Annotated in this window: 51 protein-coding genes (1 of these 51 running past the window's edge); 44 read left to right on the top strand and 7 right to left on the bottom strand. The window is 45.5% G+C overall.

Annotated elements, in window-relative coordinates; translation table 11 throughout:
• From thiI to ACE4RR_RS17220, 10 genes are all read left to right on the top strand, one after another.
• Nucleotides 1–175, top strand: the final stretch of a protein-coding gene (thiI, locus tag ACE4RR_RS17265) for a tRNA uracil 4-sulfurtransferase ThiI (protein WP_375536689.1). Its footprint begins 1,037 nt before the window's first position; 175 of the gene's 1,212 nt are visible here — the last part of the coding sequence; its start codon lies beyond the left edge, outside the window; it ends in the stop codon at nt 173–175.
• Nucleotides 176–233: 58 nt separating this feature from the next.
• On the top strand, nt 234–1,835 hold the full coding sequence (locus ACE4RR_RS17260; RefSeq protein ID WP_375536688.1) for an amidohydrolase: 1,602 nt from the start codon (nt 234–236) through the stop codon (nt 1,833–1,835).
• Between the two features lie 2 nt (nt 1,836–1,837).
• Complete coding sequence (sppA, locus tag ACE4RR_RS17255) at nt 1,838–2,839, top strand: signal peptide peptidase SppA (RefSeq protein ID WP_375536687.1); 1,002 nt, start codon at nt 1,838–1,840, stop codon at nt 2,837–2,839.
• Nucleotides 2,840–2,850: 11 nt separating this feature from the next.
• Nucleotides 2,851–3,423, top strand: coding sequence for an RDD family protein (locus ACE4RR_RS17250; protein WP_375536686.1), 573 nt, complete (start codon nt 2,851–2,853; stop codon nt 3,421–3,423).
• A gap of 111 nt (nt 3,424–3,534) precedes the next feature.
• Entirely contained in the window at nt 3,535–4,215 is a 681-nt protein-coding gene (locus ACE4RR_RS17245) for a DUF2953 domain-containing protein (RefSeq protein ID WP_375536685.1), read from the top strand.
• Complete coding sequence (gene ytfJ, locus ACE4RR_RS17240) at nt 4,215–4,631, top strand: GerW family sporulation protein (RefSeq protein ID WP_375536684.1); 417 nt, start codon at nt 4,215–4,217, stop codon at nt 4,629–4,631. The genes ACE4RR_RS17245 and ytfJ overlap by 1 nt, the downstream gene beginning before the upstream one ends.
• Before the next feature lie 200 nt (nt 4,632–4,831).
• Complete coding sequence (gene tpx / locus ACE4RR_RS17235) at nt 4,832–5,332, top strand: thiol peroxidase (RefSeq protein WP_375536683.1); 501 nt, start codon at nt 4,832–4,834, stop codon at nt 5,330–5,332.
• Nucleotides 5,333–5,719: 387 nt separating this feature from the next.
• The gene (locus tag ACE4RR_RS17230) at nt 5,720–6,718 is read left to right on the top strand and encodes a class I SAM-dependent methyltransferase (protein ID WP_375536682.1); all 999 of its coding nucleotides are present in this window, start codon (nt 5,720–5,722) and stop codon (nt 6,716–6,718) included.
• Between the two features lie 108 nt (nt 6,719–6,826).
• The gene (locus tag ACE4RR_RS17225; protein ID WP_375536681.1) at nt 6,827–8,014 is read left to right on the top strand and encodes an acetate/propionate family kinase; all 1,188 of its coding nucleotides are present in this window, start codon (nt 6,827–6,829) and stop codon (nt 8,012–8,014) included.
• Nucleotides 8,015–8,162: 148 nt separating this feature from the next.
• Nucleotides 8,163–10,571, top strand: a complete 2,409-nt coding sequence (locus ACE4RR_RS17220; RefSeq protein ID WP_375536680.1) for an AAA family ATPase — start codon at nt 8,163–8,165, stop codon at nt 10,569–10,571.
• Between the two features lie 43 nt (nt 10,572–10,614).
• Here ACE4RR_RS17220 and ACE4RR_RS17215 read toward each other — a convergent pair whose 3' ends face one another.
• Entirely contained in the window at nt 10,615–10,947 is a 333-nt protein-coding gene (locus ACE4RR_RS17215; RefSeq protein ID WP_375536679.1) for a hypothetical protein, read from the bottom strand.
• A gap of 342 nt (nt 10,948–11,289) precedes the next feature.
• On the opposite strand from ACE4RR_RS17215, the gene ACE4RR_RS17210 reads away from it, so the two are divergent.
• The 3 genes from ACE4RR_RS17210 (at nt 11,290) to ACE4RR_RS17200 (ending at nt 14,389) form a co-directional block, all read left to right on the top strand.
• Nucleotides 11,290–12,495, top strand: coding sequence for an argininosuccinate synthase (locus tag ACE4RR_RS17210; RefSeq protein ID WP_375536678.1), 1,206 nt, complete (start codon nt 11,290–11,292; stop codon nt 12,493–12,495).
• Complete coding sequence (gene argH / locus ACE4RR_RS17205; RefSeq protein WP_375536677.1) at nt 12,492–13,871, top strand: argininosuccinate lyase; 1,380 nt, start codon at nt 12,492–12,494, stop codon at nt 13,869–13,871. The genes ACE4RR_RS17210 and argH overlap by 4 nt, the downstream gene beginning before the upstream one ends.
• 251 nt (nt 13,872–14,122) lie before the next feature.
• Nucleotides 14,123–14,389: a hypothetical protein gene (locus ACE4RR_RS17200; protein WP_375536676.1), complete on the top strand. Its 267-nt coding sequence runs from the start codon at nt 14,123–14,125 to the stop codon at nt 14,387–14,389.
• A 194-nt stretch (nt 14,390–14,583) separates the two neighbouring features.
• Here ACE4RR_RS17200 and ACE4RR_RS17195 read toward each other — a convergent pair whose 3' ends face one another.
• Entirely contained in the window at nt 14,584–15,018 is a 435-nt protein-coding gene (locus ACE4RR_RS17195; RefSeq protein ID WP_375536675.1) for a universal stress protein, read from the bottom strand.
• A 211-nt stretch (nt 15,019–15,229) separates the two neighbouring features.
• Between ACE4RR_RS17195 and ACE4RR_RS17190 the strand changes: the two genes are divergently transcribed.
• From ACE4RR_RS17190 to ACE4RR_RS17170, 5 genes are all read left to right on the top strand, one after another.
• The gene (locus ACE4RR_RS17190; RefSeq protein WP_375536674.1) at nt 15,230–15,994 is read left to right on the top strand and encodes an SDR family oxidoreductase; all 765 of its coding nucleotides are present in this window, start codon (nt 15,230–15,232) and stop codon (nt 15,992–15,994) included.
• 49 nt (nt 15,995–16,043) lie between these two features.
• The gene (locus tag ACE4RR_RS17185; protein WP_375536673.1) at nt 16,044–16,430 is read left to right on the top strand and encodes a hypothetical protein; all 387 of its coding nucleotides are present in this window, start codon (nt 16,044–16,046) and stop codon (nt 16,428–16,430) included.
• Nucleotides 16,431–16,537: 107 nt separating this feature from the next.
• Nucleotides 16,538–17,665 carry an alanine dehydrogenase gene (gene ald, locus ACE4RR_RS17180; protein ID WP_375536672.1) on the top strand — a complete coding sequence of 376 codons (1,128 nt, stop codon included), beginning with the start codon at nt 16,538–16,540 and terminating at the stop codon, nt 17,663–17,665.
• 102 nt (nt 17,666–17,767) lie between these two features.
• Nucleotides 17,768–18,451 (top strand): metal-dependent hydrolase, encoded by a 684-nt coding sequence (locus tag ACE4RR_RS17175; protein ID WP_375536671.1) that lies wholly within the window; start codon nt 17,768–17,770, stop codon nt 18,449–18,451.
• A gap of 227 nt (nt 18,452–18,678) precedes the next feature.
• Nucleotides 18,679–19,989, top strand: coding sequence for a DRTGG domain-containing protein (locus tag ACE4RR_RS17170; RefSeq protein WP_375536691.1), 1,311 nt, complete (start codon nt 18,679–18,681; stop codon nt 19,987–19,989).
• Between the two features lie 73 nt (nt 19,990–20,062).
• Here the strand turns inward: ACE4RR_RS17170 and ACE4RR_RS17165 are convergent, their stop codons facing one another.
• Nucleotides 20,063–20,371, bottom strand: coding sequence for a YtpI family protein (locus ACE4RR_RS17165; protein ID WP_375536670.1), 309 nt, complete (start codon nt 20,369–20,371; stop codon nt 20,063–20,065).
• Nucleotides 20,372–20,468: 97 nt separating this feature from the next.
• Here ACE4RR_RS17165 and ACE4RR_RS17160 point away from each other — a divergent pair, with 97 nt between their 5' ends.
• Entirely contained in the window at nt 20,469–21,437 is a 969-nt protein-coding gene (locus ACE4RR_RS17160; RefSeq protein WP_375536669.1) for a DHH family phosphoesterase, read from the top strand.
• Between the two features lie 137 nt (nt 21,438–21,574).
• Here the strand turns inward: ACE4RR_RS17160 and ACE4RR_RS17155 are convergent, their stop codons facing one another.
• The 3 genes from ACE4RR_RS17155 to ytrH form a co-directional block, all read right to left on the bottom strand.
• Nucleotides 21,575–21,784: a YtzJ family protein gene (locus ACE4RR_RS17155; protein WP_375536668.1), complete on the bottom strand. Its 210-nt coding sequence runs from the start codon at nt 21,782–21,784 to the stop codon at nt 21,575–21,577.
• 102 nt (nt 21,785–21,886) lie between these two features.
• Nucleotides 21,887–22,390 (bottom strand): sporulation membrane protein YtrI, encoded by a 504-nt coding sequence (ytrI, locus tag ACE4RR_RS17150; protein ID WP_375536667.1) that lies wholly within the window; start codon nt 22,388–22,390, stop codon nt 21,887–21,889.
• Nucleotides 22,387–22,746: a sporulation membrane protein YtrH gene (ytrH, locus tag ACE4RR_RS17145; protein WP_483860827.1), complete on the bottom strand. Its 360-nt coding sequence runs from the start codon at nt 22,744–22,746 to the stop codon at nt 22,387–22,389. The genes ytrI and ytrH overlap by 4 nt, the downstream gene beginning before the upstream one ends.
• Before the next feature lie 143 nt (nt 22,747–22,889).
• On the opposite strand from ytrH, the gene dnaE reads away from it, so the two are divergent.
• The 11 genes from dnaE to mdh all read left to right on the top strand — a co-directional run bounded on the left by dnaE (nt 22,890) and on the right by mdh (nt 38,046).
• Nucleotides 22,890–26,210, top strand: coding sequence for a DNA polymerase III subunit alpha (dnaE, locus tag ACE4RR_RS17140; RefSeq protein ID WP_375536665.1), 3,321 nt, complete (start codon nt 22,890–22,892; stop codon nt 26,208–26,210).
• 141 nt (nt 26,211–26,351) lie between these two features.
• The gene (gene ystJ, locus ACE4RR_RS17135) at nt 26,352–27,587 is read left to right on the top strand and encodes an NADP-dependent malic enzyme (RefSeq protein ID WP_375536664.1); all 1,236 of its coding nucleotides are present in this window, start codon (nt 26,352–26,354) and stop codon (nt 27,585–27,587) included.
• 235 nt (nt 27,588–27,822) lie between these two features.
• Nucleotides 27,823–28,680, top strand: a complete 858-nt coding sequence (gene accD / locus ACE4RR_RS17130; protein ID WP_375536663.1) for an acetyl-CoA carboxylase, carboxyltransferase subunit beta — start codon at nt 27,823–27,825, stop codon at nt 28,678–28,680.
• Between the two features lie 13 nt (nt 28,681–28,693).
• Nucleotides 28,694–29,677, top strand: coding sequence for an acetyl-CoA carboxylase carboxyl transferase subunit alpha (gene accA / locus ACE4RR_RS17125; RefSeq protein ID WP_375536662.1), 984 nt, complete (start codon nt 28,694–28,696; stop codon nt 29,675–29,677).
• Between the two features lie 260 nt (nt 29,678–29,937).
• Nucleotides 29,938–30,897, top strand: a complete 960-nt coding sequence (gene pfkA, locus ACE4RR_RS17120) for a 6-phosphofructokinase (protein WP_375536661.1) — start codon at nt 29,938–29,940, stop codon at nt 30,895–30,897.
• 275 nt (nt 30,898–31,172) lie between these two features.
• Nucleotides 31,173–32,927, top strand: a complete 1,755-nt coding sequence (gene pyk / locus ACE4RR_RS17115) for a pyruvate kinase (protein ID WP_375536660.1) — start codon at nt 31,173–31,175, stop codon at nt 32,925–32,927.
• A 367-nt stretch (nt 32,928–33,294) separates the two neighbouring features.
• Complete coding sequence (locus ACE4RR_RS17110; protein WP_375536659.1) at nt 33,295–33,690, top strand: FxsA family protein; 396 nt, start codon at nt 33,295–33,297, stop codon at nt 33,688–33,690.
• Between the two features lie 63 nt (nt 33,691–33,753).
• Nucleotides 33,754–34,245 (top strand): DUF441 domain-containing protein, encoded by a 492-nt coding sequence (locus tag ACE4RR_RS17105; RefSeq protein ID WP_375536658.1) that lies wholly within the window; start codon nt 33,754–33,756, stop codon nt 34,243–34,245.
• 331 nt (nt 34,246–34,576) lie between these two features.
• A complete protein-coding gene (gene citZ, locus ACE4RR_RS17100) occupies nt 34,577–35,692 on the top strand; it encodes a citrate synthase (protein ID WP_375536657.1) in 1,116 nt (371 codons plus the stop codon).
• Between the two features lie 93 nt (nt 35,693–35,785).
• Nucleotides 35,786–37,057 (top strand): NADP-dependent isocitrate dehydrogenase, encoded by a 1,272-nt coding sequence (icd, locus tag ACE4RR_RS17095; protein ID WP_375536656.1) that lies wholly within the window; start codon nt 35,786–35,788, stop codon nt 37,055–37,057.
• Nucleotides 37,058–37,101: 44 nt separating this feature from the next.
• Nucleotides 37,102–38,046, top strand: coding sequence for a malate dehydrogenase (gene mdh, locus ACE4RR_RS17090; RefSeq protein WP_375536655.1), 945 nt, complete (start codon nt 37,102–37,104; stop codon nt 38,044–38,046).
• 47 nt (nt 38,047–38,093) lie between these two features.
• Here the strand turns inward: mdh and ACE4RR_RS17085 are convergent, their stop codons facing one another.
• Nucleotides 38,094–40,538, bottom strand: a complete 2,445-nt coding sequence (locus ACE4RR_RS17085; protein WP_375536654.1) for a S8 family serine peptidase — start codon at nt 40,536–40,538, stop codon at nt 38,094–38,096.
• A gap of 305 nt (nt 40,539–40,843) precedes the next feature.
• Between ACE4RR_RS17085 and ACE4RR_RS17080 the strand changes: the two genes are divergently transcribed.
• From ACE4RR_RS17080 to mqnC, 14 genes are all read left to right on the top strand, one after another.
• Nucleotides 40,844–41,557: a response regulator transcription factor gene (locus tag ACE4RR_RS17080; protein ID WP_375536653.1), complete on the top strand. Its 714-nt coding sequence runs from the start codon at nt 40,844–40,846 to the stop codon at nt 41,555–41,557.
• A complete protein-coding gene (pnpS, locus tag ACE4RR_RS17075; protein ID WP_375536652.1) occupies nt 41,554–43,314 on the top strand; it encodes a two-component system histidine kinase PnpS in 1,761 nt (586 codons plus the stop codon). The genes ACE4RR_RS17080 and pnpS overlap by 4 nt, the downstream gene beginning before the upstream one ends.
• 460 nt (nt 43,315–43,774) lie before the next feature.
• On the top strand, nt 43,775–44,824 hold the full coding sequence (gene hflK / locus ACE4RR_RS17070; protein WP_375536651.1) for an FtsH protease activity modulator HflK: 1,050 nt from the start codon (nt 43,775–43,777) through the stop codon (nt 44,822–44,824).
• Entirely contained in the window at nt 44,814–45,746 is a 933-nt protein-coding gene (gene hflC, locus ACE4RR_RS17065) for a protease modulator HflC (RefSeq protein WP_375536650.1), read from the top strand. Before hflK ends, hflC begins: the two co-directional genes overlap by 11 nt.
• A 291-nt stretch (nt 45,747–46,037) precedes the next feature.
• Complete coding sequence (gene polA / locus ACE4RR_RS17060; RefSeq protein WP_375536649.1) at nt 46,038–48,662, top strand: DNA polymerase I; 2,625 nt, start codon at nt 46,038–46,040, stop codon at nt 48,660–48,662.
• A 12-nt stretch (nt 48,663–48,674) separates the two neighbouring features.
• Complete coding sequence (gene mutM / locus ACE4RR_RS17055; protein WP_375536648.1) at nt 48,675–49,502, top strand: DNA-formamidopyrimidine glycosylase; 828 nt, start codon at nt 48,675–48,677, stop codon at nt 49,500–49,502.
• 96 nt (nt 49,503–49,598) lie between these two features.
• Nucleotides 49,599–50,234 carry a sporulation membrane protein YtaF gene (ytaF, locus tag ACE4RR_RS17050; RefSeq protein WP_375536647.1) on the top strand — a complete coding sequence of 212 codons (636 nt, stop codon included), beginning with the start codon at nt 49,599–49,601 and terminating at the stop codon, nt 50,232–50,234.
• 21 nt (nt 50,235–50,255) lie between these two features.
• Nucleotides 50,256–50,858, top strand: a complete 603-nt coding sequence (gene coaE / locus ACE4RR_RS17045; RefSeq protein ID WP_375536646.1) for a dephospho-CoA kinase — start codon at nt 50,256–50,258, stop codon at nt 50,856–50,858.
• Nucleotides 50,859–50,969: 111 nt separating this feature from the next.
• On the top strand, nt 50,970–51,998 hold the full coding sequence (locus tag ACE4RR_RS17040; RefSeq protein ID WP_375536645.1) for a glyceraldehyde-3-phosphate dehydrogenase: 1,029 nt from the start codon (nt 50,970–50,972) through the stop codon (nt 51,996–51,998).
• A gap of 585 nt (nt 51,999–52,583) precedes the next feature.
• Nucleotides 52,584–52,967 carry an adenosylmethionine decarboxylase gene (speD, locus tag ACE4RR_RS17035; protein ID WP_375536644.1) on the top strand — a complete coding sequence of 128 codons (384 nt, stop codon included), beginning with the start codon at nt 52,584–52,586 and terminating at the stop codon, nt 52,965–52,967.
• A gap of 165 nt (nt 52,968–53,132) precedes the next feature.
• On the top strand, nt 53,133–53,615 hold the full coding sequence (gene nrdR / locus ACE4RR_RS17030; protein ID WP_375536643.1) for a transcriptional regulator NrdR: 483 nt from the start codon (nt 53,133–53,135) through the stop codon (nt 53,613–53,615).
• Nucleotides 53,616–53,675: 60 nt separating this feature from the next.
• A complete protein-coding gene (locus ACE4RR_RS17025; protein ID WP_375536642.1) occupies nt 53,676–55,091 on the top strand; it encodes a replication initiation and membrane attachment family protein in 1,416 nt (471 codons plus the stop codon).
• 8 nt (nt 55,092–55,099) lie between these two features.
• The gene (gene dnaI, locus ACE4RR_RS17020; protein ID WP_375536641.1) at nt 55,100–56,044 is read left to right on the top strand and encodes a primosomal protein DnaI; all 945 of its coding nucleotides are present in this window, start codon (nt 55,100–55,102) and stop codon (nt 56,042–56,044) included.
• 100 nt (nt 56,045–56,144) lie between these two features.
• A complete protein-coding gene (gene mqnC, locus ACE4RR_RS17015) occupies nt 56,145–57,254 on the top strand; it encodes a cyclic dehypoxanthinyl futalosine synthase (protein WP_375536640.1) in 1,110 nt (369 codons plus the stop codon).
• Nucleotides 57,255–57,671: the final 417 nt, after the last annotated feature.

Genomic DNA, 57,671 nt, shown 5'->3' with positions numbered 1-57,671 from the left:
CTGCACGGTTTTTCTGCCGCCTGAATCAGTAACAAAACCAACTCGTGAAAAAGCATCTCGTTTTGAAAAAGCTTTTGATTTTGAGCCATTTATCGAAGAGGCATTACAAAATATTGAAATGGTAACACTGGATGGGTCGAACAAAAATGAAAAAGAAATGGATGATCTGCTTTAATTTTTGAAACGAAAGGGAACTAAATTCGTAGTGACTAAAGAAGGGCGGAGGTAACGTCGTGGCGACTTTATGGTACAACGGGCTTATATATACGATGACTGAGAAAGATGAGACGGTCGAAGCCATAATCACAGATAACGGCTGGATCAAAGCTGCAGGGAAGCTGAAGGATCTTAAAGAACACGATCAGATAGACCGCCTGGAGGATCTAGACGGAGGCGTTTTGTTCCCGGGGTTTACAGACAGCCATTTACATATGATTGGGCTTGGAGAAACGATGCTTCGTCTTGATTTGTCGGAAGTGACCTCATCTGCGGAAATGAAACGATTGTTAGAAGAACGAACAAGACAGACAAAGTCCGGTGAGTGGCTGATTGGCGATGGATGGAATGAGAACAATTTTCCGGACAGAAAGATATTTCATCGGACCGAGCTGGATGAAATAGCACCGGAAAGCCCGCTTCTGCTGACAAGAATCTGCCGCCATGCGGCGCTGGCTAACACGAATGCCCTTGAACGGGCGGGTATCAGCGATGATACACCGGATCCCCCCGGCGGTGTAATTGTCCGGGATCGAAATGGCAGAGCAACCGGTTATCTGCTGGACCGGGCGGCGGACCTTGTCCGGGATGTCCAGCCCCCTGTTCAGGACAGTGAGCTTCAGCTTGCACTTTCTACTGCGGTAGAGCGTATGCTCGAAAAAGGCCTGACAGGAGGCCATACAGAGGATCTCAACTATTATGGAGGATTTCAAAGAACGTTTCGTACCTTTCAGGAAGTAATAGGACCGGAACGCAAAAAATTCAGGGTAAATCTGCTTGTTCATCATGAGGTCGTTGATGACATGCACCGCCTTGGCTATACGTATGGCAAAGTGGATGATTATGTTTCCTTCGGGGCGATGAAAATTTTTGCTGACGGTGCTCTTGGAGGGAGAACGGCGCTTTTGAGTCATCCTTATAATGATGCTCCTGAGACATCCGGCGTTGCTATTCATTCAAAGGCTGAACTTGTCTCTCTTGTAAAAAAAGCCAGGGAAAGACAAATGCCTGTCGCTGTCCATGTGATAGGAGATCTTGCACTTGAATACGCAATTGCTGCAGTGGAGGCTCACCCCCCGCCTCCGCATACAAGAGATCGATTTATTCATGTCCAGATCGCCCGGCCGGATCTTCTAGAAAGACTACGCCGTCTAAATGTCATTCTTGATCTGCAGCCTGGGTTTGTTCTGTCTGATTTTCCATGGGTAGAAGAACGGCTTGGAAATGAACGGCTTGCCTATTCATTTGCGTGGAAAACTCTGCTGGATAACGATGTTATTTGTGCCGGAAGTTCAGACGCGCCGATTGAACCGGTGGATCCGTTAATTGGTATCTATGCAGCTATAACTAGAAGAGAGTCCGGTGCCGATCATGGAGGTTATATACCTGAACAAAAGCTCAGTGCTTTTGAAGCGGTCTCTCTGTATACAACCGGCAGTGCCAAAGCAGTCAGTTCTGAAAACGAGTCAGGGCAGATCCGCCGTGGATTTCGGGCTGACTTTACGCTGCTGGACCGGGATATTTTACAGACAGAACCGGAGCAGATATTAGAGGCGAAAGTTCTCGGAACAATTATTGACGGAGAGTATCAATACCATAATGGCAGTAAAGGAGAGTAACTATGAATGCAAAGAGATGGATTGCTTTAGGAATCGCTGGGCTGCTGCTGATTATCTCAGTCGGATTCCAGGTTGTTGCAAATGTTGCTGCAACTAACTTTGAGGGTCTGCTGCCTTCAGCAAATGAGGATGGCATAGAAGAACAGGTCATGGAAGAAGGAAGCGGTGCTGAAAAAATCGCGGTACTTAACTTAGAAGGAGTGATTCAGGATACCGGAGATACATCAGGTTTTATGAGTTCCGGATCGTATAACCACAGGCAGTTTCTTCAAATGCTGAAGCGTTCCGGTGAGCGTTCAGATATTGGAGGAATCATTCTTCGCGTCAACACACCAGGCGGGGGAGTTGTAGAAAGTGCAGAAATTCATGATGCCATTCAAACAATAAAAGAGGAAACGGAAAAGCCTGTCTACATATCAATGGGGAACACGGCAGCTTCCGGAGGTTATTACGTTTCCACTCCGGCGGATCGTATTGTCGCTCATCCGGCTACAATTACTGGTTCTATCGGGGTTATCATGGAAAGTGTAAATTATGCTGAGCTTGCTGAGGAGCTTGGACTTGAATTCAATACGATTAAAAGTGGAGAATTTAAAGACATCATGTCCGGATCGCGTGATATGACAGAGGAAGACGAGGAAATTCTTCAGTCTATCGTTGATGAGATGTACGGGGATTTTGTCAATGTGATTGCTGAAGGACGAGATATGTCAGAAGAAAATGTCCGTGATATTGGCGATGGACGGGTTTATACCGGAACACAGGCCCAGGAAATCGATCTTGTCGACGATCTCGGCAGCATTGAGGATACGATTGCATTCATGAAGAAAGACGAAGACCTGGGGGATGCACCAGTCGTTCAATATAACGCCAGCTTTAGTTTCAATCAGTTTTTAGGGACGTCTGCAAAAAGTCTTATAGTGAAAGATTCGGAATTGCTGGGGCTGAAAGAGCTTCTCATGGAATCTGATTCTCCGAGAGCCATGTATCTTTATCGAGATTAGGAGGTGTTGTTGTGGATTTTAAGGATGAAGAAGGTAAGAATGAACAAGTAGAAGCATCCCGAAATGATTACCCTGGCGAAGAGCGGAGCGACGTCGAGCCTTCTAAGGAACCTATAGCATCATCTGCTTCAGGCACCGCAGTGGCTGAAGGATATCAGGAAATCCGCTACGCAGGTTTTTGGATGCGGTTTTGGGCTTACATTATTGATCTGATTGTCGTCTTCAGTGTAAACGGTCTATTAACAGCACCATTTTTATTTCTCACGGACGGTCCAATTTCGGTTGCCGGGATACTTACAGTGCAGGGGATTACAGGATCGATTGCTGCCTACGTTTATTTTGTGCTTATGACAAAGTTTTTTGGTCAGACATTGGGGAAAATGCTGCTCGGTTTAAAAGTCGTAAGGAAGGATGCCCTTCCGCTGCGCTGGACAGATTTACTGTTCCGCGAAGTGGTTGGCCGGTTTATTTACCGCAGCCTTATTGTTACTAACATTTTGTACGTGGTGGTCGGCTTTACAGATCAAAAACAAGGGATACACGATATATTTGCTGATACGCGTGTTATTCATTCATCAAAATAATTTAACCGGAGAGGGGTTTCCTCTCCGGTTTTTCGTTTGGTGTTGGTCAGAGGTGGATATACTGAAAAGGAGCGTCCATTGTATAAAAGCTAATATGAGGAAGCGGTACATATGAACTGGATAGTCATTACAGCAATCATCATTTTTTTCGTACTTCTTATACTATTTTTAACACCTGTCCGTGTGCAGGTTTTCTTTACCTATCAGGAGAAGAATCAGGATCTGGCTGTAAAGATCACGCTATGGCACATCTTTAAGAAAAACATTACCATTCCGATGCTTGAAATTGATGAAGAGACTTCCTCCGTTATCGTTAAGGAAAAGACTTCATCCTCTGTCTCCGGGCCGGAGGAGAAGACAGTGGAAGAAACACCGGAAGAAATAAAGCAGCAAATGAAAACCATGAAAATGTGGCTGCAGCACATTCAAAATGCCCTGCCGACAGTAAGATCCTTTTTAGAAAAAGTAAAGGTCCGCGAAATGAGGTGGCATACGAGGTACGGGCTCTCCGATGCGGCACTCACGGGAATGGCTGCCGGGGTTATCTGGACACTGAAAATGTCAGTGGCAGCCACAGCCTCCAAGATTCTAGACCTGACATGCAAGCCTGAATTCTCCGTGCAGCCTGAATTTCAAAACAAAGGACTGGAGATGCTGTTTTCCTGTATAATTAGCTTTCGTCTCGGGCAAGCTATCCATGCTGGAATTCGATTGCTAAGACATATGAATGGAAATATTATCAAGCTATTGCGCCAATCAATGCCAGACAATCACAGTAAGGAGGCATCCTGATGACAGACCATCCAATTCAGGGATTAATGAAGACGGCGATGGAAAACCTCAAAGCCATGGTGGATGTAAATACGATCGTCGGCGACCCGGTTGAAACACCGGATGGCAGCGTGATCATCCCGGTATCAAGAGTCGGCTTCGGCTTTGCGGCCGGCGGAAGCGAATTTTTGAAAAAAGGAGAAACATCTCCGGGTGAAGAGCATCCCTTCGGAGGCGGAAGCGGGGGCGGTGTTTCCATCACTCCAATCGCATTTCTCATAGTGAACGGCAGCGGCGTGAAAATGGTTCATCTCGATGAAAATACTCATATCGTAGAAAAACTAATGGAATTAACTCCTCAGGTCGTAGAAAAAATTCAGCATATGCTGAGGGGCACGGATGCAGAAAAGAAACCATATGACACACCGCCAATTTAACAATTAGGACTCGACTTCGGGTCCTTTTTATTTTTTGTTGATCTTTCTATAAATCAATATTCCTCTGCAGGCTGGCGTTTTGAGTTTGGCGTGGTATTCGCACCACCCAGGCTTACGAACTCGTTTTTGAATCATTTGAAAAGCATGGAATAAAAGCGTACGATAAAAGTGTACATATTAAGATAACTAGGAGGCTAATGATGGCATCTATTACGTTCAAAGAAAACTCGGTAACACTTCTAGGCAATGAAGTAAAACCAGGAGATAAAGCCCCGGATTTTACTGTGCTTGCGAATGATCTATCAGAAGTAAAGCTAAGTGATTATGATGGGAAAGTACGTCTGATCAGTGTGGTTCCTTCCATTGATACAGGTGTCTGCGACCAGCAGACCCGCCGGTTTAATGAAGAAGCCGAAAAACTTGATAATGTAGAAGTGCTGACTATCAGCGTTGATCTTCCATTTGCCCAAAAAAGATGGTGCGCTGGTGCCGGGATCGAAAATCTCCAGGTGTTATCGGACCACCGCGACTTGTCCTTCGGAAAAAATTACGGTGTGGCTATTAAAGAGCTCCGCCTTCTTGCCCGTTCTATTTTTGTGGTGAACAGCAAGGGCGAAATTACGTATGCGGAATATGTGTCAGAAGCGACAAATCATCCTGACTATGAAGCGGCAGTAGAAGCAGCAAAGGCTGCTGAATAAAGCAAAAAGCGCTCTTTCCGGAGCGCTTTTTTATATGGATTCAGCTAATTAGTTAGTTATCGTTTCTTGGATTGTAATATTCTTCTGGTTTCTTTCGTGCTGTGATCCGCCTGTTTCTCCCATCTTTTCCATAAAACATTTGCAATCCACCCTAATACTGCAAAATGGGAAATATGTTTAAAAAACCAGCAAGCAAAATCAACCATTTTTTTACCAACTTTTTATTTTGCATAATATTTAGAAAAATTTACCCTTATTATAGCAAACATATCAATCATGCGAATAAAAAAGTAAGGCTGCTGGTGCTAATATTTTTCAGGAGACGCCCTTTCTGCTATACTTGCGTATGAAAAATTGAGAAGAGAAAAGCGGAAAGGACGATGTCACGTGCAGCCTATCACGGGAGTCGAAAAGCTTTATACTTTAATAGATGAAATGGCTTTATCCATTCAAAAGCAGACAGAAGCGACATATTTAGAGGCGCTTGCCGAAGCTGGAGAAAATATATTTCAGCAGTCGGTGCTTCAGGACCTTCCGGAGGAGGAAAAATCACGGCTTCTCGACAAAATGCATACGGAGCTTCCGGAAGAAATGAAACGAGAAGAAATTAGAAAAGCTTTTCAGCTTGCAGTCATTAAAGGAATGAAGGAGGAGGTTCAGCCTCATCATGCAATGACGCCCGATGCGGTGGCAATGTTTATCGGCTATCTCGTCCGCAAATTGACATCAAACCAAGAAAAAGGCAGTACACTGCTAGATCCGGCAGCAGGGACAGCCAATCTGTTGACAGCAGTATTAAATCAGCTCGGAGAAGATAAAATTCTCGCGTACGGCGCCGAGGTGGACGAGACACTGCTGAAGGTGGCTTATGTACTGGCCAACTTACAGGAGCATGAGGTGCAGCTCTTTCACCAGGACAGTATCGAACACCTTGCTACTCCTGAGGTGGATGTCGTCGTTTCAGATCTGCCCGTTGGTTTTTACCCAAAGGATGAAGTAGCTGCCGGTTTTCAGCTGGAAGCAAAAGAAGGAAAATCGTTTGTCCATCATTTAATGCTGGAAAAAAGTCTGGCCCATGTGAAAGAAGGCGGGTTTTTAGTGCTTTTGATACCAAACTTTATGTTTGAGAGCGATGAAGCTCCTGCGTTGAATGCGTTTATGAAAGACCGGGCAAACACCCTCGGACTTCTGCAGCTGCCAGCAACAATGTTTAAATCAGAGCAATTCGGAAAAAGCATCTGGATGCTCCAGAAAAAAGGAAAAGCCACAGTGCAGCCGCGGCAGGCACTGCTCGCTGAGCTTCCTTCCTTTACGAAGCAAGAAGCGATGCTTGATATGGTCCGACAAATCGATAAATGGTTTACCGAACAGGGATTCTCCTCCTAAACGGAGAAGCGGATGAAAATTAGCGCAGCCGTATAAAAATGAATTGTGTAATTTTCGGCGGGGCCAGGCCCCCCCACCCATCCCCCAAAAAAAGGAGAGGAAAAAAACATGCCTAAAATCATGGCGATTAATGCTGGAAGCTCTTCTCTGAAGTTTCAGCTTCTTCATATGCCCTCAGAGGAAGTGATTACTAAGGGAATCGTGGAAAGAATTGGTCTTGATGGCCCACAGCTGACTATTGAAGTGGGCGGGGAGAAGCACACTGTGACACTTCCTATCCCGGATCATGAAGAAGCTGTTAAGAAATTACTCGACGCGTTAACGTCCCACAACATTATTAAGTCTCTTGATGAAATTGAAGGAATCGGCCACCGCGTGGTTCATGGAGGCGAGAAATTTTCGGACTCTGTCCTGATTACGGATGAAGTCTTAGCTGCCATTGAAGAAGTAAGCGAGCTGGCCCCGCTGCACAACCCTGCCAACCTCGTAGGTATCAAAGCATTTCAGGAGATTCTTCCTAATGTTCCTGCGGTAGCTGTATTCGATACGGCCTTCCATCAAACAATGCCGAAGGAAAAATATCTCTACAGCCTTCCATATGAATATTACACAACCTACGGCATTCGGAAGTACGGCTTTCACGGCACGTCTCACAAATATGTAAGTGAGCGGGCCGCTGTTCTGCTGAAGAAAAAACCACAGGACTTAAAAATTATTTCCTGCCACATCGGAAATGGTGCGAGCATTACCGCGGTAGACAGAGGGCGTTCTATCGATACATCTATGGGCTTTACTCCGCTCGCAGGTATTACAATGGGTACCCGTTCTGGAAATGTTGACCCGGCACTAATTCCATTTCTTATGGGAAAAACAGGAAAATCAGCTGAGGAAGTTATCAATATTTTGAATAAAGAAAGCGGAATGCTTGGACTGAGTGAGTTCTCAAGTGACCTTCGTGATATTGAAGAACAGGCAATCGCCGGCAACACCCAGGCTCAGACGGCTCTAAATATTTTCACTACCAGGATTCATAAATATATCGGAGCATACGCCGCAACAATGAACGGCATCGATGCGGTTGTCTTTACAGCCGGAGTCGGCGAAAACAGTTCAGCAGTTCGTAAAAAATCACTCAGTGGTTTAGAATTTATGGGTATTCACCTTGATGAAGAAAAAAATAACCTGCGCGGCAGGGAAGCGTGTATCAGCCGCGATGACTCTAAGGTAAAAGTTCTTGTGGTTCCGACGAACGAAGAAGTCATGCTGGCCCGGGACACTGTCCGTCTCAGCCAATAATAGTATGAAACTCCTCCCAATCAAATGGAAGGAGTTTTTTTGTAGTCTTTAAAAAAGGGATATATGATAATATCACGAAATAAATAAGTATGAAGGAAGCATTTCTCCTGTCAAACCAATACATATACATAATAAGAGAGGAGCCTTTATGAAACGCGCATGCAGAATCGATGTAGATCAACTTGCAGTACGCTGCAAACCGGATGAATTTCCATTTGAAACGACCGCAGAAATACATAATTGGGAAGAAGGCATTATCGGTCAGGAGCGCGCCGTCCGCGCCATGGATTTCGGTTTAAACGTTCATAACGAAAGCTACCACTTGTTTCTGGCCGGCCCAAGCGGCACCGGCAAGACGACATATGCCATCCGAAAAGCAAACGAGATTGCAAAAACGAAACAGGTGCCTCCGGACTGGGTGTTCGTTTATAATTTTCAGTCGCCGGATCATCCTGTGGCTCTCTCCTTTCCGGCTGGCAAGGGTTCAGACTTTGCCAAAGACGTTGAGGAAGTTATGCATGATATTGAAGAAGAAATTGAGAAAGTACTTACCGGCCGACCTTTTGAGAGAAAGAAAGTGGAAATGGCTCAGCAGCATGATGAGGATATGAAAAGAAAATGGAAAGAGCTTGAAGAAACTGCCTATCAGCAGCACTTTACTATTGAGCGGACCAAGCAGGGTGTCATGGCGATTCCGCTTGATGAGAAGAATAATCCACACAGTGACGACTCCTTTGCAGAACTGCCTGAGACCAAACGACGGGACATTATGAAAAAAAGTAAACAGCTAACAAGAGATGTAAACGAAGTACTGCGCCAGCAGCAATCTACGAAACGAACGCTCCGCAAGCAGCTGCGAAAAGCAGAGGAGCAGATGGTTCATCATGCCATTCACGGCTTCATCTCCGTAGTAAAAGAAGATTACAATCACTACCCGGAAGTCCTGACATATTTTAACGAGCTTGAGCAGGACGTCATACATCATTGGAAGCAGTTCGTTCCAAAAAAAGAAAGCGAGGAAGATGAACTATCTAATCTGCTCCATGAAAATCCCCGTGATGACAAGCGGCGCTACCGGGTGAATGTATTTATTGATCACGGGGAGACAACGGGAGCTCCTGTCATTCATGAGAACCATCCTTCCTATGCAAACTTGTTTGGACAAGTTGATTACAAAACCACCTTTGGATCGATGGTCACTGATTTTTCTATGATGAAGCCGGGCACGCTTCAGCGGGCCAATGGAGGATATATTATACTGCATGCTGCTGAGCTGCTGACGCATCCATATTCATGGAAAGTTTTAAAGCAGGTTCTCAAATCTGGAATGATCCGCATGGAAAATCCTTACGATGATGCCGGCATTTTTACGAAAAGTGTAATTAAACCAGAACCGATCCCTCTTCAGGTGAAAATAATTTTAATTGGAACGCCTCATTTGTATCAAATGCTTTTTCATGCTGATGGAGATTTTAAAAAACTCTTTAAGGTAAAAGTCGACTTTGACACTCATATGGAAAGAAGCCATGAACATCAACTGCAGTATGCTGCCTTTGTTGCTTCTTTTTGTAAGAAAGAAAAGCTGAGGCACTTAACGAAAGGGGCACTGGCAAAGGTCGTGGATTACAGTACCCGTCTTGTCAGCGATAAAAGAAAGCTGTCCACCCGCTTTCATGAAGTCACGGAAATATTAATTGAAGCCAATTACTGGGCAGAAAAAAATAACCATCCATTTATAAGAGAAGAACAGGTAAGTCATGCCTTAAAGGAACGTTTTCACCGGTCGGACAAGGTGGAGCAGCGGCTGTATGAATCTATTGAAGACGGTACGATAATGATTTCAACAGAGGGAAAGGCAACCGGCCAAATTAATGCTCTCGTCGTATTGTCGACAGGGGACTACTCTTTTGGGCATCCAACACGTGTCACCGCAAGAACGTTCGTAGGACGGAAGGGAATTGTTAATATCGACCGTGAATCTTTGTTAACCGGAGCAATTCACACGAAAGGGCTTCATATATTGTCTGGATACCTTCAGGCGGAATTCGCCCAGGATTACCCCCTCCCTCTTGCAGCGAGCATTACCTTTGAGCAGTCGTATAACATGGTGGACGGTGACAGTGCATCGAGTACCGAGCTCTATGCTCTGCTGTCATCCCTTGGCCAGGTGCCGATTCACCAGGAGATTGCAGCTACCGGCTCTGTAAATCAATTCGGTGATATTCAGCCGATTGGCGGTGTTAATGAAAAAATCGAAGGTTTCTTTTATGTGTGCCGGCAGAGAGGGCTCACAGGAAGGCAGGGCGTGATTATACCAGTTCAAAATGTCAAGAACCTCATGCTTCGCAATGAAGTACTTGAAGCAGTAACATCAGGCCAATTTCATGTCTGGGCAGTCTCAACGATTAAAGAAGGGATTGAAATCCTGACGGGTATAAAAGCAGGAGTGGCAAACGAAGAAGGATTGTATCCAGAGGATACTGTATACGGAAAAGCGCAGACACGTATTTTGAAAATGATTCGCTCCCAGCGTCATTTATTAGAAAATAAGGAATAAATAACAGCGGGAAAGCTTCATAGTAAGCTCTCCTGCTGTTTTCTTATACATCCGCTGTATTAATGACAGGTTCACAGTCCGTCACATCGGGCCGTGTTCGGTACCAGATCCAAAGATCATTAATAATAGAAGCAAGCTCTGCAATTTCTGAGTTTAACCGGCAGCTTGTTTCGAAATTCTCCTCTATATTCAGGCGGGCCTGCTTCGTATTTATTTTCTCCTCAATCTCCGCAATCCGATCAGGTATTCTGCCGCGGATGCATTCCCATTTTTCTAATATGGCGTATTGGTCGGCTGGTTCGTATTCGTGCCAGGCCATTTCAAGCGCAGGCAGCAGAATGCCGAGCCTTCCATCCGGCTGAAACGTGTATCCCATCTGCATCCTCCTAGTACGTGTATTTCCTACTATTCTATCAAGCATTGTAAAGGAAGGGAACCATTCAGAAATATCTATGAACATACAAAAATATGAATAATTTTTATATGGTTATTTTTGAAAACGCTGATAAATAAACAATTTTCAAAGGAAGGAAGTAAATTTTTATACTTTTTTATGAATAAGTATTGCAAAACCTCCTGACTCTTGTTAAAGTATTCAATAACGATATAAAACAAACGCATCCACAGGGGCAGAGCCTCTTATATTTTTACAATCAAATGTATAAAAATAATGCGCTTAGCATGAATATTCAAACGTGAAAAACTGGAGGTATTTTGAATGGCAAACAAAAAAGTGGTACTCGCATATTCCGGAGGACTTGATACATCGGTAGCTATCCAATGGCTGAAGGACAACAATTATGATGTTGTTGCTGTCGGTCTCGATGTAGGAGAAGGAAAAGACTTAGAATTTGTAAAAGAAAAAGCATTACAGGTAGGTGCCATTCAATCTTATACGATTGATGCGAAGAAAGAATTCGCAGAAGACTTTGTACTTCCGGCGCTTCAAGCGCATGCTCTTTATGAACAGAAGTATCCGCTCGTATCCGCTTTGTCGAGACCATTGATTTCTAAAAAGCTAGTAGAAATCGCTGAACAGACAAATGCTGATGCAGTCGCACACGGCTGCACCGGCAAAGGGAACGACCAGGTGAGATTTGAAGTTTCTATCCAGGCTCTGAACCCGGATCTTGAAGTAATGGCACCGGTGAGAGACTGGGGCTGGTCAAGAGATGAAGAAATCGAGTATGCGAAGAAGCACAACATTCCAGTACCGGTGGATCTCGACAATCCATATTCTGTCGACCAGAACCTCTGGGGCAGAAGTAACGAATGCGGTGTGCTGGAAGATCCGTGGGCCACACCTCCGGAAGGTGCATATGACCTGACGAATGCAATTGAAAATACTCCAGATGAAGCAGATATCGTGGAAATAGCTTTTGAACAAGGTAAGCCGGTTTCCTTAAATGGGCAGGCTTATGAGCTGGATGAATTAATTCTTGAACTGAATTCATTGGCAGGCAAGCACGGCATCGGCAGAATCGACCATGTTGAAAACAGAATGGTCGGTATTAAATCAAGAGAAGTTTACGAATGCCCTGGCGCAATGACTTTGATTAAGGCGCACAAAGAGCTCGAGGACCTTACCCAGCCAAAAGAGGTAGCTCACTTTAAGCCGGACATTGAGAAAAAGCTGACGGAAGTTATCTATGAAGGTCTCTGGTTCTCTGCTCTTAGACCTGCATTAGAGGCTTTTCTTAAAGAAACTCAGAAGAGTGTCACCGGTCTTGTCAGAGTAAAGCTCTTTAAAGGGAACGCTATTGTGGAAGGGAGAAAGTCAGAGTACTCTCTTTACAATGAAAAGCTTGCCACGTATACGCCGGATGATGAGTTTGATCACAGTGCCGCTGTCGGATTCATTAATCTCTGGGGACTGCCGACAAAGGTTCACAGCATGGTCAACAAAAAGGGTGTCAACGTATGACGAAATTATGGGGCGGAAGATTTACGAAAAGTGCAGAAGAATGGGTGGATGCCTTTGGGGCATCCATTCCTTTTGATAAAGAGCTCGTCGAGGAGGATATTGAGGGAAGCCTTGCGCATGTGAAAATGCTTCAGAAAACAGGCATTTTAACTGAAGAGGAGTCTGAGAAAATCTCCGGCGGGCTGAAGACGATCCTTGACAAAGCTAAAAATAACGAACTCGAATACAGTGTTCAAAATGAAGATATTCATTTGAACATTGAAAAGTTTCTTATTGAGGAAATCGGGCCTGTCGGCGGGAAACTGCATACAGGAAGAAGCCGGAACGATCAGGTGGCAACCGATATGCATCTGTATTTACGTAAGCATACCGAAGACATAATGTCCGAGATGTCCCATTTGCAGGAAGCGCTGCTGAAGCAGGCAAGCGAGCATGTGGAAACGATTATTCCCGGCTATACCCATTTGCAGAGAGCCCAGCCTGTTTCATTCGCGCACCACTTAATGGCCTACTTCTGGATGCTGGAGCGTGATTACGGCAGGCTGACGGACAGTTTGAAACGGCTGAATCTCTCTCCACTCGGAGCAGGAGCCCTGGCCGGTACGACTTTTCCGATTGACCGCCATTATTCTGCCGAACTGCTCGGCTTTGACGGCATTTATGAAAACAGTCTCGATGCCGTAAGCGACCGCGACTTCATCCTGGAATTCATGAGTGCGTCTTCGATGGTCATGATGCATCTATCCCGCCTTGCCGAAGAAATCATTATGTGGTCCAGCCAGGAATTTAAGTTTATTGAGCTTGATGACACATTTGCGACCGGCAGCAGCATTATGCCGCAGAAAAAGAATCCAGACATGGCAGAGTTGATCCGTGGGAAAACAGGCCGGGTGTACGGTAATCTTGTTTCCCTGCTTACGTTGTTGAAGGGCCTCCCGCTCGCCTATAACAAAGACATGCAGGAAGATAAGGAAGGCATGTTCGACACGGTGACGACAGTGAAGGGATCTTTAAAGATTTTCGCCGGAATGATTGAAACAATGACTGTGAATACAGACGTAATGGAAAAAGAAACACATTCCGACTTCTCTAACGCCACTGAGCTGGCGGATTACCTTGCCTCGAAAGGTATGCCGTTCAGGGAAGCTCATGAAGTCGTCGGGAAGCTGGTCCTCGTCTGTATTCAAAAGGATATCTACCTGCTTGACCTGCCATTTGAATACTATAAGCAGGCGAGTACTTTGTTTGAAGACGATATCTTCGAAGTCCTGAAACCGAAAACAGTGGTAGCCCGCCGTAACAGCGCTGGGGGTACCGGTTTTGAGCAGGTGAAAAAAGCGATTGCTCTTGCAGAAGAGAAAATGAAAGAAAAATAATATCGGAACGAAAGCTGCTCCAGATTAGTGGGGCAGCTTTTTATAGTAGTTACTCTACGGAAGTGCAAAGAGGGCAAACCGGGACGTGGAGGTGGAAACGGTAATGGAACGTCTGGCGGTGGAAAAGTGGCGTCTGCGGTGGAAATCCGATCAGCACAGTGGAAATCAAAGGGAAGTGGTGGAAATCCGATAAGCAGCGTGGAAACAGGAACAGTTCAAGGGATACAACTTGCTGATCCGGGGAAAGACCAATGGGAGCGGTGGAAACGAAGGGAGCGAAGCGGGAAAAGGAGGCCGTAACCGAGGAAAAGCAAGCGAAACAGTGGAAATCGAATTGGTGTGGTGGAAAAGTGGCGTCTGCGGTGGAAATCCGATCAGCGCAGTGGAAATCAAAGGGAAGTAGTGGAAATGCGATCGGCAGCGTGGAAACAGGAACAGTTCAAGGGATACAATTTGCTGATCCGGGGAAAGACCAATGGGAGCGGTGGAAACGAAGGGAGCGAAGCGGGAAAAGGTAGCCGTAACCGAGGAAAAGCAAGCGGAACAGTGGAAATCGAATTGGAGCGGTGGAAATGTGGCGTCTGCGGTGGAAATCTAATCAGCGCAGTGGAAATCTGTTCTGCAGCAAGCACACACACTGCCGACTAATATTATACGAACAAAACCCCCGCACCGCCGCAGCGGAACGAGGGCACAATATTTAAAGTACAATCTATGAGCGGACGATAAGCACATCACATTTCGCATGCCGGGCAATGGCTTCGGAGACGCTTCCAATCAACATGCGTTCTACGGCGTTTAAACCGGTGGCGCCCGTTACAATCAAATCCGCCTGATAGCGTTTGGCGAGATCTTTAGGGATTTTAATTTTAGGAGATCCAAAGTCGAGCACAGTAGTGATATCCTTTACTCCACCAGTTTCTGCTTCCTTTCGGTAATTTTCAAGAAGCTCCTGGCCGTAATTCTCAGCGCGTGATACGATGGTGCGGTCATACTGCTCTATAGTGGCGAATGTGCGGGTGTCTATGATGTGGGTAATTACAAGTGCGGCATTGTTTTCGACAGCTTCCTGTATCGCTTTTTTTAATGCTCTTTTTGATTCATCTGAACCGTCAACCGCAGCCAGCACTTTTTGATATGCTGCCATTTCACATGCCCCCTCCATCAAATAAGAAATATTATTTTAATACACTTTTATTATATCATGAAAAGGCATACATTTATAAAGAACCAGCTAAATTTCTTAATATCTCCATAATACCGGCGCATTTATTTTTACGAAAACGATAAATAATAGTATGATAAAAAATAACTGGGAAAAAGTACTGTACATATATCGTGATAGGAGGACTCCGGCCATGCGTCATGCCATTATCACAGCAGGATCAAAGGGACTGGGGAGAAAAGTAACAGAAGAATTCCTGAAAAAGGGATACGCAGTCACCGTTACTTATCGAAATGACGAAGAATCTGTAGAGAGATTAAAAAAGGATTTTTCAAAGGAAAGCGGGCGCTTATTGTTCGTGAGGGGAGATGTCACGAATCCAGAGGATTTAAAAAGATTTGCCGCTGATTCATACCATCATTTCGGCAGAATTGACGTGCTAGTCAATAACGCGGGCCCATATATATTTGAACGTAAAAAGCTAATGGATTATTCGACAGCTGAGTGGAAAGAAATGCTCGATGGAAACCTGACGGCCATGTTTCATTTATTTCAGGCCGTGGTGCCGATAATGCGGAAACAGAAGTTCGGCAGGATCATTACGTACGGCTTTCAAGGGGCGCAGGAGGCCCCGGGCTGGCTGTATCGCTCGGCTTACGCTGCTGCGAAAACCGGGCTTGTCTCATTGATGAAATCCGTTTCTCTTGAAGAGGCAGAACATGGAATTACGGTAAATATGGTCTGTCCCGGCGTCGTCACTGATGAATTCAAGGAAGCTTCCATTCAAGAGGCGAGAAATGTTGAAAGCCAGGCTACTCCCGTCGGAAGACCGGCAAGCGGAGAAGATATCGCCCGCACCATCTCCTTTCTCAGCGACGAGAATTCTGATATGATCACAGGCTCTGTCGTAGAAGTTACCGGCGGAATAGATGTTTTGCATAAAAGACGCAGTAATTGATGTATAAAGCACGCCTCTCAGCGGAAAGCTAGTCGGGAGGTGATAGCTTGTGAAAATTTGGATAAGTGCATTGCTTGTACTGCTGATATTATTTGCTCCAGGAGCTGCATTACAGGCGCAGGGAGCCGAGCTTGAAGAGATTTTTGTATTTAAAGCAACAGTTGAAACAAGAAATGACACTCTGCACTGGGAATACAACAGTCCCTCTGCGTATGAGTTCCATCAAGGAGATACGGCTTTTCACGATGAGCGGGCTGTCAAGGAAGTAAAGGAGATATATGAAAAGCTGCAGCCGGAAAAAGGAGTATCAAAGGAAGAGCTTGCCGCTCGTCTTTTGAAAAACGGGTATGCAGACCTTGAACGTTTAGATGTACGCTGGCAGAATGATCAAGGCGAACTTCATACATGGATATGGAAAAAAACACCATCCTCCTAAAACTGTCTCTTATGAAAAGAGATAGTTTTTTCTTTCATGGATGAGGGCATAGGAGGTATGATATTAGGGTATAAAAAAATATATAGCTGTGGAAGGGGGCACCACAAATGAAGATCGGAATACCGCGTGAGGTCAAAAACAATGAAAATCGAGTGGCGTTGACCCCGGGCGGAGTCATGCAATTTAAGGAAAAAGGACATGAAGTATTTGTGGAACGGCATGCTGGTGCCGGTTCAGGGTTTTCAGATGAGCAATATGAGAGAGCCGGAGCTTCGATAGTGGGCACACCAGATGAAGCTTGGGAGCAGGATATGGTGATGAAGGTAAAGGAGCCGGTTGATGAGGAATTCAGGCATTTTAGAGAAGGACTGATTCTTTTTACTTACCTTCACCTCGCGCCGCTTCCTGAGCTTACCAAGCAGCTCATGGAGAAAAAAGTGACGGCGATAGCGTATGAAACGGTACAGCTTCAAGATGGGTCACTGCCGCTTCTGACTCCGATGAGTGAGGTGGCAGGCCGCATGTCTGCCCAGATGGGGGCACAGTTTCTTGAAAAAACAAAAGGCGGCAAAGGAATTCTGCTTGCCGGCGTGCCGGGAGTCCGCCGCGGAAAAGTGGCAATAATCGGCGGAGGGATTGCCGGAACCAATGCAGCAAAGATTGCCTGCGGATTAGGTGCTGATGTAACGATTCTCGATGTGAATCCAGCAAGGCTCCGACAGCTCGAGGATATTTTCGGTAAGGAGATTCACACTCTGATTTCGAATCCTGTCACGCTGGCAGAAGCTGTGGCTGAAGCGGATATTGTCATCGGGGCGGTATTGATTCCAGGTGCGCGTGCACCAAAGCTTGTAACGGAGGAAATGGTAAAAAGCATGGAGACAGGCTCCGTGCTTGTAGATGTGGCGATTGATCAAGGCGGCATTTTTGAAACGACTGATCATATTACGACTCACGATGACCCGGTTTACGAAAGACATGGGATTCTGCACTATGCTGTGGCAAACATGCCTGGTGCGGTGCCAAGAACCTCAACCCTTGCTCTGACAAACGTAACCGTTCCTTATGCACTGCAGCTTGCGGATCAAGGGCTTTCCAAGGCTTTGAAAAATAACCCCGCCTTATTTATGGGGCTCAATACAATGAGCGGACACCTCGTCTACCAGGCTGTGGCAGAAGCACAAAACGTGTCGTTTACCCCTGCAGAAAAGCTTCCTGAGCTGCAGCAGGCTTAAGAAAACTCCTTTTTTAACCGGAATCATTGTTTAGAATTTCTTCAAAAGAGGAAAAAAGAGCAATGGTAGATAATTACTAGCCCGGAAAGGAGAACTCTATTCATGAAAGTAACTTATCATGGACATTCAGTGGTGAATATTGAAACGAATGGCAAAAATGTTTTAATTGATCCGTTTATCAGCGGGAATGAATTATGCGACTTAAACGCAGATGACGTGAAGGCAGACGTCATACTGCTGACGCATGGACATAACGACCATGTTGGAGACACTGTCGATATTGCAAAACGCAATGATGCTCTCGTGGTAGCACCGTTTGAGCTTGCAACCTATTTAGGATGGCAGGGTCTTAATACTCATCCGCTTCATATCGGCGGAGGTTATACTTTTGACTTTGGGCGTGTCAAGCTTACTCAGGCTTTTCACGGATCTTCTTATACGGAAGAAGAGAATCAAAAAATTATTTATACCGGCATGCCGGCGGGAATCCTGTTTGAAGCAGAAGGTAAAACCGTCTATCATATGGGAGATACAGCATTATTTTCCGATATGAAAATGATCGGCGAGCGGCATCCGGCGGATTTGTTGTTTGTACCTATCGGGGATAATTTTACGATGGGGCCGGAGGACGCGAAACAGGCCGTCGAATGGTTGAAACCGAAATTTACGGTTCCGATTCATTATGATACCTTCCCTCCGATTAAACAGGACGCAAAAGCGTTCGTTGAGTCGATTTCTCCTCAAAAAGGACAAGCATTGAAAGCCGGAGAATCTGTGGATCTATAATTACTGAAAACGCGCAGCTGTTCTTTCTCTCTTTTCAAAGAGGTTAGAACAGCTTTTTTCTTTCTTGTAACCACATAAGCGCTTACACTATTGATATTTCAAGAAAAATCGTTATAATCAAATGGCAGATTCTTGCGTTCCGAAACGAGGATACGTATACTTAAAGTATTACAGACCAAAGATGTAACTAATACAGTTTTTTGCAGGTGTCGGAGGAGGTGCCAGAACTGGCTACAAAGCATGAACAGATACTTCACCATATAACCGAGCTCGGTGTTGGGGAAAAAATTTCAGTACGGCAGGTTGCCAAAGTACTTCAGGTCAGTGAAGGGACCGCGTACCGCGCGATAAAGGATGCGGAAAATCAAGGACTGGTCAGTACAATTGAACGTGTCGGTACGATACGGATTGAAAAAAAATTAAAAGAAAATTTCGAAAAGCTGACGTATGCTGAAGTCGTTAATATTGTTGACGGACAAGTCCTCGGCGGACGAAACGGCCTCCATAAAACCTTGAATCGTTTTGTCATTGGAGCGATGAAGCTTGAAGCAATGATGCGCTATGTGGAAGCGGGGAATTTATTAATTGTCGGGAACCGTTATCAAGTACATAAACTTGCGCTTGAGGCCGGGGCAGCTGTTTTAATTACAGGCGGCTTTGATACAAACGAAAATGTTATTGCTCTTGCCGATGAACTGGGGCTTCCGGTAATTTCGACAAGCTATGACACATTTACGGTTGCAACGATGATTAACCGTGCAATTTATGACCAGCTCATAAAAAAAGAGATTGTGCTCGTAGATGATATATTAATTCCACTGCAGGACACATACTACATGACTACCGAAAATAACGTGGAGAAATGGCACGAAATGAACCGGAAAACAGGGCACAGCCGCTATCCGGTCATTGGAGAAGATATGAAAGTGCAGGGAATGGTCGCTGCGAAAGATGTGCTCGGCGCCCAGATGCACACGCCGATTGAGAAAGTGATGACAAAAAGTCCAATTACAGTGAATGAACGAACCTCTATTGCCTCGGTCGCCCATGTGATGGTGTGGGAAGGGATTGAGCTGCTTCCGGTTATCGATGATCAACGTCACTTAATAGGGGTCATCAGCAGGCAGGATGTGCTGAAGGCTCTGCAGATGGTGCAGCGGCAGCCGCACGTTGGAGAGACAATTGATGATGTGGTTACAAGCCGCTTTCATGAAATGCCTCAGGGTTCAGAGTATAATTACCAATGTGAAGTCAGTCCGCAGATGACGAATCAGCTCGGCATGATTTCCTACGGCGTGCTGACGACGCTCGTGACTGAATGTGGAAGCCGGCTCCTGCGCCATTATAAGCGCGGAGATATAGTCGTTGAAAATATTACGATGTATTTTATTAAACCAATTCAGATTGAAAGCACGATCGATTTGAAGGGAAAAATGCTCGAGGTCGGCCGCAAGCACGGCAAAGTTGATGTAGAATTATTTCATGAAGGGGAAATTGTTGCCAAAGCGCTGATGATGGCGCAGCTGCTCGATCGTTAATGACCGCTAAGCCGCAATAAAACCGGCCAGGATCAGGCCGGTTTTTACATGTACTTTTTCATTAGGCGGAGCATTAGGTTTTCAGCCGTTGTTCTTCGGCCTCTTTTGATGCGTATGGATGATACAATTTATATGCACGGAGCCCGAGAAGGATATTGGCGATTCCGAGCACAGCAAAAATGGTACCTATGACAATGTCGATCGTCATTGTATTTGTAAAAAGTAGATTGGCCCCAAAACCTGTTAAAAAAAGGCCGAGACTGATATTCGCTTTCGTCTGCACCCATTTCTTTTCAACCGGGGCTTTCGTGCGAAAAGCTTTTATCTTGTAAAATACATACATTGCCGCGGCAATTACGACGATAATCGTGAATATCTGCATTCCTTTCCCTCCTGATCATTCTTCCTCCTCATTTTAAGGCTGGAAAAGAAAAATAGCAATTGCATCCGGCTGGAAATATTGAAAGGTGGCAATATCAATGAAAAATAAGATAATTGACGCTGTGAAAGCACATGCAGTTATTTATATTTACCGGCATGAAAAACCAGACCCGGACGCTGTCGGCTCTCAAGGCGGCCTGGCTTCTTTAATTAAATTCAATTGTCCAGATAAGCAGATTCATCTGGTTGGTGAAAATGAAAATTCGCTTTCGTTTCTGGCAAACAGTGATTCAGACCATGCAGAGCCGGAGGGAAATGCACTAGTGATTGTCTGTGACACCGCCAACACGGAACGGATAGATGGTAAAGGCTGGGATAAAGGGACTCAGCTGGTGAAAATTGACCATCATCCTAACGTCGATCCGTATGGAGATATCGCCTGGGTGGATACGAAGGCAAGTTCGACCTGTGAAATGATAATTGAACTGGCCATGCACGCAGCAGAAGTTGAAAAATGGAAATTACCAAAGGACGCAGCTCGTCTCTTATATGCAGGGATCGTCGGAGATACTGGACGATTCCAGCATTCGAACACGACACCGCGTACGCACCGGATGGCAGCCGCCGTACTTGAGCATGGGGTGGATACGACCTCATTATATACGGAGTTCTATAAAAATTCCGAAGCAGTCGTGAGGCTCCGCGGAAAAGTGCTGCAGGAGTTCACACTGACAGAAGAAGGCACCGGCATGATGTACTTAACGAAAGATACACTTGCACATTACAATATCAGCATTAATGAATCTTCTGCCGTTATTAACGCTTTTGCAGATACTGACGGCATCTTAGCCTGGGTATTCTTCGTTGAAAACGACGACAGCACTTACCGGGTCCGTCTCCGTTCGAAGGGGCCGGTAATTAATGACATCGCAGCTGAGCATAATGGCGGCGGGCATCCTATGGCTGCGGGAGCAAAGGCTGAGAATTTGGATGAAACAAAGCAGGTAATGAAGAAATTGCAGGCTGTTTGTCATGAGTGGAAAAAGAAAAACAACCTCTTCAATTAATTGCTGCTCTTTCGTGCTTCATTAAAGTATGTGCAGGAGAGAAGAAGGTATATATTTTATATTCGGATTTCTCAGATAACGTTTTTTCCCGGGCAAATAAAAAAAGAGGCCGGTCTGCAGCCGCACCTCCATGCCTTTTATTCTTTTTTATTTGTCGGAATAAACCATGAGCCAAGATCCGTCATATCCTCGTATACATCAATCTGTTGATGCTCAAGTTCTTTTCGGATCATCTCCGACACCTCTTGGGATTCAGCAAAAGCTGAATAGCCAGCTTTAATCTTCTCTACTTTTTGAAGAGCCAGTTCCTTGCGGTTCATTACCATTTCCTTTCCTGTGACATCCATAATGAACACCTCCTAAACGTATGGGCAGCCTTCTGCCATTCATTATACCGAAAATTTACATTTTTGTGCACAAAAAACACTGAATCTTTCAATAATTATTCATTACTCTGCTGCTTCGATCCGGACATAAAGCTCAAGCATTGTATAAATGTACATTTCTTCAATTTTTAATTTATACTGCTTGTCTCCAGACGTGTACGTTTTATTTTCAATTGTCCGTTTAATTAACTCTTTCCCTTCTACGGCACTTTCTATGTTTTTATTTTTTAACAAATGCATTTCGCTTTCGGCCTCCTGTTTCAATTCGTACAAAGCAAGCTCATTTAATTTGGATGATTTTTCGTTCGTGAAGGTGATGGAAACGTCCTGAATGGTCAATTTTCTTTCATTTTCTTGATTTTTAGCCTGTTCTGCTTCCCGGAGCAGGTCAATTTGTTCATGCTGTTCAGCGATTAAAAGTCTTTGTTTGTTTAAATCTACCACGAGCTCTTCATGAATGGCACCGAATTGAAAAATAAAAAAAGCCCAGCCTGCCAGTGTGCCGATGGCCACTCCTGCAAAAAAACGCTGCCAGCCGGGCTTGCGGTAATAAGGTGGAATTCTCATGGAGTGAGCTGCTCCTGGGTAATCCATTGAATAATAAATGTCCCGGCATTTGCGCCGCCAAGGGCAGCACATATCATGCCAAGCGTTTTAAATACATCGCTGTGTGTGCCGTAAAAGAGACCCCGTTCAAGTGTGGTGATCGCGTCAAATGTACCGCCGATAGCGGCGACCAGTGCCCAGATTTTCAGGCTGGCTGCTAAATCATGGATGGCAGACAATGGTGGTTTTCCGATCAGAAAAGCTCCGATCCCTCCAATAATCGAACCGCCGATAATAACACCGAAAGCAACAAAGAAATCCATCACAAGTGTACCGGCAAATTCTCTAGTCATTATAAATCCCCCTTGTTCCTGTATACTCACTGGAGCATGTGACTCAAAATAGTAAAAACATTCTCTCTAAATATATAGAGCAGCAGAGATTCTTATATGCTTGTTTTCTGTAGAAATCGCCTGCATACTAAAATGAAGAAACACGCGAGAAAAGGAGCGGTACGCTTATGGCATTAGTCCATTTGCATGTACATACTGAATACAGCCTATTAAAAAGTTCGGCCCGTATCGACCATCTGACGAAGCGTGCGAAAGAATTAAATATGGACGCGCTGGCGATTACAGATAAAAATGTGATGCACGGAGCTGTCCCTTTTTATAAAAAATGCATGGAATACGGTATTAAACCGATTTTAGGGCTTGAGCTCTGGGTGGATGGTTTATACTTAGACGGCGAATTTCCCATTGTTCTGCTTGCCAGAAATATTGACGGTTATAGAGATCTAATGCGACTTTCATCGGAAAAACAGATGAATGATAAGGTAACGTCTGAACAAATATCAACCCATCTCACCAATTGTTATGTTCTTCTCCCTTATGCAGAAAGTGAAGCCGCCGTCAGCGTTAGAGAGCAGGAGGGATGGAAGGCGGCAGAGATTCTGCAGAGCTGGAAGCAGCTCGTTCAAATAGATCATTTGTTTATGGAGTTACAGCCTCTGCAGGAGGATGCACGCAGTCAGAAGGATTGGAAAGCGCTGGCGGCCCAGGCAGAGATTCCGCTTATCGCTGGGAATAACGTTCATATGACAGAAAAATCGGAAAGCCGTGCGAGACTCGCATTAACAGCAATCGAGCAGGGAAAAGCCTTAAAGGAATTGGAACAGCACCAGGGGTACTTTGGCACGCTCCTGAATGAAAAAGAAGCAGTTTCCCGGCTCCCGGATGATGGCGAAGCCATCCGCCGTACAGCAGAGATCGCAAAAGCCTGCAGTGTGACACTGGAGTTTCAGCAGATGCTTCTCCCGAAATATCCCGTCTCAGCAGACACATCTTCAGGAGAGAAGCTGCGAAGGCTGTGTGAAGAAGGATTAGCCAGACGTTACTCAAAAGTCTCAGAGCAAGCGCAGAAACGTTTGCTTCATGAACTGGCGATTATTGAAAAAATGGGATTTCAGGATTATTTTCTGATCGTTTGGGATTTTGTAGCGTATGCCCGTTCCCAGAACATACTTGTCGGACCGGGCAGAGGTTCCGCCGCTGGGTCGCTTGTCTCGTATGTGCTTGAAATAACTGATGTAGATCCGCTTGAGCATGACTTATTATTTGAACGATTTTTAAATCCGGAGCGGATATCGATGCCCGACATTGATATTGACTTCCCGGATCACCGCCGGGATGAAGTGATCCAGTATGTAGCTCGAAAATACGGTGAGAAGAGAGTAGCTCAAATTGTAACCTTCGGCACGTTCGGAGCGCGTGCGGCAGTCCGTGACACGGGTCGGATATTAGAGGCGCCGCAGGCACTGATTGACCGGGTGGCCGGCTTTATCCCGCAGACTCCAGGCATGACTCTGAAGAAAGCAATCGACTCGAATCGGGAGTTTCGTGCATTTATCGAACGGGAGCCGGACGGAGCAGGCATTGTCAAGCTTGCATTAGAAATTGAAGGGCTGCCCCGGCACACCTCCGTTCATGCTGCAGGTGTCATAATAAGCGGAGGCAAACTAACCGAATATGTTCCGTTAATGAAAAAGGATGCGGAAATTCTACTTACTCAGTATCCGATGGAGGTTCTCGAGGAAATCGGACTGTTGAAAATGGATTTTCTTGGTCTGAGAAACCTGACTATTCTCGAGCGGATTACGGAATCGATTCAGCGGCGAGAGGGGAAAACATTTGACCTGAGGACGCTGCCTCTTGAGGATAAAAAAACGTATGAAATGCTTTCAAAAGGGGAAACTACGGGGGTTTTTCAGCTTGAATCAGCAGGAATGAGACAGGCTCTTCAGCAGGTAGCTCCTTCTAGATTTGAGGATATAGCGGCAGTAAATGCGCTGTACCGTCCGGGCCCGATGGAAAACATTCCGCTTTATTCGGACAGAAAGCACGAACGAAAGCAGCCGGAGTATCCGCATGAAAGCCTCAAGCCGATTCTGGCACAGACCTACGGTGTCATCATTTATCAAGAGCAGATTATGAAGATTGCCGCGATAATGGCTGGTTACAGCTTTGGGGAAGCAGACCTTTTACGGCGTGCGGTCAGCAAAAAAGTCAGGCACGTTCTTGAGAATGAAAGATCTCGTTTTTTGAAAGGAGCGGAGACAAAGGGCTATACAAGTGAAGCGGCAGATGAGGTTTATGACCTGATCGTCCGCTTTGCCGACTACGGTTTTAACCGCAGTCACGCAGTTGCGTACAGCATTATTGCATATCAGCTAGCCTATTTAAAAGCGAATTATCCGGCTGACTTTTATGCAGCGCTCCTTTCCGCTCACCTGCACCAGACCGCAAAGCTTAGTCTCTATCTCCGCGAAGCTCTGCAGGCAGGAGTAAAAATTCTCCCTCCATCTATCTTGTACAGCCAGCCTGGATTTTCCGTCACAGGTGCCCAGATTAGATTTGGACTGCTTGCCATCAAACAGCTGAACGTCAAGCAGGTCCGTTCGATTATTCAGGCGCGCCGAAGGAAGGGATTCGACAGCTTCGTCGATTTCTTCATGCAGCAGGAAGCTGCTTCGTTGAATCGAAAAAGCGTGGAGAATCTTATTAAAGCGGGGGCATTTGATGAGATTTATGAAAACCGGGCAGCCCTGCTTGCTTCCATCGACCGTGCGCAGGAATTTGCTGAATTTCAGCAGGATCTCGGCGGTTTGATCGGAGGAGACAATGATTTTAGATATGTAGAGGCAGACCCTTATTCCGAGACAGAAAAATTAGAAGCAGAAAAAGAGGCCCTTGGTTTTTATATCAGCGGGCATCCACTTGAGAAATATGCCGCCGTTCTGGAAAGGTTTCAGCCTGTGTCTTTAATAGAAACGTTTGACCGGTCGAGCCGCAGCATTCCAGCAGCCGGGCTGATAGAGGAAGTAAAAAGAGTGCGGACGAAAGCCGGTCAATCCATGGCTTTTGCAGTTATGAGTGACGGGGTGGGCAGTGTGGAGGTGGTGCTGTTTCCAGCGGTTTTCCGCACCATCAACAACAGGTTTACCGCACAAAGCCCGGTATTGATCATAGGGCGTCAGGACAAAAAAAGCCAGACGAATAAGATTCTTGCTGACCAGGTGATATTTTTAGATGAGCTTCTTGCTGGTGCTCAGCATACCTTGTTTCTTAAAATAGAAGAGAAATATAATAACAGTTGGACGACCAGCCGGATCAAAGAAGTTTTACGAAAATATCCCGGCGTGACCCCGGTCTGTTTATATTATTCTGATGCAAAAAAAACGATTCAATTGACTGAACGCTACAATACACAGGCCACCTCCGAATGTTTGAGGGAACTCCGCGGAGTACTTCCTGAGGAATTTGTCGTTTTAAAAGGTTCATAGAGGATGAACATAAAGAAGTCTTCTGTTATAATAAGATAAGTTTTTGCAAACGGAGACAATACAACAGAATTTTTAACAGGGGAGAAAGAGCCCAATGCCTGCATATTCAGACGGGCACCATTATAAAGGAGAGTGGAGTTTGTGCCAACGACAAGAGAAGAAGCTTTGCATATTCACCGAGTAAATCAGGGAAAGCTGGAATCAAAGTCTAAAGTCCCTGTAAAAAATTCACGCGATTTGAGCCTTGCTTATTCTCCTGGCGTAGCGGAACCTTGTAAGGAGATTTTTGACGACAAACAAAAAGTATACGAGTATACCATGAAAGGAAACATGGTGGCTGTTGTTTCCAACGGAACCGCAGTGCTCGGGCTGGGGAATATTGGAGCAGAGGCATCCCTTCCTGTAATGGAAGGAAAAGCTGTTCTGTTTAAATCATTCGCTGGGGTGGACGCGTTCCCGATCTGCCTTGATACTACAAATGTGGATGAGATGGTTCAGAGCGTCAAGCTGATGCAGCCAACGTTCGGTGGAGTCAATCTTGAAGACATCGCCGCTCCGGACTGCTTTATTATTGAAGAGCGGCTGAAGAAAGAAACGAACATACCTGTTTTTCATGATGACCAGCACGGGACAGCCATTGTTACGGCAGCTGGACTGATCAACGCTTTAAAATTATCCGGCAAATCCCTTTCAGAAGCAAAGGTTATCATCAATGGAGCAGGCTCCGCCGGAATTGCTATTATTAAATTGTTACTCAAATTAGGCGTGCGTGATGTAATTTTGTGTGATTCTAAAGGAGCTATTTATGAAGGCCGTTCGTTTGGAATGAACGACGTAAAAGCAGAAATGGCCAAGTTAACGAACAAAGACCGCGCTGAAGGCAGGCTTGAAGATGTCATTCACGGCACAGATGTCTTTATCGGCGTTTCAGTCGCTGGGGCGCTCACGACCGAAATGGTTCATGCAATGAATGATAATCCGATTATTTTTGCCATGGCTAATCCTGATCCGGAAATCATGCCTGATGTTGCTAAGGAAGCTGGTGTGAAGGTAATTGGCACCGGGCGTTCTGATTTTCCTAATCAAGTCAATAACGTTCTCGCTTTCCCCGGAATCTTCCGAGGCGCTCTTGACGTCAATGCTACGATTATAAACGAAGAAATGAAAAAAGCAGCGGTATACGCGATTGCGGAGCTTATTGAAGAGTCTGAACTGACCGAGGAATACGTCATTCCTGCCCCATTCGACGGCAGAGTAGCACCAGCAGTTGCATCTGCTGTAGCAAAAGCTGCGATGGAAACCGGAGTGGCACGTAAAGAAGTGGACCCGGAAGTAATTGCGGAAAAAACCCGCCGTCTTTCCATTATCGATAAATAGTAACTCCAACAGCAAGAATGCTGGACGGATGCTTTGCCGCTTTTCCCGCCCAATGGAAAGAGCGATCGGGTGAATGGCGATCGCTCTTCTATTGTGACGTGCAGAAAGCGAAGCTTGTCTTGTTTTAGGGAAACACTTGTCATATAGCGCAGGTATGATATTCTTTTTCTTATTCCCATACTGCAAGAGTCTGCAAAAAGCTTCCTACATACACAAAGAAAAAGAAGGTGTCATCGTGTTAAAAGATTTTTTCAGCAAAAAAAGAAAATACGCGACGATTCCATCCGAACGCAAGCAGCCGGCCACCATGAATGAAGGTGTCATGACAAAGTGCCCTGAATGCAAGACAATCGTCTATACGAAGGAATTGAAAAAGCATTTAATGGTGTGCATGCATTGTGACCATCATATGCCTATGACGGCATCGGAGCGGATTCATTCCTTATTGGAGGAAGGAACGTTCAAAGAACTGGACGGGTCCATATCCTCAACAAATCCACTGGATTTTCCTGATTATGCAGAAAAGCTTGAAAAGGACCGCACGAAGACTAAATTAAATGAAGCGGTCGTGACAGGAGAAGGCGAATTAGAGGGTATACCGGTTGTGATTGCGGTAATGGATTCGCGTTTTCGAATGGGCAGCATGGGCTCGGTTGTCGGAGAAAAAATTACGAGAGCAATTGAACGTGCGCTTAACCAAGAGACGCCGTTTCTAATGTTTTCTGCCTCGGGGGGAGCCCGCATGCAGGAAGGTGTGCTGAGCCTGATGCAGATGGCGAAGACGAGCGCGGCCTTAAAAAAGCTCGATGAAGCCGGGCTGTTATATATATCAGTGATGACACACCCGACCACGGGCGGAGTCTCAGCAAGCTTTGCATCGCTTGGAGATTATAATTTTGCGGAACCGCAGGCACTGATCGGCTTTGCCGGCAGACGCATCATTGAACAGACCATCCGCCAGGACCTGCCGGAGGACTTTCAAACTGCTGAATTTTTGTTAAAGCATGGGCAGCTTGACCGGGTCATTCCAAGGAATGAAATGAAGCAGACGCTGGCTGCGATTGTAGAAATGCATCAAGGCAAAAGGCCGTAAGGAGGTGGACAATGTGCAAAGTTATCTTCCATTTGAAAAGCCAGTAGTGGAATTAAGAGAAAAAATTTCAGAGCTTAAGACATTTACGGAAGAAAAAGATATTGATTTAACGGATGAAATCAGTCATTTAGAAGAACGTCTTGAACAGCTTGAAAATGATATATACGGAAACCTAATGCCCTGGCAGCGTGTGCAGATCGCAAGGCATGCAGAACGTCCCACAACGCTCGATTATATTGAGTACTTGTTTACAAGCTTTCTGGAGATGCATGGAGACAGGCTATATGGAGATGACGAAGCGATTGTCGGCGGCATCGCTTATTACAAAGGCAGGCCGGTTACCGTAATCGGACATCAGCGCGGCAAAGATACAAAGGAAAACCTGCAGCGCAACTTTGGCATGCCTCATCCTGAGGGGTACCGGAAAGCACTGAGGCTGATGAAGCAGGCAGAAAAATTCAAGCGCCCGATTGTCTGTTTTATAGATACAAAAGGAGCCTATCCAGGAAAGGCAGCGGAAGAACGCGGCCAGAGTGAGGCGATTGCGAGAAACCTTTTCGAAATGGCCGGCCTGCGAGTTCCTGTGGTATGTATCGTTATTGGGGAAGGCGGCAGCGGCGGAGCGCTTGCATTGGGAATAGGAAATCATATTCATATGCTTGAAAATTCTACGTATTCCGTTATCTCACCGGAAGGTGCAGCAGCTCTGCTATGGAAGGATTCGGGGCAGGCAAAACGAGCAGCTGAAAATATGAAAATTACTGCTCCTGACTTAAAAGAACTCGGCATTATCGAGACAATGATTTCAGAGGTCCGTGGGGGAGCTCACCGGGATGTTGAAGCACAGGCAGCTTCAATCGATAAAATACTGGACGCTTCTCTGGCGGAGCTGAATGGTTTGTCCCCAGAGGAACTTGTAGAGCATCGTTATGAAAAATACAAGAAAATCGGAGAATTTACTGATGTAAACGCTCTCAATGATGTGACACAACCTTAGTGCTTTCTGACTTAACAGGAAGGCACTATTTCTTTTTGTAGTGGATCATTAAAAAGCCGAGCACATTGGATAAAAGAAGTAATGGTTCCAAAAAAAGCGGACGATAGAATAAAAAAGGCCTCATTAATGTTTGGAGAACCTATTCAATGATTTATCTTTGTGTGTATTCCGGTATAATATGAGTGGACAACGACGAGAGCACCCGCAGTGCGGTTTATATAATATGATTTTCAATTGGATAATAAAGGAGTGTACGAATCATGAAACGAATTGGTGTTTTAACGAGCGGCGGGGATTCGCCCGGCATGAATGCAGCAATCAGAGCCGTGGTAAGAAAAGCAATTTTTCACGGACTTGAAGTATACGGAGTGAAATATGGTTATGCCGGTTTGATCAGCGGCGATATTGAAAAGCTGGAAATCGGGGATGTAGGCGATATTATCCACCGCGGAGGTACGAAGCTGTACACGGCGCGATGTGAAGAGTTCAAGACACCGGAAGGACGTCAGGAAGCGGTCAATCAATTGAATGCGTTAGGCATTGAAGGGCTGGTTGTTATTGGCGGAGACGGCTCTTTCCGGGGAGCCGAAAAGCTGACCGATTTAGGGTTTCCTACAATCGGGGTCCCGGGTACGATAGATAATGATATTCCAGGGACGGATTATACTATCGGGTTTGATACCGCCCTTAACACTGTAATTAACGCCATTGACAAAATCCGTGACACGGCTACCTCCCATGAAAGGACCTACGTCATCGAAGTGATGGGAAGAAACGCCGGAGACCTGGCACTTTGGGCAGGTCTGGCAGACGGGGCAGAAACAATTGTCATCCCGGAAGAGCAATATGACATGGAGAGTATCTTCAAGCGTTTGAAGCGCGGTCACGACCGTGGGAAAAAGCACAGCATTATCATCGTAGCAGAGGGAGTCGGGAGCGGCCCTGAATTTGGAGAGAAAATTAAAGAGGCGACGAATCTTGAAACCCGAGTGACTGTCCTGGGACATATTCAGCGGGGTGGATCACCGACAGGCTTTGACAGAGTGCTTGCAAGCCGTCTCGGTGCTAAAGCGGTGGAGCTGTTGATCGATGGGGAACAGGGAAGAATGGTCGGCATCCGAAATAATAAAGTCATCCATAAAGCTATTACAGAAGCACTCTCAGAAAAGCATGAGATTGACCGGGATATGTATGTTCTCTCGCAGGAACTGTCTATTTAAGCTCTTTATGAAGGTTGGCGCAATATTAGTTCCGCGGACTGAATGCGGTGCGGACATGAGGTACGCTATTTGTGGAAAAGGTGAAGAATTTGACTCTCCTTTTGCCCATTAACGGAACTCCTGTCCGGCAAAGCCCATAAAACCGACCTGTTTGGAGAAAATAACGGAACCAGTGGCTGGAGAACCAGGCCATCGCTGCTGCCCGGCAGGACAGGGCGTAAATTTTGACTTATGATACAATAATACAAGCTTATTGAGTAATGAGGAGGACCAAAATGAGAAAAACAAAAATTGTTTGTACGATAGGGCCTGCAAGTGAATCAAATGAAATGCTTGAAAATTTAATGCATGCAGGAATGAACGTAGCGAGACTTAATTTTTCCCACGGTGATTTTGCCGAACATAAAGCACGCATTGACACCATCCGTGAAACATCGAAGCGGCTCGATAAAAACGTTGCTATTTTACTCGATACAAAAGGACCGGAAATCAGGACTCACTCCATGAAAGATGGAGCGCTTCAGCTTGAGAAGGGGCAGGAATTAATTGTTTCCGGAGAGGAAGTAGAAGGAACCACAGAAAAAATTTCTGTTACATATCCGAATCTGGCGGACGATATGGCACCGGGTAAAAAAATTCTTTTGGATGACGGTCTGATTGAGTTAGAAGTTCTCAAAGTCATGGGAAGAGATCTGCGTACGAAGGTTCTGAACAATGGAGAACTGAAAAATAAAAAAGGCGTGAACCTTCCCAATGTCAGTGTGAATCTGCCGGGTATTACCGAGAAGGACGCTGCCGATATTAAGTTTGGTATTCAACAGGAAGTAGATTTTATCGCTGCCTCCTTTGTAAGAAGAGCGTCAGATGTACTCGAGATTAGAGAGCTTTTAGAAAAGCACAACGCCGGGGACATTCAAATCATCCCGAAAATCGAGAACCAGGAAGGTATAGACAACATTGATGAAATTTTAGAGGTATCAGACGGGCTGATGGTAGCCCGCGGGGATTTAGGTGTTGAAATTCCGCCGGAAGAAGTACCGCTCGTGCAAAAGAATCTTATTAAAAAATGCAATACTCTTGCAAAGCCAGTTATTACAGCCACTCAGATGCTTGATTCGATGCAGCGCAATCCCCGCCCTACAAGAGCTGAAGCCAGCGACGTGGCTAACGCGATCTTCGACGGCACAGATGCGATTATGCTTTCCGGAGAAACAGCAGCTGGTGACTACCCGGAAGAGTCGGTAAAAACAATGAGCAATATTGCGCTCAAGGCAGAAACCGCCTTGAAATATGAAGATATATTGAGTCAGCGTACGAAGGAAAGCAGACGCTCTATTACGAACTCTATCAGTCAGTCAGTCTCCCACACGGCATATAACCTTAATGCAGCAGCGATCTTGTCTGCGACCGAAAGCGGCCATACAGCCAAAATTGTATCCAAATACCGTCCGGAGTCCCCAATTATTGCCGTAACAAGCAACGAAAAAGTATTCCGCAGACTCGCGCTTGTCTGGGGCGTGACCCCAATGCTGGGAGTAGCCGCAGCTTCCACGGATGAAATGCTCGACAGCACAGTGCGGGAATCGCTGAAAACTGATTTTGTGAAACACGGGGACCTCGTTGTCATTACTGCCGGTGTCCCTGTCGGTGAATCCGGCACTACGAACATTATGAAAGTTCATGTAATTGGAGAAGTGATAGGAAAAGGGCAGGGAATTGGAAGAAAAACGGCAAGTGGTAAGGTTGTTGTGGCCCGCAATGCCCAGGATGCAAACGACCGCATGCAGGATGGAATGATCTTAGTTACGTACAGTACAGATAAAGATATGATGCCTGCGTTTGAAAAAGCTTCCGCAGTGGTAACAGAAGAAGGTGGACTGACCTCTCACGCTGCCGTAGTTGGTTTGAATCTCGGCATTCCTGTCATAGTAGGTGTGCAGCGTGCTATTGATTTATTTGAAGACGGAGAAGAAATAACGGTCGACGGGACCAGAGGCGACTTGTACCGCGGCCATGCCAGTGTTCTGTAATAGAAACGTTTTTTAACACTATACTGCCCCGCTGCGTCGGGGCAGTTTTTTCTTCTGGTTGAATGAATGTCGGAAATATTAAGAAAGTACTAATGTGGAATGAAAGACTGTTTAAAAGTAAGGTTGTATGTAATCATGCAAAAGAACTATGTCTTATAGTGGGATCCTGCAGGGAGCAACGCCTGCTGAAAAGCAAACCATTTCGTACACGAAATCTCCCCCCGGATAAGTTCAGATGCTGGTTGATGTGTCTTTCACAGGGTACACTGTAAGTAGCGGTTTATCACTGAAGACACTTATGTCTTTTTATACTTTAAAAAATTAACCTTTTTGAAGGCGATACTTTTCAAAGCAGGGAGGTAGTATTTTGGGAAAACTGCTTGTATTATTGCTTATTATTGTTCCAGCTCTCGAAGTAGGGATATTAGTATTAGCTGGAAATTCTCTCGGTGTGATCCCGACTGTGCTGCTGATTATAACTACTGGGCTGATCGGAGCTTGGCTGGCAAAGCGGGAGGGAACGCAGGTGCTGCGTACCGCTCAGCTTCAGATGCAGAACGGAGAAGTTCCTTCAGGTTTAGTACTGGACGGCATCTGCATCCTGGTTGGAGGGGTCCTGCTCCTCACCCCCGGGTTTTTGACAGATCTTTTAGGCTTTATTTTAATTATCCCTTATACGAGGGCTACGATGAAAGGTCTCTTTCAGAAAATATTTGAACGGCTCGTAAAAAACGGGAATGTTGTAATTTCCCGCCGCAGATGAGCAGTTCTATGTGAGGGAACATGACAGAATACCTCGCTTTATGGTAGGATAAAAACGAAGTCTATGTGGAAGGATGAACGCATGGTGATGTCGCAGGCAACTATGTTTTTACTCGTATTGCTTGCGATCGGAGTTATTGGAAAGAACCAGTCCCTTATCGTCGCGATTGTAATTTTACTCGCCTTAAAATGGCTGGGGCTTGGGGACAAACTATTTCCCTTTATGCAGGCAAAAGGAATAAATATTGCGATTACTATTTTAACCATCGCCGTGCTTGTTCCGATAGCAACCGGTGAAATTGGTTTTAAACAGTTGGGTGAAGCAGTAAAGTCCTCCTATGCATGGGTTGCTCTTGCAGCCGGTATTATTGTAGCTCTGATTGCAAAAGGTGGGGTTGAAGTTATGCAGAATGACCCTCATATTACTGCAGCCCTCGTAATCGGCACTATACTAGCTGTGGCATTGTTCAATGGCGTAGCAGTCGGTCCCTTGATCGCTGCAGGTGTAGTATATGTCTTTATGAAAGCAGGCGAATGGTTTACTGCCGGCGGCTGATAACAAAGTATCACGCTGCAGCTGATTAATTCTCCCATTACTTGTCAGACTGGCGTGAAAAATTTATTTCATGCACTGCGTTCACAAAAGAAATAAAAATGTTTATAATGGTAGATGGTTCCATGACTCTTTCTACATAGCTTTTTATGAAGCAGTATAAAATCAAGATTACCCTGTTTTCATTCAGGGAATGTACATCCATGTCACGAACAGACCGACTGGTCCAGTTACCTTGTGATTGTTGATTTGCCATGTGACTGCGGCGTGGAGGTTGAACTGGTTTTTCTGAAGTGGAAAAACGTTATATTTTTCGGTAAAAGGAGAGGTTGTAATGAGCACAACTCGTGGTCTTGAAGGTGTTGTCGCAACAACATCCAGCGTTAGTTCAATCATTGATGATGTTTTAACTTATCAGGGCTATAATATCGACGATTTAGCAGAAAATGCTTCTTTTGAAGAAGTTATTTATCTACTGTGGAACGGCCGTCTGCCTAATAAAAGTGAGCTGGAAGAGCTGACTGCAGATCTGGCAGAAAACATGGCAGTTCCTGATGAGATCTTCGACTACATGAAAGCGTATTCGATCGAAGATATTCATCCTATGGCTGCTGTACGAACAGCTATTTCTCAGCTTGGGCTTTATGACAGCGAAGCGGATGAAATGTCAGAAGAAGCCAATAAACGTAAGGCTGTCCGTCTTCAAGCGAAGATTCCGGCAATCGTTACCGGTTTCAGCCGCATCCGTAAAGGCCAGAAACAGGTAGCTCCAAAGAAAGATCTGAGCTTTGCTGCAAACTTTTTATACATGCTGAATGGAGAAGAGCCGGATGAGATTTCCGAAACAGCTTTTAACAAAGCTCTCGTTCTGCATGCCGACCATGAGTTAAACGCTTCTACCTTTACCGCGCGTGTCTGTGTTGCCACGCTGTCTGATATTTATTCCGGCGTGACAGCAGCGATCGGAGCATTAAAAGGACCACTGCACGGCGGGGCAAATGAACGTGTCATGAGCATGCTCTCTGACATCGGCGAAGTGGATAACGTAGAGCCGTACATTCGCAGGACTCTTGATAATAAAGAAAAGATTATGGGATTTGGACACCGGGTATATAAGCAGGGGGATCCACGCGCCAAGCATCTGCGTGAAATGTCCCGCAGGCTTACGGATATTACCGGTGAAACAAAGTGGTATGACATGTCTATTAAAATCGAAGAGATGGTAACTGGCGAGAAAAAGCTTCCGCCAAACGTCGATTTTTATTCCGCTTCTGTATATCACAGTCTCGGATTAGACCATGATCTATTTACACCGATTTTTGCAGTGAGCCGAATGTCGGGCTGGCTTGCTCACATTCTCGAGCAGTACAACGACAACCGCTTGATTCGTCCGCGTGCAGATTACGTGGGACCTGGCAAGCAGGACTATATTCCGCTGGAAAATCGATAAAATTTCTGATTAGGTGATTACAAGGGAATAAGGTCCGGCAGAGGCTGGGCCTTCCCTTTTCAATGTAAAAATATAGAGGAGGTCTTTATTAACATGGCAAATGGAGAAAAGATTACGACAAACAGTGGTGTATTAAACGTACCGGATGAGCCGGTAATCCCTTATATTGAAGGGGACGGTATCGGTCCGGATATTTGGGCAGCTGCGTCAAAGGTTATCGATGCAGCCGTTGATAAAGCATACGATGGCAAGAAAAAGATTCACTGGAAAGAAATCCTCGTCGGTGAAAAAGCTTACAACAATGCCGGTGAATGGCTTCCCGAAGAATCCCTTGATGCCATCCGAGAATATTTAATCGCAATTAAAGGGCCGCTCACTACCCCTATCGGCGGCGGTATCCGCTCATTGAATGTGGCACTGCGCCAGAAACTTGATTTATTCACATGCCTGCGGCCTGTCCGCCACTTTACTGGTGTTCCATCTCCTGTAAAACGTCCGGAAGATGTAAACATGGTTATTTTCCGTGAAAATACAGAGGATATTTACGCTGGTATTGAGTATCAGGAAGGCTCAGCAGAAGTGAAAAAAGTAATTGACTTTCTGCAGAACGAAATGGGTACGTCGAATATCCGTTTCCCGGAAACTTCCGGAATCGGCATTAAGCCTGTTTCTAAAGAGGGTACAGAACGACTCGTACGTGCTTCTATAGATTACGCTCTTGAAGAAGGCCGTAAAAGTGTAACGCTCGTACACAAAGGCAATATCATGAAATATACTGAAGGCTCCTTTAAAAACTGGGGTTATGCTCTGGCGGAACGTGAATACGGGGATAAGGTATTTACGTGGTCCAAGTATGATGAAATCGTAGAAAAAGAAGGAAAAGATGCGGCAAACGCTGCTCAGCAAAAAGCAGAAGATGAAGGTAAAATCATCATAAAAGATGCGATCGCTGACATTTTCCTGCAGCAGATTCTGACTCGTCCAAAGGAATTTGATGTAGTAGCTACAATGAACCTGAACGGAGACTATGTTTCTGACGCACTGGCTGCACAGGTCGGCGGCATCGGGATTGCTCCTGGTGCAAACATCAATTATGAAACAGGACATGCCATCTTTGAAGCGACACACGGCACAGCTCCGAAGTATGCAGGTCTAGATAAAGTAAATCCATCATCTGTTATCCTTTCTGGTGAATTAATGCTTCGTCATCTTGGCTGGAATGAAGCAGCGGATCTAGTTTTGACTTCCATGGATAAAACAATCGGAAGCAAGGTGGTTACGTATGACTTCGCCCGCCTGATGGATGGTGCTAAAGAAGTGAAGTGTTCAGAGTTTGGTGACGAACTGATTAAGAACATGTCATAATAATAAGCCACAAGGAAAGCGAATTTTCAGAGGAGGATATTACAATGGCCATTACACGCAGAAAAGTATCAGTTATCGGCTCCGGGTTCACCGGTGCTACAACCGCACTTATGGTAGCTCAAAAGGAACTCGGCGATGTTGTGCTTGTAGATATTCCAGATATGGAAGGTCCTACAAAAGGTAAAGCACTTGATATGCTTGAATCGACACCAGTCACAGGAGCAGACGTCAATGTAAAAGGCACGGCCGACTATGCAGACACAGCTGGGTCGGATGTGGTAGTAATAACAGCCGGAATCGCAAGAAAGCCGGGCATGAGCCGGGATGATCTCGTAAATACCAATGCTAAGATTATGAAATCTGTTACGAGAGAAGTTGTGAAAAACTCACCCGATTGCACGATCATTGTGCTTACCAACCCTGCAGATGCGATGACGTATACGGTTTATAAAGAGTCAGGTCTTCCGAAAAACCGGGTTATTGGACAATCCGGAGTTCTTGACACTGCCCGCTTCCGTACTTTCGTTGCGCAGGAGCTTGGCTTTTCAGTGGAAGACATTCAAGGATTCGTACTCGGTGGACACGGAGACGACATGGTGCCACTGATCCGCTACTCCAACGCTGGTGGTGTGCCGCTGACTAAGCTGCTCTCACAGGACCGCATTGATGCAATTGTAGAACGCACACGTAAAGGCGGCGGTGAAATCGTCGGCCTGCTTGGTAACGGTAGTGCTTACTATGCGCCGGCCGCTTCTCTGACGCAGATGGTGGAAGCAATCTTAAAGGACAAGAAAAGAATTCTGCCATCGATCGCTTATCTTGAAGGTGAATATGGCGAAGAAGATATGTATCTCGGCGTTCCGACCGTACTGGGCGGAAACGGTATTGAGAAAATTATCGAGCTTGATCTTACCGATGATGAAAAAGCAGAGCTTTCAAAATCAATTGATTCTGTAAGAAATGTTATGAAGGCACTGCCTAACGATTAATTAATGAGAGAAAGTCCCGGTATCCTGTATAGGACCCGGGACTTTTTTTATTCACTAACAGTGAAGCTTCCGCCGTACATATTATCTACCTGTCCGCTTTTTTCTGCGAATGCAAATAGGTGGTATTCCCCCGGAGCGAGCGGCTCTCCTTCAAGCAGGCCGTCCCAGGTAAAGGAGTGATAGCCTGGATCAAGATTCTGGCGGGAAGCAACTACTCCCTGGAATTCCAGAAGGTCGCTCTCATAAAGAACAATTTCCGCCGTTTCTGCTCCTCCTGGAGTATAAACATCCATCAGGAACGTACCATCCTCCATTAAATCAATCTGAAAATCCGAAACTCGTGGATAATCAGGCTCCTGTACGAATAATATCGTTGGAATTTCAATCTCTTCCTCGTCATCTGTGAGAGTGATCATACCTTCATGATAGCCTGGATCAAGCTTTGAGGCAGTAACCTTCACGTTCATGTTTACTTTTTTCGTCTGGCCGGGATTAATTTTTGTGTTTTTGCTTGTAGATACGGAAATACCATCTGGATTTCCGTCAAAGGTTACATCCAGGTCGTAATCTTTTCTTTCCCCTGACTCGTTTTGAATAGAGAAATGCTGCCGTTCGACCTGTCTGCCGTTATCTTTTAGAAACGTGCCAAATGAGTGGCTTCCTGGTACAGCAATCGTTTCTGTATCAAGTGCCTCCGGCAGGCGGATACTGCCTGCTCCCTGGGCGTTGTGAGGATAATCATTGCCCTCTGGATCGTTCAGTCGTTCAGCTGTGTTCATTAAAGCCCCTTTCACTTCTTCTACTTCCCAATCTGAGTGTTTTTCGAGCAGCACAGCAGCAGCCCCGGCCACATGAGGGGAAGCCATACTTGTCCCCTGCATGGACGCATAGCCATGAGGTTCTTCTTCATTATAGGTCGGTACAGTGCTGGTAATATCGACGCCTGGTGCTGAAACGTCTGGCTTAATCATCCAGGTATCCATGACCGGTCCTCGCGAGGAGAAATCAGCAATCGTTTCTCCGACCTTCCCGGCCTCAGCCAGGCTGATCGTTACCTCGTTATCGCCATCTTCTACAGCCTCGGCCAGGTCCCTTCCTGAAATGTCATCCAGCTTCCAGGTGGGCACCGCCATTCCTGGAATATAAAAAGGAATCGGTCCGCTTACATTGTTATAAATGATCGCTCCATCGGCCCCGGCTGCTTCGGCATTAATGGCTTTATCTACAAAAGCAAGCTCGCCCCGCTCCATGAGAGCAATTTTTCCCTCTGCATCGATCTCCTGAAATTCCTCTTCGCTGCCAAGACCTGCAAATACTACTTCTCTCGTTTCTCCTTCGAGTTCAAGCAGTTCATCTTCAGAAGGAAAACCTAAGATTTCAGCATCAGGGAACGACACGCTTCCTAAATCAAGTTCAGTATCAAATTCGTTATACGGAAGCTGCGAAGCTCCTACAGAAATTGCATCTCTTGAGGTTCCTGGTGAACCAACAGTCCATTCACTGTCTCCGGCATTGCCATTGGAGGTGACGGCAACGACTCCCTCTTCCATTGCCCAGTCTAGTGCGGTACTCGTGGCATAATCAGGGTCATTTAATGTATTACCAAGCGATAGGTTCATAATATCTGCTCCGTCTTCCACCGCCTGTTCAATTCCGGCAAGAACATCTTCTGTAGTGCCGCTTCCTCCGGGACCGAGCACCCTGTAGCCAAGAAGATCTGCATCAGGAGCTATCCCTTTAATATTCCCGTTTGCAGCAATTGTTCCGGCGACATGGGAGCCGTGATTCGTTTCATCTCCCGGGTTTTCTCCCGGTTGAGTTTCCTGCGGATCAGAATCTTCATCTACAAAATCATAGCCTTTATAGCTGCCAAAAGCGTGCTCGAGATCCGGATGAGTATAATCAACACCGGTATCAATTACTGCTACGGTGATTCCCTCTCCAGTGTAGCCGGCCTCCCAGGCTTCATCAGCACCTATGTATGGAGCACTATCCGCCATGAGCGGGTGGAACTCTTCAGCATCCAACTCTGTGGTCTCTCCGATTTGATCCGTTTCATACTGGGCATTCGGATATACGGCCTTGACACCATCCACAGAGAGAATGGAAAGGATATCTTCTCCTTCTAATTCAAGGGAAAAACCTGAAAATACGTAATCATACTCCCGGTCCACCTCGCCGTCCTCTAAGCGTTCCAGAACATCAGCACTCACTTGATCACGGCTGTTCTTAATCTGCTCACGTGACGACGGCTGTCCGGTCTGCCTGGCTTCAACTAAGGATGGCTCATCAATTTCTACAATGACTCTTGTCCGTTCCTTAGAGTTTAAATCATGTTCACCTTTCAGCACCGCCATTTCATCTTCCACGCTGCTCTTTTGCTCAGGCTGGGAGGGCGCAGCTTCAATTCCTCCGGCTCCTGCGGAAAAAACAACAAAAGACAGGAGTGCTCCAGCAATAGTGCGTTTAGCATTTCTAAGATCTTTTTCCATTTTTCAACCTCTTTCCTGAAAGATTTAAACACATATTGTAAAATTACGGCATATTAGTAGATTTTTCCTTGTTACATTTGAAGGGTATCTGTCGAGAGGATAGACCTATTATTTAGGGAGTCGAAATTATTTTCTGGTAATTTGATGATTTACATAAGACAAATGTAATATTTTAACAAAGGTAGTTTGGATTGGAGGTTAGAACTGCTGTATAGTAAGATAGAATAAAAAGGGATGGAAACACACACCATTTAACAAAGCATGTCACCAGTATTTGGGGAGCTGGTGCGAGATGGAGGATGAATATGTCGCAAAGGCTTCTAGTTGTAGACGATGAAGAGTCAATTGTAACGCTTATTTCTTATAATTTGGAACAGTCCGGTTATACCGTTGATAAAGCGATGAACGGGAGAACCGCGATGGAGAAGGTGAAAAGTAATACGTATGATCTTGTGGTTCTGGATTTGATGCTCCCTGAAATTGACGGGCTTGAGGTGTGCAGACAAATAAGACAGGAAAAAATTAAAGTTCCCATTCTCATGCTGACAGCCAAAGATGATGAATTTGATAAAGTGCTCGGGCTCGAGCTTGGGGCCGATGATTATATGACGAAACCGTTCAGCCCCAGAGAGCTTGTTGCGAGAGTGCGTGCAATTTTAAGAAGGCTTGAGTATGCTCCGGAAGCTGCAGAAGCAGAGAAAGCAGGCGACCGGATCAAGATTGCAAGACTCACGATCTATCCGGACAATTATGAAGTGTATGTGAACGAATCGCAGCTCGAATTAACACCAAAGGAATTTGAACTGCTGTTGTACCTTGCCAATAATAAAGGAAGGGTGCTAACAAGAGATCAGCTGTTAAATGCTGTGTGGAATTATGAGTTCGTGGGAGACACGAGGATAGTTGACGTTCATATCAGTCACCTGCGTGAAAAGATCGAACCTAACACAAAGAAGCCTGTTTATATAAAAACAGTACGCGGGCTCGGCTATAAATTTGAGGAGCCCGCCGGACTATGAAAAGATTCCGAACGAGACTGATCTTCGGTCTGATGGCAGCCAGTCTGTTTGTACTGGCTTCTTTAGGTCTGATAATTGGACAGCTCGTCAAAGGCTTTTATGTGGATCAGCTTGAAGACAGGCTTGGAAAAGAGGCAGCTCTGTCTGCGTATGCACTGGAGGATATCCCCGCTGAGGAATGGCAGTCATTTTCAGAAGGAATCAAAGACCGGCTTGATGTCCGTGTAACGATTATTGATCAGAACGGGGAGGTCCAGGCAGAAACAGAACTCAGCCCTGACGAACTTGAGAACCACGGCGACCGTCCTGAAATCACGGAAGCAGAAGACAACGGAGGCACAAATATTCGTTTTAGTGAAACGGTGCAATCAGAGCTGTTATATTTTGCCTACCCTTTTACATACGGAGAAGCGGAAGAAGGGCATCTGCGGCTTGCTCTGCCTGTCGAACGGATAGATAATATCAATAAGCAGATCTGGTTATTCGTCGGCATCAGCTTTTCTATCGCTTTTATATTAATCTTATTTTTAAGCTACCGGATTGCCAACCAGCTCACACAGCCGATAGGCCAGGTCACTGATGTAGCCAATGAACTTGCCAGGGGAAACTTTAAGGCAAGAACTTATGCAGGCACCAAGGATGAAATCGGACAGCTCACCAGATCCATCAATGTACTGGCATATAATTTAGATCAAATCACTTCCCGCTACAAGACTCAGCAGGAAAGGCTCGAGGCATTGATCGACAATATGGGCAGCGGACTTATTTTTATTAATGACCGGGGGGACATAACTCTTGTCAATCAATACTGCAACAGCATCTTTGACACAGATACAGACAAGTGGCTGAACGAGCTGTATCATGAAGTGATTGAGGATAAAACGCTCGTTAAGCTGATTCAGGAGGTATTTTTAACCGAAGCTAAAGTGCGCAGGCAGATGCAGATGAATGCAAAGCTTCAGGTTCATCAGTACGAGGTATATGGCGCGCCCATCATAGGAGATAAAGAAAAGCTGCGCGGTATCGTGCTTGTTCTGCATGATATTACGGAGTTAAAAAAACTAGAGCAGGTCCGCAAGGATTTCGTAGCCAATGTATCCCATGAATTGAAAACACCAGTGACGTCGTTAAAAGGTTTCACCGAAACGCTGCTAGACGGGGCGATGGAAGACCCGGATGCGAGAAAACAATTTCTTGATATTATTTGGAAGGAAAGCGACCGGCTGCAGGATTTAATCAGTGATTTACTGGAGCTGTCCCGAATTGAGCAGGAGTATTTTCACTTAAACTGGCAGGATGTCAAAGTAGATAAAGCTGTTTATGAGGTTATAGAGCTGTTGTATCCAAAAGCTGAGGAAAAAGAGATTTCCCTGCTTGCAGACTATCCGCAGGGACTGGTCATGCCTGGTGATACGGCCCGATTCAAACAGATAATGATTAATTTGATCAACAATGCCATTGTGTATACGCCGGCCGGCGGCAGGATCAATGTAACGATTACAAAAGAAACGGATATGGTCAAGCTGGTGGTGGCGGATACTGGTATCGGCATCAGCAAAGACGAATGGCCGCGGATATTCGAGCGCTTCTACCGCGTGGATAAAGCCAGAAGCCGTAACTCCGGTGGTACAGGGCTCGGTCTTGCCATCGTAAAGCACCTGGTTGAAGCGCATCAAGGCCATATCGATGTTGAGAGCGAAAAGGATAAAGGAACTACATTTAAAATTTTCTTCCCTGCGGAAAAAAAGAAAGACTAGCTAGTTTACAAAACCTTTACATCTTCTCAACTACAACTTTACGAACTTTCTGTATGCTTAGTAAGTGAATGGTTTCATTTTCCTGTATGACTCGTTTTTCGACTCATCCCTTCAATCGGTCATGCAGGTAAATGGCATCCCCTTTTTTAGACGAAAGCCCCCCCTTGGCTTTCGTCTTTTCTATTATTATTAGAGATAGTGCTGTCTGTGAGGACGGATGAAAGATATCCACCGAAGCAAAGCAGTTTCTACTGAACAAAAGCGCTGTCTCCTTGAAGAGCTAATATGATCTGCTAATTTTTGAAAATAAATTGAAAAATTTACTGGAAAGTAACGACAAATATACTATAATTGAAACTGTTAGCTTCGTGTATATTTACATATTCAAAACTGTTATGAAACCGTTAGGAGCGCTGATTCGTAACAATAATTATCAATGAAAAAAAGGGGGGGATCATTTGTGCTCAGTGTCAAACAAATACTATTAGGTTTTATTTCTCTTCTCGGAATCGTAATCCTGGCGCTGTTTTTGATCACCGGCTGGTATACAGTGGATGAATCTGAGCAGGCGGCCCTTGTTACATTCGGCCGCGTCGATGAAACAATAACCGAGCCGGGCTTAAAATTTAAGATGCCCTGGCCGATTCAAAAAGCAGAGGTGCTGCCAATTTCGACGAATACGCTGCGGGTTGGGTATGAAAAGGAAGATGGAGAGGTCACGGAATACCGGGATGAAGCGAAGATGATTACCGGAGATGAAAACATATTGTTCGTTGATCTCGTTGTTCAATGGAGAATAACCGATGTGGAGCAGTACTTATATAATACGGATAATCCAGAGAATATGCTTTACCAGGCGACATCTGCATCACTTCGCAGTGTTATAGGAAATTCTGTTGTCGATGATGTACTCACCGATCAACGGGCCGAAATTGAAGGTACAGTACTTGATTCTTTAACTCAGTTGGTTAATACATATGAAATCGGTGTAACTGTGATGGACGTTAAGCTGCAGAATGTTGAGCTCCCAACCGAGGATGTCCGCCAGGCTTTTACAGCGGTAACCGATGCGAGGGAAGAACGTCTTACGAAAATTAATGAAGCCAATCGGTACAGAAATCAGGAGATGAATGAAGCTGAAGGGGAAGAGGATGCGATCATCTCCAGAGCGGAAGGCGAACGTCAGAAGAATATTGAAGACGCACGCGGGGATACCTCCCGTTTTAATGCCCTTTACGACGAATATGTGAATAATCCTGAGGTGACAAGAGAACGGCTGGTGCTCGAAACACTCGAGGACGTGCTGCCGGCTTCTGAACTCTACATTATCGACAGTGAACAGGATACGACGAACTACCTCCCGATCCGGCCGCTTGAACGGCAGCAGGGTCAGGCTCCTGCTGCAGATTCAGATGGTTTAGAGGAAGAACCTGAGCAGTCACAGGAAGAGCCTGAGCAGCCTGACGAAGAACCGGAATCAGAGGAAGGAGGCGGTTCGGATGGCAGATGATAACAATGTATATGAGATGAATGAGAAGAAAAACGGCTCCTGGTCAGGATGGATACGGACCGCCATTATTCTGGCACTTCTGATTTTTGCGCTTCTTATTGTTCTTTTAAATGTTTTTATAGTGAAGCAGGGTGAATTTAAAGTGGTTACTCAATTTGGAGAGGTGATGCGAATCGAGGATGAGCCCGGATTAAATTTTAAAATCCCGTTTATCCAGCAGACGAGCACACTTCCAAAGCATCAGATGAATTATGATATCTCTTCAGCTGAAATTAATACGATGGACAAAAAACGGGTGCTCGTGGACAATTACGCAATTTGGAGAGTAACAAATCCTCAAAAAATGATATCCAACGCGAGAACCGTTGAAAACGCAGAATCGATTATGGCAAATTACATCAATTCTGTCACTCGGTCTGAACTTGGCCGAATGGACTTTGATGAGATCATTAATGAGGGGGATTCTGCCCGGGGAGACGTTAATGAAATGGTCAGGGATAATGTCAACACCCTGCTCGAGGATGGAGACTACGGTGTTTCTCTGACTGATGTAAGAATTAAGCGAACCGATCTGCCGGAGGATAATGAAAAATCAGTATACCGGCGCATGATTTCTGAACGAGAATCAACAGCTCAGGAATATCTGTCCGAAGGGGATGCAGAGGCAAATCGAATTCGTGCGAATACAGACAGAGAAGTTACGGAAACCATTTCAGCGGCCCAGGCGGATGCTGATGAAATCATCGGGGAAGGTGAGGCGGAAGCGGCTTCGATATATAACGATGCCTTCAGCAGCGATGTAGAATTTTACGAATTATACCGCACCCTCCAGTCTTATGAACAAACGATTAATGATGAAACAGTGATTGTACTTCCGTCCGATTCTCCGTATGCGAGAATTTTAATGGGATACGTTGAATAAGACATTATTTTTACGAACACGTTTATTTACTGGAAGACCGGGGGAGCATCCGGTCTTCTTTTTTATATGGATAAGAAAGGTTAGATTTTATTGATTTCATCCCTGGAGGCGGCCGCTTTCCGTTCTTCAATCTAAGAATAAACCATAAGTGTGACTTTGTATTTCTCATATTGAATTTAATTCAAGGCAAAGAATGACCTGTCTCATCGGCAATCTGACGACACTTCTCTGGTATGATAAAATAGACAGGCATACAAAACAATGACCTGAATATAGAGAGGGGTAATCTCCTTGAACAAACTAGTCTTAATCGATGGAAATAGTATCGCGTTTCGTGCGTTTTTTGCGCTTCCGCTTCTGAATAATGAGAAGGGAGTATATACAAATGCCGTTTACGGTTTCACACAAATGCTGCTGAAGGTGCTGGAAGAGGAAAGTCCAAGCCATATTCTCGTTGCTTTTGATGCCGGGAAAACGACCTTCCGTCATGATACATACGGCGAATATAAATCCGGGCGGCAGAAGACGCCTTCCGAGCTTTCCGAACAGCTTCCCCTCATCCGGGAAGTACTGGATGCCTTTTCCATTCCGCACGTGGAGCTCGCGAATTATGAAGCAGATGATATCATTGGTACACTTTCCCGCCAGGCGGAGCATAAGGATTGGAACGTTAAGATATATTCTGGGGATAAGGATCTCCTTCAGCTCGTTTCCGATAAAACCACCGTTGCGATGACCAAAAAGGGAATCACGAATGTAGAAACATTTGATGTACAGGCGATCGATGAAAAGTATGGTCTCACCCCTGAGAAAATCATTGATATGAAAGGATTAATGGGGGACAGTTCGGACAACATTCCAGGTGTCCCGGGAATAGGAGAAAAAACAGCGTTAAAGCTTCTTCATGAGTATGGCTCTCTTGAAAACGTCCTTGATTCGATCGATGCCATATCCGCGAAAAAAATGAAGGAACGCCTGCAGGAAAATCAGAATCAGGCGAGAATGAGCAAACAGCTGGCTGTTATTTACCGTGAAACGCCGATTGACGTAGAACTTGATAAGCTGAAACGAGCTGAATATGATACGAAAAAAGTAACGGACCTTTTCAAATCGCTCGAATTTAATTCCCTTCTGAGTAAATTTGATGACGAAGAAGAAGAGCAGCAGGACTTTAAAGAAATACATTTTGAAACGGTGAGTGAAATCACTGAAGAAATGCTGGCGAGTCCATCGGCTCTCATCGTGGAGGTTCCGAGTGAAAATTATCATCGGGCTGACATCTGGGGGGTTGCGTTAGTAAACAAAAACGGTCGCTTTTTCGTGCCACAGGCGGCCGCTCTTTCCTCTGATGCCTTTAAAGAATGGGCAGCTGATGAAACGATGGAAAAATATATGTTTGATACGAAACGTGCGGTAGTAGCATTGGGCTGGAAGGAAATTCCGCTTGCGGGTGTCGTTCATGACATGCAGATTGCCTCGTATTTGATCGATCCATCCGTATCTTCTCACAGCGTGTCTGATATCGCTGTGCGAAAGGGTCTTCGTGTCGTGGATACCGATGAAGCAGTTTACGGCAAAGGTGCAAAGCGCGCAAGACCGGAGGAGCATGCCCTTGCTGAACACCTCGTGCGAAAAGGCGAAGCCATTTTTGCACTGGAGAATCAGCTGGAAAAAGAGTTAAAAGATAACGCGCAGTTTGAACTATTTTCCCAGCTCGAAATGCCGCTTTCTCTGATTCTCGGTAAAATGGAAACGACCGGTGTGCATGTGGATCACGACCAGCTGGAAAATATGGGAGTCGAGCTCAATGAAAAGCTTGCTCAGCTTGAATCAGAAATTCATGAGCTTGCTGGAACGGAGTTTAATATTAACTCCCCAAAACAGCTGGGTCCCATCTTATTTGAAAAGCTTAACCTGCCAGTAATTAAGAAAACGAAAACCGGATATTCCACAGCTGCGGATGTTCTGGAAAAGCTGGAGGGCCAGCATGACATCATCCCGAAGCTGCTGTTATACCGCCAGGTGTCCAAGCTGAATTCAACATATATTGAAGGACTCTTAAAGGTGATTCATCCAGAAACAAATAAGATACACACGATCTTTAATCAGGCCCTCACTCAAACGGGAAGGCTGAGTTCGACCGAGCCCAACCTGCAGAACATCCCGATTAGGCTTGAGGAAGGCCGCCGCATCCGCAAAGCCTTTATTCCATCAGAAAAAGGCTGGTCGATTCTTGCTGCGGATTATTCCCAGATTGAGCTACGTGTGCTGGCACATATTGCAGGGGATGAGGGACTTATTGAGGCATTTCAGAAGGATATGGATGTTCATACGAAAACAGCGATGGATGTATTTCATGTCAAAGAAGAGGACGTCACTTCGAATATGAGAAGAAGTGCCAAAGCTGTAAACTTCGGCATTGTTTATGGAATTTCCGATTATGGGCTTTCTCAGAGCCTCGGTATTACGAGAAAGGAAGCACAGGAGTTTATTGATCGGTATCTGGCAAGCTATCCAAAGGTTAAAGAATATATGGATGATGTAAAAGATGAAGCCCGTGAAAAAGGTTACGTCTCTACGCTTCTGCAGCGGCGCCGGTATCTGCCGGATATTACGAGCAGAAACTTTAACCTGCGCAGTTTTGCAGAGCGGACCGCGATGAATACGCCGATTCAGGGTACGGCGGCTGACATTATTAAGCAGGCAATGGTGGATGTCAGCAAGGCTCTGGAGGACGAAGGTCTCGAAAGCCGACTGCTCCTGCAGGTGCACGATGAATTAATTTTTGAAGTGCCTGAAAATGAACTGCATAAAATGACAAAACTCGTACCAAAGGTGATGGAGGAAACAATGAAGCTTCACGTTCCGCTGAAAGCCGATGTTTCTTATGGAGACACGTGGTACGACGCCAAATAAGGAGAGAGAAGTATGCCGGAGCTGCCGGAAGTTGAAACGGTAAGACGCACCCTGGAAAAATTGGTGGCAGGAAAAACAATTCAAACCGCTGAGATCAGCTGGCCCCGCATTATAAAAAGACCGGATGATGCGCTTGCCTTTGCCGCGATGCTTGAAGGCCAGAGGATTGAAAGTATCGGAAGACAGGGCAAATTTTTAAAAATAAATCTTCAGGACTATGTGATGGTTTCTCATTTGCGAATGGAAGGTAAGTATGAGATGGGGAGTGGAGAAGAGCCTGATAAGCATACGCATGTACGCTTTTTCTTTGCTGACGGCAGTGAACTCCGCTACCGGGATGTGCGCAAATTCGGGACGATGCATTTGTTTGAAAAAGGAACAGAGCAATCGGAAATGCCGCTTCGCCAGCTGGGCCCGGAACCTATTAATGATGAAGCTTTTACCGCCGAATATCTATCCGCCTGTTTTACGAAGACGGCCCGTGATGTAAAGACTGTACTGCTCGATCAGCGTGTAGTGGCAGGGCTGGGCAATATTTATGTCGACGAAGCACTGTTTCGTGCCGGCATCCGCCCGGGTGCAAAGGCTGCGGCCCTGAACCACAGGCAGACAGAAAAGCTTTGGAACGAGATTAATTGCACAATCGACGAAGCAGTTAAAAAAGGTGGAAGTACTGTCCGCTCCTATGTGAACGGCGCCGGAGAGATGGGGATGTTTCAGCTTGAGCTGAATGTTTATGGACGCAAGGATGAGCCGTGCCACACGTGCGGCATTCCCATTGAAAAAACAGTCGTTGCCGGACGCGGCACCCACTACTGCCCTGGCTGCCAGCCCGCTTAAAAGCACGAATACTCGTCAAATCTTTCATATGGATACACGCCTGCTGTGAATCCTCCATATACTGTCGTAGATATCGACAGGGAGGAGCCAGCTTTCATGGCACAACTCATATCACTATTTGTTTTGGCATTTGCTGTCAGTGTAGACAGCTTTGGAACTGGATTGGCATATGGCCTCCGCAAGCTTCAGCTCTCCAGCTCTGTACTGATTTTTATCAGTATCTGTTCTGGAGTATCTGTGCTGCTAGGTGCAGCGGGGGCAGGCCTGCTCACTCAATTTATACCGGATGCTGTTACGGAAACGATCGGCGGAATGCTGTTAATCGCGATCGGCAGCTGGGCTGTGCTGCAGGTGATGAAAAAAGAAAAACCGGCAGCTTCTGAAACGTTGGAAATCGATAAAGGCAGCAGTACTAATTTTATGAAACAAACGATTGAAATTATTAAAACACCTGAAAAAGCAGATATGGATGACTCCGGTTCCATAAGCTGGGGAGAAGCAGTCCTGCTGTCGGCAGCCTTATCTCTTGACGCCTTTGGCGCAGGAATAAGCGCTGCACTTCTCGGACTGAATGCTTATTATCTTGCAGCTGCAGTTGCTGTATTATGTGCCTTTTTTCTAGCCGGTGGAAGATCTGCAGGCGAAAAACTGTCTGCATTTCAATCGGTGCAGAAATTATCCTTTGCGCCGGGTGTTCTGCTTATCTGCTTAGGTTTATTAAATCTTTCATAACTGAGGAAAGGAGGGATAAAGATGGTAATTGGCTTAACTGGAGGCATTGCAAGCGGAAAAAGTATTGTTGGAAACGCTCTGGAAGAAAAAGGGTTCCCTGTCGTTGATGCTGATAAAATCGCAAGAGAAGTGGCAGAGCCCGGAGAAGATGCCTATGAAAAAATTGTAGAACATTTCGGGCCGGATGTATTAGAGCATGACGGCACGCTCGCAAGAAAAAAATTAGGAAAAATTATCTTTCAGGACCAGGAAAAGCGTCAGCTGCTGAACCAGATTATGCATCCCTCCATTCGCAAGCGAATGCTCGAGAGAAAAGACGAACTACAGCAGAACGGACATTCAACGATTATTTTCGATATCCCTTTACTTATAGAAAATAAGCTGCAATTTATGGTAGACAAGGTGCTGCTCGTATATGTAACGAAAGAAGTACAGCTGCAGCGGTTAATGGATAGAGACAAGGCCGGCGGGCAGGATGCTGCTGACCGGATTGCCTCCCAGATGGCACTTGATGAGAAAAAAGCGTTTGCCGATGAAGTCATTAATAACAATGGCACGATACAAGAAACTCTCGACCAGCTGCAAATTGTGATTCATAAATGGAAGATGAAGCCTGCCCGTTAAAAACGGGCAATTTTTTTTGTAAAAAACAGTACATTATCTATTTTAATGTGATATACTAATTCTACAAAATGATAATTTAGTGTAACACAATTAGCAGGGAGGCCTGTCTGTATGAAAGTAAAAACGGCAATTAATGGATTTGGACGGATCGGCCGGATGGTATTCCGGAAAGCAATACAGAACGAAGAACTTGATGTAGTAGCGGTTAACGCAAGCTACCCTGCCGAAACCCTCGCTCATCTTATTAAGTATGACACGATTCATGGTATGTTTGACAAAGAAGTGGAAGTCAAGGACGGGGATCTTGTCGTAGACGGAAAAATAGTATACCTACTAAACGATAGAGATCCGCTCAATCTGCCCTGGAAAGAGCTTGGCGTAGATATTGTGATCGAAGCCACTGGTAAATTTAAATCGAAAGATACAGCCGGACTTCATCTTCAGGCTGGTGCAAAAAAGGTCGTTATCACTGCACCAGGCAAGGATGAAGATGTGACAATCGTTGTCGGCGTTAATGACGATGACTATGACCCGGCAAAGCATCATGTCATCTCTAACGCTTCCTGTACGACCAATTGCCTTGCGCCTGTAGCGAAGGTGCTTGATCAGGCATTTGAGATCGAAAGCGGTTTGATGACAACCATTCATTCGTATACAAATGACCAGAATAATATTGATAACCCGCACAAGGATCTCCGCCGTGCCAGAGCCTGCGGCCAGTCGATTATTCCTACATCCACTGGAGCAGCAAAGGCACTTGCCAAGGTTCTGCCAAACCTGGAAGGGAAAATGAACGGAATGGCACTGCGTGTGCCGACACCAAATGTCTCTCTAGTTGATCTTGTTATTGATACCAAAAATAAGGTAACGGAGAAAGATGTGAATGCGGTACTCAAAATCGCATCTGAAACCGATTTAAAAGGAATTCTTGGATATAACGACGATCCGCTTGTATCATCGGACTATAACGGCAATGAACATTCTTCTATTATTGACGGCCTATCCACGATGGTCATCAACGACCGTCAGGTAAAAGTGCTGGCATGGTACGACAATGAATGGGGATATTCCTGCCGGGTGGTTGATCTCGTCTGTCATGTCGGTCGGTACATTCACGAAAAATCAGTGATGAGTGCATAAAAAAGCAGTTCCGGCTGTCTCAGCCGGGCTGCTTTTTTTGATGTGGAAAAAATTTAGGCAAAAAGAGATTTGGCTGCTGGAAGCCGGTATCGAATAATGGTCTGCTTCACGTCATAGGTTCATCGACAGTACGCGCTGAAAAGCCTGTCAGCGAAAGACGGCCACTACGTGAGGAAAAACAACAGTCAGAAGGCTGCAGCAGGAAATGCATGTTTTTTCCAGCGCCCGGCAGGGAACGTGGGGTTTAGGGCTTCTTAGTTTAAGACTGCCCTCACTATTTTCAGCAGTGTTGTGCTAAGCCAGATCTACTGAGCTTCTGCGCTAAAGAGCCTTGTGTGACTGATAAATTTTTATTGCAAAAAATGCATAAAGTCAGTATACTAATTTTCGTGAACTTCCATATAAGAGGTGAATAAACTTCTATTATGAAGCTGAAATTGAAGCGTTACTGAAAGGGTTAGGACCTCATTTCGGACTAACTTTCCCCCGTGGTAACGTGATGGCTGCCAGCTTTTGAAGCCACGTCATGATAATCGACACAAAAAGACATGATGATGAATTGATTTGAAAAGGGGGAATCCGCGTATGGATACAATGGGAAGACACGTCATTGCGGAACTTTGGGGATGTGACATGGAAAAGCTTAATGACATGAGTTATATTGAACGAGTTTTCGTGAATGCTGCATTGAAGGCAGGAGCAGAAGTGAGAGAGGTCGCGTTTCATAAATTTGCTCCTCAGGGAGTGAGCGGGGTCGTTATTATTTCTGAATCGCACTTAACGATTCACAGCTTTCCTGAGCATGGATATGCCAGCATTGATGTATATACATGCGGCGACCGGATTAATCCGAACGTCGCTGCAGATTATATCGCTTCTTCTTTAGGCGCCGATAAACAAGAAACCGTCGAAGTGCCGAGAGGAATGGGGCCTGTGAAGGTAGAAGCTCCGCAGATAAACGCTTTATAATAGGAAAAACCCGGCTGCCGGCCGGGTTTTTCTATGCCATCATTTAAATTAATATGATTCCAGCTTCCCACCTTCCCAACATCCTTTCATTAATGATATGATAGAACGTAATAATGAACGTGCGTCGTACTTTTGCAGTCGTGTTCAAAACGGAGTTGATAGCTAATGCGATGTCCTGCCTGCCAATCAAACGGTACACGGGTTTTGGACTCAAGGCCAAGCAATGAAGGTAGATCAATCAGGCGCCGCCGAGAGTGTGATGCGTGCCAGCACAGATTTACTACGTTTGAAATAGTCGAAGAGCTTCCTCTGATCGTTGTTAAAAAAGGCGGGACCCGCGAAGAATTCAGCCGTGAAAAAATACTGCGGGGCTTGATCCGTGCCTGCGAGAAACGGCCCGTCCCTTTGGAAACACTCGAAAATATCGTAAATGAAGTAGAAAGAGATTTACGAAGCGATGGCAGATCGGAAGTGAAAAGCGAGGACGTCGGAGAATTGGTCATGGAGCGTCTTTCTCGGGTCGACGATGTTGCTTACGTCCGCTTTGCATCAGTCTACAGACAGTTTAAGGATATTAATGTGTTTATTAATGAATTAAAAGATTTAATAAGTAAAGATAAAAAAGATGACAGAGATGATGGAGCTTAAAGCAAAGGCTTGGAGCTCTTTTTTCTCTGAAAGTCTGCATTTACGGAAGGAGGAAAAAGAGTGGCACTTCATTGGACGGAACTGCTTCCGGTGGATCGGTTTGCAGTAAGGTCCTCCGACTTTATCGGAGAGCGTGATCAAAAAACATTAACCCTTTTGTATCAGCCTCTTATTGGAACGGTTCCCATTTCCTTATTTCAAACGCTTTGGAGTAAACTGGAGCGTGACTGTTTATGGAGTTCGGAAGTTTCCCATCATGAGCTGATGGTATTATTGAACCTTCCGCTCGACGATATTTTTGCCGCTCGTCAGAAGCTCGAAGCCATTGGATTGATCCGCACCTTTAAAAGAAGTACTGAGACGACTGCTTTATTTATATATGAATTGCAGCGTCCTATGACGCCTGCAGAGTTTTTTCAAAACGATGTTTTAAGTGTTTTTTTATATAATAAATTAGGCAGAGACCGCTATATCGAAATCCGGAGCCGTTTCCTGCTTGAAGCTATTGACCATGAGGCCTATCAGGAGGTCACAGCTTCTTTTAATGATATATTTACATCTCTTCAATATTCTGAAATGCTGCTGCACGATGAACTTGCTGATGAGCCCGCAGGAAAAGAATACATAGGAAAGGACCAAAAGGCTGATATCAGTTTTGGGACAGAAGGCTTTGATTTTGAGCTGTTGAAGGCCTCTCTTCCTGCATTTATTGATGGGGAGACAATGCTGACTGAAGAGATTAAATGGGTGATTCGACGGCTTGCATTTGTGTACAGGCTCGAGCCGCTGGAAATGAGCCGGATGGTTCAGCAGTCTTTAACGGCGGATGACACACTCAATCCCGCGGAGCTTCGCAAAAAAGTCCAGGACTGGTACCGTTTTGAATACGGTCCGGAGCCCCCGGCCCTTGGCTATCGTGTCCATCCGAAGGAGTGGCGCACAATGGATAAAAAAGAGCCTGCCACAAATGAAGAGAAGATGGTCCGCTACTATGAACAGACCTCTCCTTTGTCTTTTTTAGAAAGTATTTCAGATGGCGCGAAGGTGCCATCTACTGATGTGAAGCTGGTCGAATCACTGCTGTTTGAATATCAGCTCCAGCCAGGAATTGTAAATGTGCTGATTGATTATGTCATGCAGACAAACAATATGAAGCTTCATAAGACGCTTGTGCAGAAGATTGCCGGCCACTGGTCGCGCAAGCAGCTTAAATCCGTTAAAGATGCAATGGAGCTTGCTAAAAAGGAACACCGTGAACGAAAGCACTGGAAGGAAAATGGCAGCCGCTCCAGTAATGGACGACAGGCAAAGCCGTATGTCAGAAAAGACCGGCTTCCAAAATGGCTCGAAAATGAAAAGCAGGTGCAGCAGGAGCCTGAGCAAATGAATACTGTTCCTTCAGACTCTTCGCTTGAAACAGAAAAACAGCGTTTTGAAGCGATGTTAAAGCAATTAAAAAACAGCCGCCAGAAATGAGGTGAGCCATGATGGATTCAATTAAGACATCACTGGACCAGTTTATGAAAAATAAAAATTGGCACTCCCGGTATGAAAAGCTGCAGCGGGAAGTATTGGATTACTCCAGAGTTCGGGCTTTTTTGGCGAGCCATCCGGAAGTAAAGGAAGCGCCAGCCGAAAAAAACATCAATAAACTTTTTGAATATAAAAGGGAACGGGAGCATTGTGATGCCTGTCCCGGGCTGGCGGAATGCCCGAACATTATGCAGGGCTATCAGCCGGAAATTTCTGCAGCGGACGGCCTTGTTGAGCTTCATTATCATCCGTGCAGGCTCAAACAGAAGGCTGATGAAAGAAAAAGACATCAGTCGTTAATTAAGAGCTTGTATATCCCCCAAGAAATATTGAATGCTACTTTTGATGATATTGAACAGGATCATGCAAGCAGGCTTTCTGCAAGCAATGCAGCGCTGGAATTTGCGATACAGGCACGGCCTGGGGAAGACAGCATCGGCCTCTATTTTCACGGTCCATTCGGCGTCGGAAAAACATACATGATGGGCGCAATTGCCAACGAACTTGCAGAGCGCCGGATTTCATCAATGATCGTATATGTGCCTGACTTTTTTAGAGAAATGAAGCAGTCGATATCCGATGGCTCGGTCCAGGAAAAGCTCGATAATGTAAAAAATATCGACGTGCTGATTCTTGATGACATTGGTGCAGAGACCATTTCACCCTGGGTCCGCGATGATGTGCTCGGTGTGATCCTGCAGCACCGCATGATGGAAAAGCTGCCGACGCTGTACACCTCCAATTTTGATTACGAGGAGCTTGAAGCACATCTTGCCTCGTCACAGCGCGGGGCAGTTGAAAAAATAGACGAGACGAAAGCAAAACGAATCATGGAAAGAGTAAAGCATTTAACCTCTCCTGTATTTATTGATGGAAAAAATAGAAGAGGAAGGTAATTCTTCAGCTGGGAATATATCCAGGAAATATGATACGATGAAGAAAGTCATTGACAAAGATTGAACAGGCTAGAGGCTTTTAATTATTGGAGGGTTTGTCATGAGCATAGATGCAATTCTCGATCGTGCCGTTTCAGGTGAACGATTGACAATGGAAGATGCTGTCCGCTTATACGAAAGTGATGAAATTGAGAAAATGGGAGCGGCCGCCAATAAAGTCATGAAAAAGTGGCATCCAGACCCTGTCACGACCTTTGTTATCGGCCGCAATGTGAATTATACGAATGTTTGTGATACCTACTGCCGGTTCTGCGCGTTTTACCGCCGGCCCGGATCGGACGAGGGCTATACACTATCCGATGAAGTGATTTTTAATAAAATCCAGGAAACGTCAGATGTTAATGGAACGGAAATTCTTATGCAGGGCGGCACGAATCCGAACCTTCCGTTTGACTATTACACGACGCTTCTCCGCGACATAAAAACTAGATTTCCTGATATAACGATGCACTCTTTCTCTCCGGCCGAAATATATAAGATGATGGAGGTCTCCGGTCTCTCACTTGAGGAAGTCCTGCGCCAGCTTCATGAGGCTGGTCTGGATTCACTGCCCGGCGGCGGAGCGGAGATCCTCACAGAGGAAACCCGCAAAAAAGTCAGCCGTCTCAAATGCACTGCAGATCAATGGATCGACTGCATGAAAACCGCTAAAAAAGTCGGCATGCACGGCACTGCCACCATGGTCATCGGCTTGACTGAGTCGAATGAAGAAAGAGCAGAGCATCTTCAGCGTATCCGTGATGCTCAGGATGAAAGCAACTGCTTTCTTGCCTTTATTTCGTGGACATTCCAGCCCGACAATACGAACATGAAGGGTGAAATTATCAGCGGAGACGGATATTTAAGAAATGTGGCCATTTCCCGCCTATTCCTTGATAATATTCCGAACTTCCAGTCGTCCTGGGTCACAATGGGGCCGGTTGTCGGCAAGCGCTCCCTTAATTTCGGCTGCAATGATTTCGGCAGCACGATGATGGAAGAAAACGTCGTTTCAGCCGCCGGCACGACCCACAAGGTCAACACGAACGAAATATTAAAGCTGATCCGCGAAGCCGGCAAAATTCCGGCCCAGCGCGATACAAAATACAACATTCTCCGCCGCTTTGACGGAGAAACCAGCGCGGAAAAAGATTTTGTCATGCAGAATTAATAAAGGGAAGAAGAGAACGATCTCTGCTAAAGAAAAACTTGGCGATAAGCCAAGTTTTTTCTATTAAAACCCTATACGCTGCAGGTCAGCGTTTTTCGAAATATGAGACTTTATCATATTGCACGGTTCAAGCCGTGTGAAACAAGCAGATTCTCCAGGCGAGCTGTATGCGGACATTAAATCCGCTATTTTATCAAAATGTGCTCATTTTGAAAGGTAAGCGGACATGAGATACGCTATTTGCCTAAATGGTAATGAAACTGGCTCTCATTTTGGCTATTAACGGAACCGATGGACCTCTGTCAAGAAAGTGGACACCCTTTAACAGAATAGGAATGATGCGATGGTGACAGCTACAGATCATTCTTCCCTATGTTTCAATCGTAGATGATCTCGCAGAAGCGTCAAGCCCAGCCC

Source organism: Alteribacillus sp. HJP-4, assembly GCF_042139015.1.
Taxonomy (GTDB): domain Bacteria; phylum Bacillota; class Bacilli; order Bacillales; family Marinococcaceae; genus JBHIKY01.
This window is presented reverse-complemented; position numbering and strand designations above follow the sequence as displayed.

Excerpts from the sequence above, each read along its gene's own strand:
- sppA (WP_375536687.1), top strand. The coding sequence starts at position 1,838 with ATGAATGCAAAGAGATGGATTGCTTTAGGAATCGCTGGGCTGCTGCTG.
- ACE4RR_RS17245 (WP_375536685.1), top strand. The coding sequence starts at position 3,535 with ATGAACTGGATAGTCATTACAGCAATCATCATTTTTTTCGTACTTCTT.
- ytfJ (WP_375536684.1), top strand. The coding sequence starts at position 4,215 with ATGACAGACCATCCAATTCAGGGATTAATGAAGACGGCGATGGAAAAC.
- tpx (WP_375536683.1), top strand. The coding sequence starts at position 4,832 with ATGGCATCTATTACGTTCAAAGAAAACTCGGTAACACTTCTAGGCAAT.
- ACE4RR_RS17225 (WP_375536681.1), top strand. The coding sequence starts at position 6,827 with ATGCCTAAAATCATGGCGATTAATGCTGGAAGCTCTTCTCTGAAGTTT.
- ACE4RR_RS17220 (WP_375536680.1), top strand. The coding sequence starts at position 8,163 with ATGAAACGCGCATGCAGAATCGATGTAGATCAACTTGCAGTACGCTGC.
- ACE4RR_RS17215 (WP_375536679.1), bottom strand. The coding sequence starts at position 10,947 with ATGGGATACACGTTTCAGCCGGATGGAAGGCTCGGCATTCTGCTGCCT.
- ACE4RR_RS17210 (WP_375536678.1), top strand. The coding sequence starts at position 11,290 with ATGGCAAACAAAAAAGTGGTACTCGCATATTCCGGAGGACTTGATACA.
- argH (WP_375536677.1), top strand. The coding sequence starts at position 12,492 with ATGACGAAATTATGGGGCGGAAGATTTACGAAAAGTGCAGAAGAATGG.
- ACE4RR_RS17200 (WP_375536676.1), top strand. The coding sequence starts at position 14,123 with ATGGGAGCGGTGGAAACGAAGGGAGCGAAGCGGGAAAAGGAGGCCGTA.
- ACE4RR_RS17195 (WP_375536675.1), bottom strand. The coding sequence starts at position 15,018 with ATGGCAGCATATCAAAAAGTGCTGGCTGCGGTTGACGGTTCAGATGAA.
- ACE4RR_RS17190 (WP_375536674.1), top strand. The coding sequence starts at position 15,230 with ATGCGTCATGCCATTATCACAGCAGGATCAAAGGGACTGGGGAGAAAA.
- ald (WP_375536672.1), top strand. The coding sequence starts at position 16,538 with ATGAAGATCGGAATACCGCGTGAGGTCAAAAACAATGAAAATCGAGTG.
- ACE4RR_RS17175 (WP_375536671.1), top strand. The coding sequence starts at position 17,768 with ATGAAAGTAACTTATCATGGACATTCAGTGGTGAATATTGAAACGAAT.
- ACE4RR_RS17165 (WP_375536670.1), bottom strand. The coding sequence starts at position 20,371 with ATGCAGATATTCACGATTATCGTCGTAATTGCCGCGGCAATGTATGTA.
- ACE4RR_RS17160 (WP_375536669.1), top strand. The coding sequence starts at position 20,469 with ATGAAAAATAAGATAATTGACGCTGTGAAAGCACATGCAGTTATTTAT.
- ACE4RR_RS17155 (WP_375536668.1), bottom strand. The coding sequence starts at position 21,784 with ATGGATGTCACAGGAAAGGAAATGGTAATGAACCGCAAGGAACTGGCT.
- ytrI (WP_375536667.1), bottom strand. The coding sequence starts at position 22,390 with ATGAGAATTCCACCTTATTACCGCAAGCCCGGCTGGCAGCGTTTTTTT.
- dnaE (WP_375536665.1), top strand. The coding sequence starts at position 22,890 with ATGGCATTAGTCCATTTGCATGTACATACTGAATACAGCCTATTAAAA.
- pfkA (WP_375536661.1), top strand. The coding sequence starts at position 29,938 with ATGAAACGAATTGGTGTTTTAACGAGCGGCGGGGATTCGCCCGGCATG.
- pyk (WP_375536660.1), top strand. The coding sequence starts at position 31,173 with ATGAGAAAAACAAAAATTGTTTGTACGATAGGGCCTGCAAGTGAATCA.
- ACE4RR_RS17105 (WP_375536658.1), top strand. The coding sequence starts at position 33,754 with ATGTGGAAGGATGAACGCATGGTGATGTCGCAGGCAACTATGTTTTTA.
- citZ (WP_375536657.1), top strand. The coding sequence starts at position 34,577 with ATGAGCACAACTCGTGGTCTTGAAGGTGTTGTCGCAACAACATCCAGC.
- icd (WP_375536656.1), top strand. The coding sequence starts at position 35,786 with ATGGCAAATGGAGAAAAGATTACGACAAACAGTGGTGTATTAAACGTA.
- mdh (WP_375536655.1), top strand. The coding sequence starts at position 37,102 with ATGGCCATTACACGCAGAAAAGTATCAGTTATCGGCTCCGGGTTCACC.
- ACE4RR_RS17085 (WP_375536654.1), bottom strand. The coding sequence starts at position 40,538 with ATGGAAAAAGATCTTAGAAATGCTAAACGCACTATTGCTGGAGCACTC.
- ACE4RR_RS17080 (WP_375536653.1), top strand. The coding sequence starts at position 40,844 with ATGTCGCAAAGGCTTCTAGTTGTAGACGATGAAGAGTCAATTGTAACG.
- pnpS (WP_375536652.1), top strand. The coding sequence starts at position 41,554 with ATGAAAAGATTCCGAACGAGACTGATCTTCGGTCTGATGGCAGCCAGT.
- hflC (WP_375536650.1), top strand. The coding sequence starts at position 44,814 with ATGGCAGATGATAACAATGTATATGAGATGAATGAGAAGAAAAACGGC.
- mutM (WP_375536648.1), top strand. The coding sequence starts at position 48,675 with ATGCCGGAGCTGCCGGAAGTTGAAACGGTAAGACGCACCCTGGAAAAA.
- ytaF (WP_375536647.1), top strand. The coding sequence starts at position 49,599 with ATGGCACAACTCATATCACTATTTGTTTTGGCATTTGCTGTCAGTGTA.
- coaE (WP_375536646.1), top strand. The coding sequence starts at position 50,256 with ATGGTAATTGGCTTAACTGGAGGCATTGCAAGCGGAAAAAGTATTGTT.
- ACE4RR_RS17040 (WP_375536645.1), top strand. The coding sequence starts at position 50,970 with ATGAAAGTAAAAACGGCAATTAATGGATTTGGACGGATCGGCCGGATG.
- speD (WP_375536644.1), top strand. The coding sequence starts at position 52,584 with ATGGATACAATGGGAAGACACGTCATTGCGGAACTTTGGGGATGTGAC.
- nrdR (WP_375536643.1), top strand. The coding sequence starts at position 53,133 with ATGCGATGTCCTGCCTGCCAATCAAACGGTACACGGGTTTTGGACTCA.
- dnaI (WP_375536641.1), top strand. The coding sequence starts at position 55,100 with ATGATGGATTCAATTAAGACATCACTGGACCAGTTTATGAAAAATAAA.
- mqnC (WP_375536640.1), top strand. The coding sequence starts at position 56,145 with ATGAGCATAGATGCAATTCTCGATCGTGCCGTTTCAGGTGAACGATTG.